Source organism: Gordonia gummivorans (assembly GCF_022513585.1).
Classification (GTDB): domain Bacteria; phylum Actinomycetota; class Actinomycetes; order Mycobacteriales; family Mycobacteriaceae; genus Gordonia.
In genome coordinates this window covers 1-56717 of record NZ_JAKWBF010000011.1, presented here as the reverse complement: position 1 = coordinate 56717, position 56717 = coordinate 1, and the positions used below count along the sequence as shown (strand labels likewise).

The following is a 56717-nucleotide window of genomic DNA, read 5'->3' as shown; positions in this document are numbered from 1 at the left end:
GCCGCGTCGTGGTCGAGGCCGCGACACGCTGGTACCGCGACGACGATGCGTCGGTTCTGCCACGAAACATCGCGTCGGCCACCGCATTCCGCAACGCCATGGCACTCGACGTGGCGATGGGCGGCTCGACCAACACCGTCCTGCACATCCTTGCGGCAGCACAGGAGGGCGAGGTCGAGGACTTCGATCTCGCCGTCATCGACGAGATCAGCCGCAACGTGCCGTGCCTGTCCAAGGTGTCGCCCAACTCCGACTACCACATGGAAGACGTCCACCGGGCCGGTGGCATCCCGGCGATCCTGGGTGAATTGCGACGCGCCGGTCTCATCGACGACACCGCGTCGACCGTCCATTCGCCGACGATCGGGGACTTCCTCGACGACTGGGACATCCGCGGTGGCAAGGCCATCGACGCGGCGGTCGAGCTGTTCCATGCTGCTCCCGGCGGCGTGCGCACGACGACGCCGTTCTCCACCGCCAACCGATGGAGTTCGCTGGACACCGACGCCGCGGGCGGCTGCATCCGCGACCTCGAGCACGCGTACACCGTCGAAGGCGGCCTGTGCGTGCTGCGCGGCAACCTCGCCCCCGACGGCGCGGTCCTCAAGACTGCCGGCATCGACGAGGACCTGTGGCACTTCGAGGGCCCGGCCCGCGTGGTGGAGAGCCAGGAAGAAGCCGTCCAGGTCATCCTGTCCAAGAAGATCCAGGCCGGCGAGGTGCTGGTGGTCCGCTACGAGGGACCGTCCGGCGGTCCCGGCATGCAGGAGATGCTGCACCCGACCGCGTTCATGAAGGGCACCGGCATGGGCAAGAAGTGTGCCCTGATCACCGACGGCCGCTTCTCCGGCGGATCGTCGGGCCTGTCGGTGGGGCATATGTCCCCCGAGGCCGCATCCGGCGGCGCGATCGGACTCGTCGAAGACGGTGACCCGATCCTCATCGACGTCAAGACGCGGACGCTGGAAGTTCAGGTGCCCGACGACGTGCTCGCCGAGCGGCGGGCCAAGATGGAAGCCTCCGAGCACCCGTGGCAGCCGGTGGACCGCCAGCGCACGGTCACCACAGCGCTACGCGCCTACGCGAAGCTGGCGACCTCCGCGGACCGCGGTGCGGTTCGCCAGGTCGACTGAGCCGGCGAATACCGCGCCTGAGGCGAGCCGAGAGCCATCCCCTGCTCAGGAAGAGCCATCCCCCGATCCCTGAGGTGCGAGCTTGCGAGCCTCGAAGGGCTGCTGAGACGACAACGCGAATCTCACCAGCCGGGATTCCCGGCCTCAGCCGCCAGGGTTACCCGGTGACGACAGCGGGTTGGTGCCGTTGCACAAGATCCAGATGAGCGCTGCCGCACCGATTCCCACAATGAGCCACAGGAACGATCCGATGAACGGTCGTCTGGCCCATCCGTAGGGAAAGTCCAGTGAGTACAGGCCTGGGCCTGTGAGGATGATGACCGCGGCCGCCACGGCCAGGATGAGCTCGTACTCGACGCCGCCGACGGCAGCGAAGAACGAGAAGCCTCCGGCCAAGGTGGTCTTGTAGGCGGCGGCGATCAGCATGGTGCCCAGGATCGCCGACGCACCCACCGGTGTGAGCAGCCCCAAGATCACCATCGCCCCACCGAGCGTCTCCGACAGCGCACCGAGGATGGCCAGCGGTTTCGCGAAGTCGGGATTGAACCCGATGCTGCTGTTGGCCGAGTTGACGAGCATGTCCTCGAACCCGCTCAGTCCCGGACCGCTCCACCAGCCGAAGAGCTTCTGCAGTCCGTGCGCGAGCGCGACCGCGCCAACCGCAACCCGCAGCAACAGCAGCCCGAGGTCGAGGGTGCCGCGACGGGCTTTCGCCTTGGCTTCGTCGAGATCGTCGGCCGTCGCGTCGGACGCAGGTGGCTCGTCGTCGGATTCCGACACCAGCGGCCGGGTCTCGTTCGCCGTCGCCTCGGCGTCGGCGGCGGGACGACGCGCCGCGAAAGCCTCCGTCGGACTGGTGTCGGGCTCGGGAGTCGAGTCGGGCGTGCGACGCCGAACCCCTACCGGATCGGTGATTCGCGACGCGTTTCGGTCGGGCCCGCCCGGTTCGTCGCCGGCGGTGACTCGTGTCGGTTCGGCACGCGCAGGCGCGGCGTCGGGACGCGCCACGACCGGTGGCCGTTCGATGACCGCCGTCTGCTCGTCCGGGACGCCGCGATCGACCGGCAGCGGATCGGTCTGTGGCGAACCGGTCTGTGGCGAACCGGTCTGTGGCGAACCGGTCTGTGGCGAACCGGTCTGCGGCGAACCGGTCTGTGGCGAACCGGTCTGAGGCGAACCGGTCTGCGGCGCGGTATTCGGAGCACTGGGCGTCGGGCGCGTTTCCACGTCGCCAGGGTCGAGGTCATCCAAGTCGTCGACCCGCGACACCTGCGCGGGTGACCGTCTCGCATGCCGCTCGTAGAAGTCGTCGCGGTTCGGTGGTGGTGCGACACGGCCCGGTTGCGGTGTCCTGGGAAGGTCGATCTGGCCCGTCGGCTCGTCGTACGGACTGGTCGGACCGTTTGTCGACTTGTCACGTTCGCTCACCATTCCGACTCTAAGGGGTTGGCGTCGCCGTGGTCGCCAGGCGCAGCCGGGTGAGTCGGACCAGCCGATCTCCGGTCCACCGCATCGGCACCACTACTGTGGACGGCATGCGTAAGGGGCGGCGGACGAGTCGGCACCGGCGGGGGTACGTCGGCGCGCCGGTCGGTCGATGGCGAGCGGTGGTGACCGGTCTTGTGGCGGTGACGATCGCGGTGAGTGGCTGCGCCGACTTCAGCGCCCAGGATCAGCAGAAGGCGGCGGGTCCGTTCAGTTCGAACAACCCGAATCCCCCACCTCCGACGCAGACGCCACCGCCGTCGCCACAACCTCAGCAACCGCCGACCGGTCCATGTATCGATCCCGATCCGTCGGTGATCGCGACGTGCCTGGAATCCACCGGCGGGATCGCGCCGGGCGACGAGAGCGGCCAGTCGGCGGTGATCGCCGAGCGCACCACCGGCAAGATCATCGCGCAGCAGAAGTACGGACCGCATCGTGAGTTGGGTTCGGTGCCGGTCGACGCATCGGGCGACGGCGGGCTGATCGACTTCGCGTTCTCACCCACCTACTCGCAGGACCGGCTGATCTACGCGTTCATCACCACGCCCTCGGACAACCGGATCGTCCGACTCGCCCCGGGCGACGTGGCCAAGCCGATCCTGGTCGGCATCCCGAAGGGCGCGACGGGCAACATGGGCTCGATGTACTTCCGGTCGCCCAACGAGTTGGTCGTCGCGACCGGTAACGCGGGAAGTCCGGCGTCGGCGAGCAATCCGTCGTCGCTGGCGGGCAAGATCCTGCTCGTCACCTCGCTCAGTTCAGGCGCCAACCCGCCGCCGAAGATCCTGGCCTCGGGATTCGGGTCGTCGGTCGCCCTCTGTCCGAACCCGGCTACCGGCGCGCTCTATGCCGCCGACCAGACCGCCACCGAGGATCGCCTGCAAGCCATCGAGGATTCCGGGCCCAAGGTGTTGTGGACGTGGACGGACAAGCCGAAGATCGCCGGATGTGCGGCCGCGGCCGGCAGCATCTACGTGTCGACCACCCGCACCCAGCGCATCGAGGCCGTCAACGAACCCACCCGGGAACGACCGACCATCACGGCGCCGGTGGTGGTCCTCGAACGCCGTTATGGCGCACTCGGCCGCATGGCCGCACTTCCGAACGGCCTGATCCAGTTCGCGACGGTCAACAAGGAGAACGGCCGGCCCGTGCCGACCGACGACCGGGTGGCCGTCATCCAGGGCGGCGCGGGAGCCGACAACCGCACGTGACTCCTGGCCACGTCCCGCGTCAAGCCGCGAGAACTCGAGTTGAGTTGGAGAACGCGAGTGCTGCAGCACTCGCGTTCTCCAACTCGGCACCTGTTCTCGCGCTCGGCGGGCGGGGGTTGCCTAGCTGCAGGCGGCGAGCACAAGCTCCTTGACGCGGGCGGGATCGGCTTGTCCCCGAGTCGCTTTCATGACGTCGCCGACGATCTTGCCGGCCGCCGCAACCTTGCCGCCGCGGATCTTCTCGGCGATGTCGGGATTGGCGGCCAGCGCGTCGTCGACCGCCTTCTGCAGCGCCGAGTCGTCGCGCACGACCTCGAGTCCGCGGTCGGCGACGATCTGCGCCGGTTCGCCCTCGCCGTCGAGCACGGCGGTCGCGACCTGCTGGGCCAGCTTGGTGGTGAGCTTGCCGTCGTCGACCAGGCCGATGATCTCGGCGACCTGGGCCGGGGTGATGGCCAGATCGGCGAGTTCCGTCTCACGCGCATTGGCCTGCTGCGCAAGGAAAGACACCCACCAGCCGCGGGCGGCCTCGGGAGCCGCGCCCGCGTCGACGGTGGCGATGATCAGATCCACCGCGCCGACGTTGACGAGGTCACGCATGACCTCGTCGGACACTCCCCACTCCTGCTGGATGCGGGCCCGACGCAGCCACGGCAGTTCCGGCAGCGTGGTGGCCAGCTCGGCGATCCACGCCGAATCCGGTTGCACCGGAGGAAGATCGGGCTCCGGGAAGTAGCGGTAGTCCTCGGCCGTCTCCTTGCGCCGACCCGGTGACGTGGTGCCGTCGGTCTCGTGGAAGTGCCGGGTCTCCTGGATCACCTCACCACCGGCGAGCAGCACCGCGGCCTGGCGACGCATCTCGTAACGCACCGCGATCTCCACACTCTTGAGGGAGTTCACGTTCTTGGTTTCGGTGCGGGTACCGAATTCCGTTGCGTCCTTGCGCATCAGCGAGACGTTGGCGTCGCAGCGCAACGAGCCCTGATCCATGCGGACATCCGAGACGTCGAGCGCCTTGAGCAGGTCGCGCAGCGCGGTGACGTAGGCCCGTGCCACCTCGGGTGCGCGTTCGCCGGCACCCTCGATGGGTCGGGTCACGATCTCCACCAACGGAACACCCGCGCGGTTGTAGTCGAGCAGCGAATGACTCGCTCCGTGGATACGCCCGGTCGACCCACCGATGTGCAGCGACTTGCCGGTGTCCTCTTCCATGTGCGCACGTTCGATCTCCACGCGCCATTCGGTGCCGTCGGGCAGAACGACGTCGAGGTACCCGTCGTAGGCGATCGGCTCGTCGTACTGCGAGATCTGGTAGTTCTTCGGCTGATCGGGATAGAAGTAGTTCTTCCGCGCGAATACACTCGACGGCCGGATCGAACAGTTCAATGCGAGCCCGATCCGGATGGCGGATTCGATGGCCTTCGCATTGGCCACCGGCAGCGACCCGGGCAGTCCGATGCACACCGGGCACACCTGGGTGTTCGGCTCAGCGCCGAAGGCCGTCGGGCACCCGCAGAACATCTTGGTGGCGGTACCCAGTTCGACGTGCACCTCGAGGCCCATCACGGGGTCGAACTCCGCGATGACCTCGTCGTAGTCCAGCAATTCGGCGGCGGCGGCAGTCATGGCTGACAGTTTATGCGGCGAATTCCCGGGTGGATGTTCAGGGTGATCACCGATGCGCCCCGAAGGCCTCCCTTCGTAGCGTCGGAGATGACGTACAAGCCACCGAACCAGGAGACCCGACCATGACCAGCACAATCGCGCCCGTCAACACTGCGCCCACTTCTGCGCCCGAGCGGCGCCTCACCCGTTCACGTACGGACGCGTGGTTCGGCGGGGTGTGCGGCGGCATCGCAGCACGATGGGACCTCGACCCCACACTCGTGCGCGCGCTCTTCGTCGTATCGATCCTGCTCCCGGGACCTCAGGTGCTGGTGTATTTGGCCCTGTGGCTCGTCATCCCGCGCGAACCCGTACGAACCAGCCCGGAGACGACAGTGATCGACGCGCCTACACCAGACGGATCCTTCAGCAGCTGACCCTCATCCGAAGATGACGCGGATCTCCTGGTATTGGTCCTGCGGGACCCGCTTCAGTTCGCCGAGCGCCTCGTCGAAGGTGATGCGCACGATGTCGGTGCCGCGCAGTGCGACCATCTGCCCCCAGCCGCCCTCCGCCACGAGATCGGCCACACCCATCCCCATGCGGGTGGCGAGGACACGGTCGAAAGCGGTTGGGACACCGCCGCGCTGGATGTGGCCGAGCACCGTGGCACGGGTCTCGATACCGGTGCGCTCCTCGATCAGCGGCGCGAGCACCTCGGCGATCCCGCCCAGCCGCGGCCGATTGAATCCGTCGAGACCCTTGACCGAGTACTCCTCTTTCATGTCCGGGAGTTTGAAACCCTCCGCAACCACGACCATCGGCGCACGACCGCGGTTCTTGACGCTGGTGACCCAGGCGCAGATCTGATTGAGGCTCTCCCCTTGCTCAGGGATGAGAATCGCATGCGCACCACCGGCGATCCCGGAATGCAGAGCGATCCAGCCCGCGTGGCGGCCCATGACCTCGAGCACCATGCAACGCTTGTGTGAATTGCCCGTGGTGCGCAACCGGTCGATCGCCTCGGTCGCGATCTCCACCGCCGTGTTGAAACCGAAGGTGTAGTCGGTGGCGTCGATGTCGTTGTCGATGGTCTTGGGCACGCCGACGATGTTGATGCCGTCTGCATAGAGCCGCTTGGCGGCCGACGCGGTGCCCTCGCCGCCGATCGCGATCACACCGTCGATGCCGAGGTTCTTGAGCACCTTCTTGATGTTGTCCGGACCGCCGTCGGGCTCCGAATACGGGCCGAAACGGCTGGTGCCGAGGATGGTGCCGCCCTGGTTGGAGAGACCGCGCACATGCGAACGGTCCAGCTCGATGATGTCGCCGTAGACCAGGCCGTACCAACCGTCCTTGAATCCCACGAACTCGTGGCCATAGACAGTCTCGCCCTTGAGCACTGCTCCGCGGATGACCGCGTTCAGACCGGGGCAATCGCCCCCGGACGTGAGAATGCCAAACCTCTTGGCCATTGTGGTGAGACCCTCCTGCCGACCGGATGGAACACACCCAATCTAGGGCATCTGTCTCGATCCGGCCCGACGTTGCGGCCTCCACCACACCCGCGTGAACGGCGGTTATCCGGCCGGCGACGGGCGTCAGCCGATCGGACCCCGCGCGGCCTCGTAGGAGGCGCCAATCCGATAAAGCCGATCGTCGGCGAGTGCGGGCGCCATGATCTGCAGGCCCACGGGCAGACCGTCGTCGGCGCTGAGTCCCGACGGCACCGACATGGCACCGATCCCGGCCAGGTTGACCGGCAGCGTGCACAGGTCGAACAGATACATCGCCAGCGGGTCGTCGACCTTCTCCCCCAACGGAAATGCGGTGGTCGGGGTGGTCGGCGACACCAGCACGTCGACCTTCTCGAACGCCGACGCGAAGTCGCGGGAGATCAGCGTGCGCACCTTCTGCGCCTGCCCGTAATAGGCGTCGTAGTAGCCCGACGACAACGCGTAGGTCCCGATCATGATGCGACGCTTGACCTCTGGACCAAATCCCTGGTCCCGGGTCATCGCCATGACCTCTTCGGCACTGTGTGACCCGTCGTCGCCGACGCGCAGTCCGTAACGCATCGCATCGAAACGCGCGAGGTTCGACGACACCTCCGACGGGAGGATCAGATAGTAGGCGCCGAGCGCATAGGTGAAGTGCGGGCAGCTGACCTCGACCACCTCGGCCCCGCGCTCGGTGAGCAGCGACACCGCAGCGCGGAACGACTCGAGGACGCCGGGCTGATAGCCCTCGCCCTGCAGTTCGGTGACCACGCCGATGCGGACGCCCGAGAGGTCCTGTTCGGCACCGGCCTTCGCCGCGGCGATCACATCGGGCACCGGAACATCGATCGACGTCGAATCGCGGGCATCGTGTCCGGCGATCACCGAGTGCAGCAGAGCGGTGTCGAGGACGGTCCGACCACATGGTCCGCCCTGATCCAACGACGACGCGCATGCGACCAGGCCGTAGCGCGACACCGTGCCGTAGGTGGGTTTGACGCCGACGGTCGCAGTGACCGCGGCCGGTTGGCGGATCGATCCGCCCGTGTCGGTGCCGATCGCCAGCGGCGCCTGGTAGGAGGCCAGCGCGGCGGCACTGCCGCCACCGGAGCCACCCGGGATGCGGGAGGTGTCCCACGGGTTGCGGGTCACCTGGTAGGCGGAGTTCTCGGTCGAGCTGCCCATGGCGAACTCGTCCATGTTGGTCTTGCCCAGGATCGGGATGCCCGCCGCGCGGAGACGCTCGGTCACGGCGGCGTCATAGGGCGGCACCCACCCTTCCAGGATCTTCGAACCGCACGTGGTCGGGGCGTCGAGGGTGGTGAAGACGTCCTTCAGCGCGATGGGCACCCCGGCCAGCGCCGACGGTGCGTCGCCGGACGCGATCGCGTCGTCGGCGGCCTTGGCCGCAACCAGCGCTTGCGCACCGTTGACGTGCAGGAACGCGCCAAGCTGATCGTCGATCTCGGCGATCCGGTCCAGATGCGCCTGCGTGACCTCCACCGACGACACCTCGCGCGAAGCGATCTTGCCGGCCAGTTCGGCTGCGGTGAGCCCGGTCAGTTCTCCGGCAGCGCGAGTGTCGGTGCTCACTGTTCTTCCCCCAGGATCTGCGGGACCGCGAACCGGTCCTGTTCGACGGCCGGCGCACCCGACAACGCCTGCTCGGTGGTGAGTCCGGGTACCACGACGTCCGGGCGGAGCACGTTGGCGAGTTCCGCGGGATGGGCGGTGCCCGGCACATCCTCGGCGGCCACCTCGGACACCTGCGCGACGTGGGTGAGGATCGAATCCAACTGCTCGGCGTACACATCGAGTTCGTCCGCGGTCAGATCCAGACGCGACAGCCGCGCAAGGTGCGCGACCTCCTCGCGGGAAATGGACTTCGGTTCACCGGCCACCAGTTCATCCTTTCGCGGGCGCGTCGTGATGCCCTCCAGCCTATGGGAGGCGACTCGACGCGCTCCCGCCACCCGAGGCGAGGGCTGTCACGTCAGCCATCTCTTGAGTCGCGCGGTCAGCCAGGGCAACACGAAGTAGACCATCAGCGGGGTGTTGATGACCGTCGCGACAAGCGTCTTCGCCGCGAGCGGCAGGTCACCGAGGTGCGCGACGACACCGTAGTTGATGGCCAGCGACATCGGGAAGAAGCCCAGCCAGATGGTGATCGCCTGTTTCCATCTCGCCGGCGGGTCACCCTGCACCCGAACGGCGTTCGTCAGATTGTGCTGGGGCTCGAACCACCCCTCGATGCCGGACAGCCGGTGGGTCGCGTATTCCGCCGCGACCCCCTCGCCACGCGACAACCAGGCCTTGCGTACCGGTGATCGCTGCCACTCATCCATGCTCAGTTCGTCGGCGAACCGGTAGACCACGTAGTACTCGTCGTCGATGCGGGAGTTGCGCAACCAGCCGCCGCCCAGGAACCCGGGAAATGTCCGGGCGAGCGCGATGCCCGCGTCGGTCCAGGTCACGAACTCGTGCTCGCGGCCGGGTGTGATCCGTCGCGCGACCGAGGTGGTGACGTGCGACGGCTCATCGTCGAGATTCTGTGGGGCTCGATCGTGGTCGGACATACCGCCATCCTCGCGTCGATCGGTCTCGGGAGCACGACGACCCGCACAACGTCACGCCGAGCACTCACTCCCGTGTGTAGAACTCCAGGGCGATGTTGTCGGGGTCGCGGAACGAGACCACCCATCCCCACAAACCGCGCACCGGCTCGTTGTGACCGATGCCGTGGGTGTCGAGGACCTCGATCCAGCGGTCGAGCTCGGCACGGTCTGCGACCGCGAACCCCAGATGATCGAGACCTGCCCGGTGCTCGTCGAACAGTCCGTCGACCGCAGAATCACCGTGTGCCACAAAGCTGATGGTGACGCAGTCATCGCGGGTCAGCACGGCCTTGCCGACGCCGTCCCGCTCGACGCGCAGCCCCTCCCGATATCCCAGCACTCGCGTGTACCACTCGATGGTGGTGTCGAGGTCGCTGACGGAAGGTGTGACGTGGTGCACACCATCGAGTTCCGGATGATCGGTCACCCCACCCACGGTAGCCCCGACGGACGGGGCCGCGGGATGCTCGCAACGCGCCCGTCACAGCCGGGTGCGAGAATGTCGCACGTGTCATACCTGCTTCGGGTGTATCTCCAGGACCGGCCGGGCAGCCTCGGGCTGCTCGCCGTGCAACTCGGTTCCGTCGGCGCCGACATCCTGTCGCTGGAGGTCGTCGAGCGCGGCGAGGGCTACGCCGTCGACGACCTCGTGGTCGAGGTCGCACGCGGCGCACTGCCGGACAGCCTGATCACCGCCGCCGAGAAGGTGAAGGGTGTGCGGGTGGATTCGATCCGGCCGTACTCGGGTGTGCTCGACACCCACCGCGAGCTCGAACTCGTCGATCAGGTGGCCACGACCGAAACCGACCGGCTGCAGGTTCTGGTCGATCAGGCGCCGCGCGTATTGCGCGTGTCGTGGGCGATGATCCTCACGCAGGGCGTCGGCGGCGGTGTCCTTCAGTTGTTCGGCAGTTCGGGCGCGCCCGAGACTCCCCTGACCCGCGCCGACTGGCTGCCCCTGAATCGGGCAGAACAGTTGGATCCGGACGCCGATTGGGTGCCAGAAGCGTGGCAGGACATGGACACCCGCATGGCGGCCGCCCCGCTGGGTTCGAGCGGAAAGGCCATTCTGCTCGGACGGATCGGCGGACCCGATTTCCGGCCGTCGGAGATCGCCCGCCTCGGCTATCTCGCCGGAATCGTCAGCACGGTGCTGCGCGCCGAGAACTGAAGTCCGCGGCACTCATTCGCGAATGGTCATCCGAGCGACCATCGAGCCGACGACGCTATAGGTGAACGTCGACAGCCCGTTGAACCCATCACCGCCCACCTGTGCGATCACGATGGTCTCGGCGCCGTTCGTGGTCACGGACGTGACATCGAGCGTCACATTCTTGCCGACGTACTCGTTGTCGCTCCACCGGGTTATCGCCGAGTTTCCCACGAAGACCCGGCCCCAATCGTCGACTGCTCCGTCCGCATCGAAGGTCGCAAGAAACGCTTTGAGGTCACCGGCGTTGGTGGCGTCAATGGATGCCTGTACCACGGCTGGGAGTTTATCGGTCATGGTGTCTCAATCTCCTTGGCTGTCAGTCGATCAGCGTGTGGTGTAGCCGCCGTTGGCGAAGAGTGTCTGACCGGTGATCCAACTGCCGTCGGTGCACAGGAATGTGACGATCGGCGCGATGTCCTCGATGGTGGTGAGTCGATTTCCGATCGCCTGCGACTTATGGAACTCCACTCGCTCGGGCGTCTCCTGTGGGTAGAAGAATGGGGTGTCCATCGGACCCGGACCGATGTTGTTCACTCGAATACCACGCTCCGCAAACTCCTTTGAAGCTGCACGGGTGAAATGCTCGACGGGGCTCTTCCCACCGGCGTACGTGGAGTAGCCGTCGGTGTAGGCAGCGAGCAACGAGGTCACGATGGTGATGATGGATCCGTTGTCGTTCAGTCGCTTGCCTGCGTTCTGCAGGAAGAAGTACGCCGCCTTGGCGTTGACGTCAAACATCGTGTCGTACTCGGCCTCGGTGGTGTCGACGATCGGTTTGCGCAGAACCTTGCCGACGGTGTTGATCGCGATGTCCACTCCGCCGAAGGCCTCTGAGGCCGCGTCGAAGAGGGCGGTGTTGTTGGCCGGTACGGTCAGATCGCCCTGAACGAGGATCGCTTTCGACCCGACCTCGCTGATCGCCGCCTGCGTCTTCTCGGCGTCGACACGTGTGGCGTCGCTGTTGTAGTGGATCGCGACGTTGGCACCGAGCGCGGCGAGCCGAGTAGAGATCAGTCCGCCGAGGTTCTTCGCACCCGCCGCGACCACTGCGGCCTTTCCGGTGAGGGGTGCGTTGGTCCGATGCGCGTCAGCGCGCGTTCCTGCCTGTGTCATGTCGCTCCTTCGAATCGCATGGGTGTGTCCTCATCGAAAGTAGGAGCAGAACAAAACAAACACCAACGAACTCATTTGGTCTTTGAACAATTACAGTTTGTATGTGGCTGATGACCATCTCTCTCTGGGCGGAAATGACGCGCTCGACACCCGACGGCTGCGACAGTTCGTCGCCGTCGCCGAGGAGCCGACGCTCGCAGCAGCAGCGGCCAAGGTGTTTGTCACGCAGCAGGCGCTGTCGGCAGCGATACGCACACTCGAACGTGATCTCGGTGTCGAACTGTTCGATCGGTCACGGCGGCATCTCGAGTTGACCCCGGCCGGCCGCGCTCTGTATGTGGGCGCACGACCCCTTCTGTCTGGCACGTCAGCGCTGGCACGCGACGTAAAGCAGGTGGCGGCCGGCGCACGGCAGCCGTTTGTCATCGGACATTCACCGGCATTGTCCGGAGCCGAAGTGTATGCGCTCATCGAGTCCGCGCTCGACCACGGCGGCGACCGGTCCGTGACCGCCCGGCAGGTGTTTCCAGACGATTTCCGCGATGCACTGCTCTCCGGCAGTCTCGACCTCATCCTTCGTCGGGGCGTGTCGACGCCACCCGAACTCGCATCGGCCATCATCACGTACCACCGCCTACGCATCGCGGTGTCGTCACGTCATCCGCTCGCTGGTCGCGCGCAGCTCACGATGACCGACCTCACACCACACCCGATCATGGTGTGGGCACCCGAGCATCAGTCGTTCTACACCGATTTCCTCATATCTCACTGCCGCAGAAGCGGTTTCGAGCCGCGAGTTCGCGTCAACCCCATCCAGGGGACACCACCGTCGACAGCAGTGCTCCGCGATGGTGATGCGTGCGCATTTGTCACCGACGAAGCCGGACCGGTCCACGGAGGACGCGCTGTGGTGGTGGACCTGACCCCGGCACCGCTCGTACCGGTTCAAGCCCTATGGATTCCGCACACCGAGTCCGATTTCCGGATGGCTCTGCTACAGATGGAGGCATGACCGAGATCGTTCTGGTCCAAGGTGACATCACCTCGGAGTCCACCGATGCCATCGTCAACGCCGCCAACTCGTCATTGCTCGGGGGCGGTGGAGTCGACGGCGCCATCCACCGTCGCGGCGGGCCGCAGATTCTTGCTGAGTGTAAGCAGTTGCGCGCCAACACTTATCCCGACGGCCTGGCGGCCGGGCACGCTGTTGCGACCACTGCGGGCGACCTCGAAGCCCGATGGGTGATCCACACCGTCGGGCCGGTGCATTCCACGACTGAGGACAGGTCCGCCACCCTGATCTCCTGCTATCGCGAATCCCTGCGTGTCGCAGACGAACTCGGCGCCACGACGGTTGCGTTCCCGGCGATCTCGACCGGTGTGTACGGCTGGCCCATCGACGACGGCGCACGCAAGGCCGTCCACACCGTGCGCGCCACCGATACCGACGTCACCGAAGTGCGGTTCGTGCTGTTCGACGGCCGGGCGTATCGCGCGTTCACCGACGCGCTCTCCTGACCTCGTTGACTGGGCGTCGAAAACCGTTGACTGTGCGTCGGAATCCGTTGACCGGGCGTCCCGAAGCGTTGACCGTGCACAGTCGGCCGGTCATTGTTCGACCGCCGGCGCCTCTCCCGTCTCGAGCAGTTGCTTGAACGCGTCCTCGTCGAGGACGGGAACGCCGAGTTGTTCGGCCTTGGCGGCCTTGCTGCCCGGTGAATCGCCGACAACCACGTAATCGGTCTTCTTCGACACCGAGCCCGACGCCTTCCCGCCACGTTGCAGGATCGCTTCTTTCGCCCCGTCACGGGAGAAGTCCTGTAGTGAGCCGGTCACGACGACGGTCTTGCCCTCGAGCGTCCGCGCGATCGACTCGTCGCGCTCGTCTTCCATGGATACCCCTGCGGCACGCCACTTTTCGACGATCTTCCGATGCCAGTCCACCTCGAACCAATCGTGGATGCTCTGTGCCAGCGTCGTTCCCAGCCCCTCGACACCGGCAAGCTGCTCGACGTCGGCATCCTCGATCGCGGTGAGCGAACCGAATTCGGTGGCCAGCGCCCGCGCCGCCGTCGGCCCCACGTGTCGAATCGACAATCCGACCAGCACCCGCCACAGTGGAACCTTTTTGGCGTTGTCGAGGTTGGCGAGCAGGCGCTTGCCGTTGGCCGAGAGCGCGCCGGCCTTGGTGGTGAACAGCTCTGTGCGGGAGAGATCGTCGGCGGTGAGGGAGAAGAGGTCGCCCTCGTTGGTGATCACCTCGGCGGTGAGCAATGCCGCGGCCGCCTCATAGCCGAGGGCCTCGATGTCGAAGGAACCGCGCCCCGCCAGGTGGAACAACCGCTCCCGCAACTGCGCCGGGCAGGTCTCCTGGTTGGGACACCGGATGTCGACGTCGCTGTCCTTCTCCGGCCGAAGCGGCGCACCGCATTCCGGACATTTGTCAGGCATGACGAACGCACGCTCCGACCCGTCACGGAGGTCGACGACGGGACCGAGCACCTCGGGGATGACGTCACCGGCCTTGCGGATGGTGACCGTGTCACCGATCAGGACACCCTTGCGCTTTACCTCGGACTGGTTGTGCAACGTGGCCCGCGACACCGTGGACCCGGCGACCAGTACAGGTTCGAGCACCGCGAACGGGGTGACCCGACCGGTGCGGCCGACACCCACCATGATGTCGAGCAGTTTCGTCGTCGCCTCCTCGGGCGGGTATTTGTAGGCGATCGCCCATCGTGGCGCGCGAGACGTCGAACCGAGGCGTCGTTGCACGGTGACGTCGTCGGCTTTCACCACGATGCCGTCGATCTCGTGCTCGACGTCGTGCCGGTGCTCACCCCAGTAGGCGATCTTGTCCAAGATCTCGCCTACCCCGCACGCCTTGGTGGTGTGTGTCGACACCGGGAGACCCCATGCGCCGAGCGCCAGGTACGCGTCGTGCAACGACTCGGGACGCCAGCCCTCGGTGTGCCCGATGCCGTGACAGATCATCCGCAGCCTGCGACGCGCCGTGATCTGCGGATTCTTCTGACGCAGCGACCCGGCAGCCGAGTTGCGCGGATTCGCGAACGGGGCCTTGCCGTCGGCAACCAGTGACGCATTCAGTGCCTCGAAGTCCTCGACCCGGAAGAAGACCTCGCCACGCACCTCCAGCACGTCGGGTATCGGGTACTCGTCGGAGGCGGTGAGGCGCTGTGGGATGTCGTCGATGGTGCGTGCGTTGAGCGTGACGTCCTCACCGGTGCGTCCGTCGCCGCGGGTGACGCCGCGCACCAGCACGCCGTTCTCGTAGACGAGCGCGAGCGCGACCCCGTCGATCTTGAGCTCACACAGGAACTCCACCTGCGCACCCGCGTCGGCGTCGACCCGCTCGACCCACGCGCGCATCTCGTCGGCGTCGAAGACGTTGTCCAGCGACATCATTCGCTCGAGATGGTCCGACGGAGTGAATGCCGTGGAGAAACCACCACCGACCAGCTTGGTCGGCGAATCGGGGGTTGCGAGCTCGGGGTGATTGTCCTCGAGATCCTGGAGGCGACGCAGCAAGACGTCGAACTCACCGTCGGTGATGACCGGCGCGTCCTTCACGTAGTAGCGGAACTGATGCTCGCGGATCTCGTCGGCGAGCGTCGACCACTGCTCACGTAGGTCCGTGTCATCCAATGCCGGTTCGTCTGCCACAAAACCGAGCCTATCGGAGGGGCCTGACAGCCCGATCGAACCGATCTATCGTCGTGGCATGCCGCACCCGATCATGTTCGACGACAATGACCCGTGCCTCATCCGGGTTCGCGAGATAGCGCTTGCACTCCCCGACGCCACCGAAGTCGTCGCACACGGACGGCCGACATTCCGCTGCGGCAAGATGTTCGCGAACTACGGGGGCAGCGTCAGGGGCAGCAAGGAGCGCCACGACCAGAGCATCCTGTTCATCCCCGACGAGTCGGAACGTCAAGCACTGGAAGAAGATCCGCGGTTCTTCATGCCCGCGTACCTCGGTCCGTACGGGTGGTTGGGACTGCTCCTCAAACCCCGGATGGACTGGACCGAGGTGGCCGAACTACTCGATGCGAGCTATCGACAGATCGCACCCAAGCGCAGCGTCGCCAAGCTCGACGCCGACTGAAACGCCCAGTCAACGGTTTGAAACGCCCAGTCAACGGTTTTGGGACGCACTGTCAACGATTTCCGACGCCCAGCCAACGGGGTTTGGGACGCCCGGTCGACGAGGTCAGAGGGCGTCGGGGTCGGTGGCCAGGAGATGCCCGGCCTGTGCAGTGACCGCCAGTGCTTGTTTCGACCACGACTCCGATGCACCCGCAAGGCCGCACGTGGGTGTCACGATCACGTTCTGCGCCAGTACTTTTCGATTAAGACCGACCCGATCGGTGAGCGCGGCGAGTGACGTGGCGACCGCGTCGGAGTGCACTCGTCGGTCCGACGAGACCGCGGGCACCACGCCCGCCAGCAGCGTGTCGCCACGGTCGATCAGGGCGCCGATACCGTCGAGGTCGCGGGCGGTGGGCGCACTCAGGTCGGCGGACAACGCCACACCGGGCAGTCGCTGCACCAGATCCCACCGCGGCGCGCTGCAGTTGTGGAAGATCGTCGGTCGGCCGACGACGTCTATGAGCTCACGCAGCGACTCCGCGACCTCGGCCACAGGAATCGCGTCCAGGACATCGAATCGGGTCAACGGCTTGACGGCACCGTCGATCACCGCGCCGATCATCGGCTCGTCGAGTTGCACGACGACATGCGCGCCGAGCCGGCGAGCCACCTCGCCGGCATGCTCGCGCAGCCCCTCGGCGCAGGAGGCCACCACGTCACGGACAGCACCGCGATCGGCCAGCACCTTGTGCCCACCCCGCAGTTCCACCGATGCGGCCGTGGTGAACGGTCCGGCCACCTGAACCTTGAACGGGCGACCGGAACCGACGAAACCCGCTGTCTCCCAAATCTCTTCGACCATGTCGAGATCTTCGTGCAGCAGGTCTGTCGCGCGCCTGGTGAGCCGCGACGGACGCTGCGCCAACCGGTAACCCCACGTGCCGGTGTCCATCGGAAGGTCGACGAGAATCGCCGCCATTCGCCCGATCATGTCGGCTCCCAGCCCACGACCGGGCAGTTCGACGAGGTGGGCGAAGTCGAGCTCACCGTTGACGATGGCGGCCGCAGAGCGGGCGTCGGTGCCGGGCATCGAGCCGATACCGGTACCGACACCGGCGGGCAGAGCGTCGGCCGAGTGGTCGGGTGTGCTCACCGAGCGCTCGACGCGACCGCAGGCGCTGCGCTGGTCGCGGAGATCCGCCCGCAACCGAGGACGAGGTCGCCGCGTTCGGCGTCGGGCAGATACAGCACGGCCGCCTGACCACGAGCGACGCCGGTCAGCGGTTCGCTCAGTGCGATCTCGATACCGGGCTCACCGTCGACGACGACAGGCGTGGCACGGGCGGGCGCGAGTCCGCCATGAGCGCGCACCTGCACGACGCAGTCGATGGGCCCCTCGGGTGTCGTACCGGACGTCCACACGGCGCGGCGCGCCGTGATCGTCCAGACCTCCAGGTCGGCGGCCGTCCCGACCGTGACCGTGCCCGATTCGGGGTCGATGTCGGTCACGTAGCGGGGCCGGCCGTCGGCCGCGGGCGCATCGATACCGAGGCCCTTGCGCTGCCCGATGGTGAATCCGTGGACACCGTCGTGATCGGCGAGCCGGTCGCCGGTGCCCGCATCGACCACCGCACCCGGGCGCAGGCCGATCCGCGCACCCAGGAACGCACGCGTGTCGCCGCTCGGGATGAAGCAGATGTCGTGGGAGTCGGGCTTGTTGGCGACCGAGAGTCCGCGTCGGGCCGCCTCGGCCCGGATCTCACCCTTGGGCGTATCGCCGACCGGGAACAACGCTCGTGAGAGCTGGTCGTGATTCAGCACCGCGAGCACGTAGGACTGATCCTTGTCGGCGTCCACCGCGCGGCGCAGTTCTCCGTCGTGTAGACGGGCGTAGTGTCCGGTGGCCAGCGCGTCGAAGCCGAGTGCCACGGCCTTGTCGGCGAGGGCCGCGAACTTGACCTTCTCGTTGCAGGTCAGACACGGATTGGGAGTCTGCCCGGCCGCATACGCCGCCACGAACTCGTCGATCACGTCGTCCTTGAACCGGTCGGCGAAATCCCAGACGTAGAACGGTATGCCGAGAACGTCGGCTGCGCGACGGGCGTCCGAGGCGTCCTCGCGCGAGCAGCACCCGCGCGACCCGGTCCGCAACGCTCCAGGTGCCGTCGACAGCGCGAGGTGCACCCCGACGACCTCATGGCCGGCATCGACCGCGCGGGCGGCCGCGACCGCCGAGTCGACGCCACCGCTCATCGCCGCAAGAACCCGCATCAGCGCACCCCCTCGCGCGCCATCGCACCGCTGGGTACCGAGACCAATCCGGCCGCACGTGCACGATCGACGACCTCGCCGATCACGTCGGCAACCCTGTCGATCTCGGCGTCGGTGGTGAACGGCGACAACGAGAATCGCAGCGACGACCGAGCGTCGGCCATGCCGAGTCCCATCGCCAGAAGCACATGGCTCGCCTGGGCGACACCTGCGGTGCAGGCCGAACCCGTGGAGCACTCGACGCCCTTCGCGTCGAGGAGCATCAGCAGCGAGTCACCCTCACAGCCCGCGAACGACACGTGCACGTTGCCGGGCAGCCGGAGGTCGCCCCCTGCACCGTTCAGTTCGGCGCCGTTGAGCGTGGTGCCATCCAGCGACAACAGCACCTCGGAAAGCCGGCCCTGCAGCCGCTTCATGTGTGCGGCGTTCTCGTCCAGGTGCTCGACACACCAGCGCAATGCTGCGGCCATGCCCACGGCACTCGCGACATCTTGTGTACCGGACCGGACGTCACGTTCGTGTCCACCGCCGTGCAGCAGAGGCACGCAGTCGACGTCACGGCCGAGCAGCAGGACGCCGGCACCCTGTGGGCCGCCGAACTTGTGCGCGGCGATGCTCAGTGCGGCCAGACCGCTGGCGGCGAAGTCGACCGGCACGTGCCCGACCGCCTGAATCGCATCCGAGTGCACCGGTACCCCGAACTCGGCGCCGAGCGCGGCGAGCGTGGCGATCGGCGCAATGCTGCCGACCTCGTTGTTGGCCCACATGACCGACACCAGTGCGGTCTCGTCGGCGTGTGCCTCCAGTTCGGCCCGTAGGTCAGCCGCGGACACGATCCCGTCGGCATCGACCGGCAGGATCACCAGTTCGGCGCCCGACTCGTCGGCGAGCCACTGGGCGGGGTCGAGGACCGCGTGATGCTCGACAGCCGACACCACAATCCGTCGACGACGATCATCGGCCGCGCGACGCGCCCAGTAGATTCCCTTGACGGCGAGATTGTCGGCCTCGGTTCCACCGCCGGTGAAGATCACCTCGGACGGCCGGGCACCCACCGACGCCGCTATCGACTCGCGCGCCTCTTCGAGTTGCCTGCGCGCCCGGCGCCCGGATCCGTGCAACGACGACGCGTTGCCCGGCTGCGCGAAGACAGCCGTCATCGCCTCGATCGCAGCGGGCAGCATGGTCGTGGACGCGGCGTGATCGAGGTAGACGGGTGAGCGAGAGGGCACACGGGAGGACATGGACATCGTCAACCAGGATAGACGCGCTCGGCGCACCGACAAATTCCAGCGAGATCAACGATCGCAGTAGGGCAGCTGACCTCATCACCGGGAGATCCTGAGGGCGGAAAGAGCCCCACCTGCCGACTGAGTCGCGAGCGTGACGTCGCTTCACGCTGGCAAGACGCGAGCGTAGGTCAGCCTCACGCAGCGTCCCTCCGCCGGCGTTGCCGACGATCGTGGACGCGGGAAGCGCGCGGCCTCATCGCAGAAACCGCACTTGTCGCCAGAAACCGCAGGTGTGGCCAGAAACCGCTGGTGCGCCTCGGGTTTCTGACCAGACACGCGGTTTCTGAAATCGCGACACGCCGACGACGCGCCTCGGAGGTCGGCGAAGCCTCCGTCGCGGTCAACCATCACAGAGGACGCTGTCGAGCACGGTCCTCGGACTCCGAACATCGTCGTCGAGCACAGAAAGCGCCCTTTGCCGCCCAAGAAACTAGGGGAAGAAATCTCGTCCCCCACTCTTGGAGTCCTCCCCTAGGAATTTCTAGGGGACGACTGTGAACCCCGGGGAAGAAACTCTTCCCCTAGATTTTGCAGGCGAGGCGTATTCACATTTCCGCTGATCAGGGAGTGGAAGCCTCTCAGGCGCGCTCGAGATAGAAGTAGAAGTGACGACCGTCGACGACGCCGCCCTTGCCGTTCATGATGCCCATGACGGTGGTGTCGTCGACCCGCTTGAAGTGGTCGATCACCGGCTGGCCGTCGTAGACCATCGACGCGGTGACCTCACCGCGGAACTCGACCGCCCACAGACTCGCCTCGCCCTTGCCCAGCTTCTTGTTGGAGTACAGCTTGCCGTCGGCATCACGACAGACGAGAGGCTGCACCTCGCTGCGCGAGATGAAGGTCTTGCCGTACCAGCCCGCCTTGTCGAGCATGCCGTTGATGGCGTGACCGGTGACGAACTCGCCACCCTTCCAGGCGCCGAGCATCTCCTCGGGCCGGAGTGTGGCCAGTCCAGCCCACACGGAGTCGAGGTCGGCGTCGTCGACCACTCCTTCGACAGCACGCAGTTCGGCGAACTTTGCGATCGCCTCGTCGCGGGTCAGTTTGGTCGCGGACGTCACCGATGGCCTCCTCGAGAGTTTGGCGGCTCGACCCCACTAACGAGCCGCTTCTAGCAAAATATATGAGGAAACACTCGATGTCACTTCAACCGGGGTCCCCTCACTGCGACCATCATGCGGCAAGCGCGACCGCCGGCTCACCATGTCCGGCAATGATCCGCTCGCACCGGCGGGCAAGTTCACGACGGTCCGTGCCAGGCAGCTGCGGTTCGTGCATGCGGACAGTCACCGTCAGCCCGCGCATGCGGAGAACGCGTCGCAGGGTGTCGACCAGACTGTCGTCGCCGATGAAACTGGCTGCCGTCGCCGTGGCGCCGCCGACGGTGAAGGTCAGTCGCACCGGAATCACCGGCACGCGCGCGTCGATCGCGGCCTGGAAGAACGCCGGCCGAAACGCACCCATCGCCTGCCCGCATCGAGTGGTGCCCTCGGGGAACACGGCGACCGTCGAATCCTGGTGCAGGCGTTCGACGGCGACGTCGAGCGTGTTCGGCAGGAGCCGCAGCGACGCCCGCTCGATCGGGATCACACCGACACGACGCGCGATCGTCGAGATCACCGGAATCGCCGCGACCTCTGATTTCGCGACGAAATGCGAGGGTGTCACGGTCGCCACGGCGAAGACATCGAGGAAGGAGATGTGGTTGGCCACCAACAGGCCGCGGGCACTTCCGGCGAAGGGGCGCCGGTCATCGAATTCCACCGTCATGCCGAGCGCGGCTATCACCATGCGGGCGGATCGGCGAATGAACCCTCGACGCGCCAGCCTCGGCATCGGCACGATGACGAACGCACACATCGCGATGGTCGCCATGACCAGGAACAACCGAATCAGCCTCAGCGCCACCAGGACTCGCCCGGCAACCACTTTCGCGTCGTCGACGCAGCCGGACGCGCACGGGCTGATCGGATACCAGCCGTGGTGGTGCCCGGTCGTCAGCGCGGGGGCCGCGTGCAATTCATGGCCCACCGCGGCGCTCACGACAGGCTCCCGAGCCGAACCAGGCTGGCTGACAGGCGATCCAGGTACCGGGCGTTGGCGCCCTGGCGGTCGAGGACCGTGAGGAAATCGGCGGTGTCGAAGTCCTCGTCGACCGCGGGTTCACCGCACACCCGGGCGCCGAGCCGTAAGTACCCGCGCATCAGCGCCGGAATCTGCGCCTCCTCCGCGGGCTCGAGATCGGTGAGCAGCCGACCGTCGACGCGAGCCGCTTCGTGCGGGCGGACTCGCCAGCGCACCTCTCGGTGCTTCTCGAGCAGGGTGTCGTGGATCGTGCGCAACGCCCGGCCGCGATCGACCGGCGCCTCGCCGGGACCCGTGAGCGGCACCGACACACATCCGATGAGGTGCTGGTATCCGCCGACGTCCATATAGCGCAGCAGCGCCGCCCACATGAGCGCGGTCACCGTGCCGCAACGATGGGCATCGGCCACACAGGCCCGACCCATCTCGACCGTCGACGACGCGATGGCGGCGAGTTCGGAGAGGTCGAATTCACCCGCCCCGTACCAACCCCCCGCCGCGATGGCGCGGGTCGGCGGTAGGAGTCGGGCACAGCCGATGACGCCATCGGACTCGTGATGGACGATGAGGTGTTCACAGAAAGCGTCGAACCGATCGGCGTCGCGTTCGGTGAGCGGGTCGCCGATGGTGTCGGAGAAGCCCGGTTCGTCGGCGAAAACGCGGTAGCGCAAACGCTGAGCGGCAACGATGTCGGTCGGGTCGTCGGACACCACGATCCGGATCGGCCCGGCAGTGATCACGGTGATCGGCACCCCAGCACGAGCGGTGCCGACCCGGGACAGAAACTGCATGGTGTTCATGTCCCGAATGAAATCGACAGTGGGCGTCGACGCGGCTACCGCACCGTGTCATGTCGGGACAGATCGCGTGAACTCACCCGAACCGACCTGAACACATGCCGACGCGCAGGCGAATACAAAACGCGACGACCCCCGACCGGGCAGGTCGGGGGTCGTCGGCGGCTGCGTCAGCCGAGATCTCAGCGCATCACTTGCGCTTCTTGACCTCTTCGGTCAGCTGCGGCGCGACGTTGAACAGGTCGCCGACCACACCGAAATCGGAGATCTCGAAGATCGGTGCCTCTTCGTCCTTGTTGACCGCGACGATGGTCTTCGAGGTCTGCATACCGGCGCGGTGCTGGATCGCGCCGGAGATGCCGAGCGCGACGTAGAGCTGCGGCGACACGGTCTTGCCGGTCTGGCCGACCTGGAACTGACCCGGGTAGTAGCCGGAGTCCACAGCGGCACGCGAGGCGCCGACTGCGGCACCGAGCGAGTCGGCGAGCTCCTCGACGACCGAGAACTTGTCGGCCGAACCGACACCGCGTCCACCGGAGACCACGATCGAGGCCTCGGTGAGCTCCGGACGGTCGCCGCCGACGTTCGGCTCGACCTTGGTGATCTTCACGGCGTTCTCGGCGGCGGCCGGAACCTCGACGTCGACCCGCTCGCCGGCACCGGCCTGCGGAGCGGCCTCGACGCCACCCGGACGCACCGAGAAGACGGGGGTGTCACCCTTGGCCTGAGCGTCGACGGTGAAGGCGCCACCGAAGATCGAGTGGATTCCGACGCCGCCTTCCTTGATCTCGATGACGTCGGCGAGCACGCCCGAACCCAGGCGCACGCCCAGGCGTCCGGCGATCTCCTTGCCGTCGGCGGTCGCGGCGACCACGATGCCGGCGGGCGACACGTCCTCGGCGATCGACGACAGCACGTCGACCTTGGGGCTGATCAGGTACGACGCCGCGTCGTCGGACTCGGCGACGTAGATCTTCTCCGCGCCGGCCTCCTTCAGGCCGTCGATGATGCCGTCGGCCTTGCCCGGGCCGCCGACGACGACCGCCGACGGGGTGCCGAGGGCACGCGCGGCGGTGATGAGCTCACTGGTGACCTTCTTCAGGGCGCCTTCGGCGTCCTGCTCCACGAGCACGAGTACTTCTGCCATTGTTCTGTCTCTCCTGAAATGTCTGTGGGTTGCCGTTGTGTGCGTGGAGTCGCTCAGATGATTTTCTGGCCCACCAGGTACTCGGCGACCTTCGTGCCGCCGTCGCCCTCGTCGGTGACGCGCTCACCGGCGGTCTTCGGAGGCTTCGGGGTGGAAGCGGTAACCGCGGTGCCCGCATTCTCCAGGCCCACGTCACTCGGCTCGACGTCGATCTCGGCGAGAGTGAGAACGGCGACTTCCTTCTTCTTCGCGGCCATGATGCCCTTGAAGGACGGGAAGCGCGGCTCGTTGATCTTCTCGTTGACGCTGACGATCGCGGGCAGCTCGGCCTCGATGTGGTAGATGCCGTCGTCGGTCTCGCGCTCGCCGGTGAGCTTCTCGCCCTCCAGGGTCAGCTTGCGCAGGTGCGTGAGGTGCGGCAGTTCGAGGTACTCGGCGATCATGGCCGGGATGGCGCCGACGCGACCGTCGGTGGCCTCGTTGCCGGCGATGACGAGCTCGACGCCCTCGACGGTGCCGAGCGCACGGGCCAGCACGTAGGCGGTCTGGACCGAGTCGGAGCCGTGGAGCAGGTCATCCTTGATGTGGATGGCCTTGTCGGCGCCCATCGACAGCGCCTTGCGGATCGCCTCGGTGGCCCGCTCGGGTCCTGCGGTCAGCACCGTGACCTCACCACCGTCGGCTTCTTTGATCTTGAGCGCCTCTTCGACGGCGCGCTCGTTGATCTCGTCGAGCACGGCGTCCGCGGCCTCGCGGTCGAGGGTGAAGTCACCGTCGGTGAGCTTGCGCTCGGACCACGTATCGGGCACCTGCTTGATCAGAACGACAATGTTTGTCATGGGTCTACGTCGACCTCCTGCATCGGGTTCGCGCACCTTACCGACGAGTAAGGAGCGATCGGTCTCCCCCACTTTAGCGTCTCCTATGATCCCACTAAACATCGACTACCTCACACAATGCTTGTGGAACGGACGCTCGTTCGGTCCCGTTGTCCGGTTGCCGCGTCCGACACCTCACAGCCATGCCCTAGTGTCGTGTGGATGACCGACCAGGACCGGACCCTCGAGGACCTCCCCGCCGACGTGCGGCTGGCGCTCACCGGCGAGCGGACCGTTCCGGGCATTCCCGCAGAGAACTACTGGTTTCGGCGGCACGAGGTCGCCTACGACCACATCGTCGCTCGGTGCGCGGGACGCGACATTCTCGAGGCCGGCTCCGGCGAGGGTTATGGCGCCGCAATGATCGCGACGGTCGCCAACTCGGTGACCTGCGTCGACTATGACCAGAGCGCTGTCGAGCACACGCGCCGCCGCTACCCCGGACTGATCGTGCACCAGGCAAACCTGATCGATCTGCCGCTGCCCGATGCCTCGGTCGACATCGTCGTCAACTTCCAGGTGATCGAACATCTGTGGGACCAGCCCGCGTTCGTCGCCGAATGCCGCCGGGTCCTGCGGCCGGGCGGTCAGCTGCTGATGTCGACGCCCAACCGGATCACCTTCTCTCCCGGCCGCGATACGCCCCTCAACCCCTTCCATACGCGCGAGCTCTCAGCCGCCGAACTCACCGAACTGCTCGTCCACGGCGGCTTCGAGGTTTCCACCATGCTGGGCGTTCACCACGGCGCGACGCTGCGGCACCTCGACGAGAAGTGGGGCGGTTCGATCATCGACGCCCAGATCGAGCGCGCACTGGCCGGGATCGACTGGCCCGACGAACTGACCTCCGACGTCGCATCGATCGCGGCGTCGGACTTCGACATCGCCGACGCAGCGGAAGCGGACATCGAGACATCGCTGGATCTCTTCGCGCTCGCGGTCCGGGTCTGACGCGTGGGCGGCGGTGACGGTTCGGCGCCGGGCCAGTTCACCCTGGTCCTGCATTCGCACCTGCCCTGGCTCGCCAACCACGGGCGATGGCCGGTCGGCGAGGAATGGCTCTATCAGTCGTGGGCCGGGTCGTACCTCCCTGTCTTCGACGTCCTGAACCGTCTCGCGGCCGACGGCTTCGAGAATCAGCTGTCCCTCGGCATCACCCCGGTCCTCGCCGCTCAGCTCGACGATCCGCACTGCTGTTCCTCGATGCACACGTGGCTGGCGGACTGGCAGTTGCGTGCCTACGACGCGGCCGGCTCCGCCGACGCCGTGCGCGCAGAGTCGGGCCGACGCGAATATCGCGTGGCCGCAACAGCACTCGCCGATTTCGAGACACGGTGGCGCCACGGCGCGTCGCCCCTCATCCGATCACTGGCGACCTCCGGCGTCATCGAGGTCCTCGGCGGCCCCCTTGCCCATCCTTTTGCACCTCTACTCGACCCGCGGCTGCGCCAGTTCTCAGTGCGCGAAGGCCTCGCCGACGCTCGGGCACGGTGGGGCTTTGATCCGGCAGGGATCTGGGCACCCGAGTGCGCGTTCGCGCCCGGGATGGAGACTGAGTACCAGAACGCGGGCGTCGGGCACTTCATGGTCGATGGGCCGACGCTGCACGGCGACACGGCCCTCGGCCGACCGGTTGGTGACAGCAATGTGGTCGCCTATGGCCGTGACCTGCAGGTGAGCTATCGCGTGTGGTCGCCGAAATCCGGATACCCGGGCCACGCCGCATACCGGGACTTTCACACCTACGACCACGAGACCGGGTTCAAGAGTTTCCGCGTGACTGGCCGGTCGGTGCCCGGCGAAGGCAAGCGACCTTACGACCCGGCCCGGGTGGACGCGGTCATCGACCGCCATGTCGACGACTTCGTCGAGCATGTCGTCCGCCGGTTGCGCACCGAATCCGACCGGATCGGCCGACCGGCGCTGGTGGTGGCGGCCTTCGACACCGAACTGTTCGGGCACTGGTGGTACGAGGGCCCGCGCTGGCTCGAACGCGTGCTGCGGCGTCTACCCGAGGCCGGGGTGCGGGTCGGGACGCTCGCACAGGCCACCAGGGATGGATTCGTCGGCGACGCAGTCGATCTGGGTCCGTCGTCGTGGGGTTCGGGCAAGGACTGGCGGGTGTGGGACGGTCCACAGGTACAACACCTCGTCGACCTCAATGCAGAGGTCACCGAGACCGCTCTCGACACCGTCGCCAAACTGCTGGGCGAAGGGGGTGGACGTGACCGCGTCGCCGACCAGATCCTGCGGGAGACGCTGCTGACCGTCGCGTCCGACTGGCCGTTCATGGTGTCCAAGGACACGGCCGCGAACTACGCTGTAGGGCGAGCGCACACGCACGCGCACGCCACCCGCGAGATCTGCGACGCCGCGATGCGCGGCCGCCACACCACGGCAGCACGACTCGCTGCGGGATGGCAGAGGGCCGACGGTCTCTTTCCGGGGCTCGACGCGCGCAGGCTGCGACTCGGGGACACGCTGACCGACGCCGCAGGGGGCACACGATGAGAATTCTGCTTGTCTCGTGGGAGTACCCGCCTGTGGTCGTCGGCGGGCTTGGCCGCCACGTCCACCATCTCGCCACCGAACTCGCGACGCAGGGCCACGAGATCGTCGTGCTCACGCGACGGCCGTCGGGGACCGATGCGGTGACCCACCCGACCACCGATCAGGTAGTTGACGGCGTACGGGTGATCGCGGTCGCCGAGGATCCGCCGGAGTTCGAGTTCGGCGCCGACATGATGCCGTGGACCCTCGCCATGGGTCACGCGTTCATCCGTGCCGGGCTGAAAATTCTTGCCGGCGAACGCAACTCGCTGTCCGATACGACATGGACACCCGAGGTGGTACACGCCCACGACTGGCTGGTCGCGCATCCGGCGATCACTCTCGCCGAGTTCTTCGACTGCCCGCTGGTCACCACCATCCACGCCACCGAGGCAGGCCGGCACAGCGGCTGGGTGAGTGGTCGCACCAATCGGCAGGTGCATTCGGTCGAGTGGTGGCTGGCGACCGAGTCCGACGCCATCATCACCTGCTCGGAATCCATGCGCGACGAGGTGTTCCGGCTTTTCGGCCCCGCAGCGCAGGTTGCCGACGACGCGGTCCGTGCGCCGAGCTCACCGCTGGCCGACATCCAGGTCATCCACAACGGCATCGACATCACCACCTGGCCGTTCGCACCGCGCACGCCGCAACCCGGACCGCCAGAACTCCTGTTCGCCGGACGTCTGGAGTACGAGAAGGGCGTGCAGGATCTGCTTGCCGCGCTCCCCCGCATCCGACGCACCCACCCGGGCACCACACTCACCGTCGCCGGTACCGGAACCCAACAGGAGTGGCTGGTCGAGCAGGCACGCCGGCATCGCGTGAGCAAGGCCGTGCAGTTCGTCGGCGCGGTCGGCCACGACGAGCTCGTCGGCCTCATGCATCGTTGCTCGGCGATCGTGCTGCCGAGCCGCTACGAACCGTTCGGCATCGTCGCCCTCGAGGCCGCGGCCACCGGTGCGCCGCTGGTGGTGTCGACGGCCGGGGGCCTGGGCGAGGCGGTCACCGAGCCGATCACGGGTCTGACCTTCGCACCCGCCGACGTGTCGGGCCTGGCTGCTGCCGTCCGCGCCACCCTCGCCGATCCTGGCGCCGCCGCCGATCGTGCCCGACGCGCCCGTGACCGTCTCACCGCCGACTTCTCCTGGTCCGAGGTGGCCGAACGGACCGCAGGCGTCTACCTATCCGCCAAGCGCCGCGTGCGTCATCCCGTCGGCCGACCACGAATCGTCGAACGCCCACTTCCGGAACGGGATCCTGGACAATTGGCGTAACCGACGGACAAAGGAGTCAGCCGTGCGCAGTCCGATCTTCGACCAGTCCAACCAGGAGAAGCAGAGCCAGCAGCGCTGGACAATGCAGTCCTCGAAGATGCTGCGCGTGGGCTTCGGCCCGGAAGCACTCGCGGCCAAGGGCGCCATGGTCGCGTATCAGGGGCAGATCGACTTCAAACACGAAGGCTCCGGCAGCGTCAGCAACTTCCTCAAAAAGGCCATCTCCAACGAGGGCGGCCAGCTGATGCGGGTCAGCGGTCAGGGTGAGGTGTTCTTCGCCCGACGCGCCGAGGACGTGTTCACCATCGAACTCGAGGGTCCGCACGAATCGCTCACCATCAACACCTCCAGCCTGCTCGCCTTCGACGCGTCGCTGCAGTGGAACATCACCTCGATCGGCAACGCCGGGATGCTCGCCGGCGGTCTCTTCAATCTGACGCTCAGCGGTCAGGGGACGGTCGGGGTGTCCAGCGACGGACCGCCGATGATCCTCGACTGCAGCCAGCAGCCGACCTTCGTCGACCCGCAAGCGGCGGTCTGCTGGTCGGCCAACCTCCAGCCCGGCCTCAAGAACGACTTCAAGATGGGCTCGCTCATCGGACGGGGTTCCGGCGAGTCATTCCAATTGGCCTTTCACGGCCCCGGATTCGTCGTCGTGCAACCCAGCGAAGGCTTCCCGCTCGGCGGGCCGTCGCACTGACGTTTCAGCCGGTAGCGTCGTGCTCGCGCGCGGCCGCCTTCTTGCGTTCGATGTCGGCAAGGGCGCGTTCGAGCTCCGCGCGTTCGGCGGCGTTGCTCGCCCAGTCGTCCATCCGGTTCTTCACGACGCGGGCCGGGGCGCCGACGGCGATCGAATAGTCGGGGATGACGCCCTTGACCACCGCATGCGAACCGAGCACACACCCGCGACCCACGATGGTGTTGCGCAACACCGACACCTTGGCCGCGACCCACGTGTCGGGTCCGATGCGCACCGGCCCTTTCACGATCCCCTGATCCTTGATGGGCAGGGTGATGTCGTCCATCTTGTGGTCGAAGTCGCAGATGTAGCACCAGTCGGCGATGAGCGTGGAACCGCCGATCTCGAGGTCGAGGTAGGAGTTGACCACGTTGTTGCAGCCGAAGACGGTCTTGTCGCCGATCTTGAGACTGCCCTCGTGACAGCGGATCGAGTTGCCGTCGCCGATGTGCACCCAGCGGCCGATCTCCATGCGGGACAGTTCGGGTGTGGCGTGCAGTTCGACGTTGCGCCCGAGGAACACCATGCCGCGCAGCACCACGTGCGGATTGGCCATGCGGAATCGCGCCAGCCGGTAGTAGCGGACCAGATACCAGGGCGAATACGCCCGGTTGCGCAGCACCCAGCGCAGCGAATCGAGGGTGAGGAACCGCACCTGCGCCGGGTCGCGCCGGCGGCCCGCACGCCACCGGCTCCGGTAGGAGGCATTCCACATCGTCGTCATGACGACAAACCCTAATCGACGCGATTTCGGCACACGATAGGCTCTGAGGCTGGTGCGTTCGACCCTGCATTCTCGGCTGGTCCGGAGCACCTACCTCGCCCTCGACCGAGGGCGTGCACAGGACAGGAGCACGGATGGCAGAGCACGACCGGCAGCGACCTCACCGGCCGCCGCACTCGCGCCGTCCTGCCGCTCTAGTCGTCGCCGTTGTGGCTGCGTGCGCCCTGCTGCTGTCGGCCTGCTCGGACGGCCACATCGACGTCCGGTCGGTGCCCGGCCTCGGCTGGCCCAGCTACGGCGGAAACTGGGCCAACTCGAACTTCACCACCGCCACCGTGCCCGACGACCTCGCGCTGTCCTGGCAACGTCCCACCGGCGGCCCGATCACCGCGCCACTCACGGTGTCGACGCGGTCGAATGTCGGGGTCACGTCGAACACAGCCAACGGCTGCAACACCTTCGTCTTCGACCCGAATTCGGGCCGCAAGAACTTCTGCAAACGGATGCGCGAGGGCGTCGAGGTGTCCGCACTCCTGGTGGATCAGTACGACCAGCCCTACATCGGCGAACAGACGACGTTCCTCGCGTTCAACGCGGGCGGCGCGATCCGCTGGCGCACACCCGTTCTGGGTGTACCGCTGTCGGCCAAGTTCGCGTCCCCCAGCATGGCTCTCATCGTGACCACCCTGGGACAGATCCAGCTGCTCGACACCCAAACGGCCGAGCCCGTCGCGCCCGAGGTGCTTCTTCGGCCCGACGCCGACCCCAACGACCCGCTCTTCGGCTTCGGTGAATGCGTACAGAACGGGCCGCGCTGCGTGATCCCGGCGCCACCCGCGGTCGACCCCGTGCACGAGCGCTTCTTCCTCAACATGTGGCCGCCCGGCGCGATCGCCTCGCAGGTCCGGGGATTCGGCTACTCGATGGCCGACGGTAAGCGGACGATCCGCGAGATCTGGCACAACGACGTGCCGGGCGGGATCGTCGGTCCGACCACGCTGTCCGTCGACGGCGCCACCGTGTACGCGTTCTCGCGACTCGGCCAGATCGTCGCGATCGACGCCGCTACAGGCAAGACCAGGTGGACCTACAACAACGGCGGCTACGGCTTTGCGACGATGTCCGTCTCCCCCGACGGCCTCATCATGCCGACCGGAGTCGCCGGAGCACCGCTGACGCTGTTGCGCGACAAGGGCGACCGCGCCGAATCTGTCTGGACGCGTACCGATCTCGCGACCGTGAGCCTGTCCACGTTGACGGCATCGGGCACGGCATGGACCGTCGTGCGCGATCCGGGCAAGCAGACGCTGTCGCTCACCGAGGTGTCGACCACCGACGGCGCCACCAAACGCCAACTGCCGCTACCGGAATCGATCGGCTTCGCGACCGGCGTCGCGGTGTCGCCGAACGGACAGATCGCGGTCGCGACGCACATCGGCGAGGTGTACTTCTTCGACAGTGCCGCCAACATCAAACGCTGACGACAGATTCTTGTCGGACCCCGGCGATAGTCTGTGATCAGTTTCGAGATCAGATGACAGCTCGCCGGCGCTTCTTGTCGGTGGTCTCAGCTACCGTGGTTTTCAGCAGGTCACCAATGATGAAAGATACTCATCGGCAGCAGGTTTCGCCGATGCACCACGAATGATGACGACAAGCCCACCCTCAGATGTGGAAGGTTCCGTCATGCCCACAACAACCGCCCCCGCCCCAAACACTGACAGCCCACAAGTCGCCGACGCCCAGCTTCTCGACCCTGAGGGCTACCTCCAGGTGCTCACCGCGATCCGCGCAGCACTCTGGGACCTCCCACCCGGCGGCACCACACCCAGCGGCCGCCAAGCACACACCGCGATGACCCTGCTCATCGAACTGCGCGCCATCCTCGACCACCACGCCGCCACCACCGCCGCCACCCTCGACCGCCTCGGCGTCGCCCGCCACACCACCAGCAAAACATCGGCACTACTATCGCCATGGGTGTCGCCCCGGCAGTAGCGCACCGCTGGTTACGCATCGGTACAGCACAGACACCGACGTCGCGGCTACCCGGCTACACCGCCGACGGCGCCATCTCTGGCGAACACGCCGACGCCATCATCAGCGGGATCGCCCACATCGGCCGACGAGCCCCCGACGGAATCTGCCACGAGGAACGAGCAGACATCGAACACACCCTGATCGCGCAAGCCATGTCCGGCGCCACCCCCGCCGACATCGCCACAAAATCACGAGAACTGGGCAACACCTACGCCATCACCGCCGCAGGAGTCCCACCCGGAGAGGACCGCACCATCAACGAGTTCACCGTCACACCCACCAACGGCGGCCGCGTCGCCGTGCGCGGCGACCTCGACACCGTCACCGGCGAAAAACTCACCGCCGCCATCGAATCCCTGAACACACCCCGACCCGAACCCGACGGCTCCGACGACGCCCGCACCCAAGGTGCCCGCAACGCCGATGCCCTCGAACTGATCCTCGACGCCGCCGCCGTCGCCGACACCACCCTGGCCACACCACCCACAACCCAAGTCTCCGTGCTACTCCCGGCCACCGCCCCCGACAAAGCCAGCCTGCAATGGCTGGGCCCCATCAGCCCCACCACCGCATCACTGCTCACGTGCGACTCCACCGTCACCGACGTCGTCATCGACGGAGAAACCGTCCCCCTGCAGATGGGCACCAGCAAACGCCTGTTCCCCGCACACCTACGGCGAGCCATCATCATCCGCGACCACTGCTGCATCAAATCCGGCGCCCCCGCTGGGCGCACCCACGTCCACCACATCACGTTCTGGAGCCACGGCGGCCCCACCGACCTCGACAACGGATGCCTACTCTGCCCGTCCTGCCACGCCTACATCCATGCCAGCGACTGGGACATCATCATCGGCGCCGACCGCCACCCCTGGCTCGTACCACCCGCCACTATCGACCCCCGACAAACCCCACTACCCACCTACAACCGACGCACCATGACCCTCGACGACCGCATCGCCGCCTGAGCCGAGATCCGTCGTAGGTTCCCTACGCCCGCTGCCTGAGGTGCGAGCCTGCGAGCCTCGAAGGCCACCGCCTAGCAATTTGACCGCCTGACACTTTGACCGCGAAGCACCTTCCGCGCACCCGACCCGTCGGGACCGCGCACGCCCTTTGAGAACTCCATAGCGAACCCAGCCGCATCGCGGGTGAAAAGCGTTCAGCCCCACCTCCCGAGGTGGGAGGTGGGGCTGAACGCGACATCCGGCCCGCCGCCACCGGCGAAGGTCCGCCGGTACGCCGACGGTGACATGCCCAATTCACGTCGCAGGTGATGTCGGAGAGTGTCAGCCGTGCCCAGCCCCGACAATTCCGCCACCGCATCGACCGACAGGTCGCCGGATTCGAGGAGTTCACGCGCGTGATCGACGCGCCGCTCCAATACCCATGCGCCAGGCGACTTGCCGGTCTCTGCACGGAAGCGCCTGCTAAACGTCCGAGGACTCATCTGGGCGACCGCCGCAAGCGCCGGCACCGACAGGTTCGCGGTGAGATTCGACATGGCCCAACCGCGGACCGCGGCCGTACTGTCGTCGGTCTCGGGGACATGGCGATCGATGAACTGCGCCTGGCCGCCCTCCCGCCAGGGCGGCACTACGCAGTGCCGGGCAACCCGGTTGGCCACTGCGACACCGTGGTCACGCCGGATCATGTGTAGACAAAGGTCGATTCCCGCCGCGAGTCCGGCCGAGGACAACACGTCGCCGTCATCGATGAACAGCACAGACTCGTCGAGGTCGACGCGCGGGAACAACCGACGGAAGTCGTCCGCGTAGCGCCAGTGGGTGGTTGCGCGCCGACCGTCGAACAGTCCGGCGGCCGCGAGGACAAAAGCTCCGGTACAGATCGACACGATGCGTGCGCCCGGCCGTACGCTACGAAGAGCGTCCGCGAGGTCGTCGGGCAACCGCCCGTTGCGACGAGCGGTCGACAGACGAGTACCGGGGACGATCAGGGTGTCAGCCGACGAGACCGCCCCGACGCCCGCGTCTGCCACGAGCCCGTATCCCGATGTCGTCGGGAGCGGCTCGCTGCCCAGCGAAGCCAGGGTCACGTCGTAGAGGCGCCGACCCGCATCGTCCGTGGCCTGCCCGAAGATGAGTGGCGGAATCGTTGCGTCGAAGCCGACCACCGGTGGAACAAGCAATACAACCACCGAGTGCCGACGAGAGTTGGCATGATCTTCCGACATATTGGCGATTATGCCACTGGTATTGCGCCTCGGTCATGGCCGATTCTGATCAGGTGAAACCAACCGTGCCCTCGCCTTCATCCGGTCGGTCTGCCTCCGCGCCCGAATCGGCGATACGAGCCGGCGGCCGGCAGTGGGCGTGGATTGTTGCTGCGGTCAGTTTTGTCGCCATCCTCGGAGCAGCCGGATTTCGCGCGGTCCCCAGCGTGATGATGGATCCGCTACACAGCGAATTCGGCTGGTCACACGCCACCATCGGCGCAGCGATGTCGGTCAACATGGTGTTGTTCGGCGTCACGGCGCCGTTTGCGGCTGCGCTGATGGATCGTTTTGGCGTACGCCCAGTGCTGGTATCGGCCCTCCTGCTGATCGCGGCCGGAACCGGCCTCGGCGTATTCATGACCGCGAGTTGGCAACTGCTACTGCTGTGGGGAGTCTTGGTCGGCCTGGGCACAGGTTCGATCTCGATGGGCTTTGTTGCAACCGTCTCGACGAGATGGTTTGTGCGGCACCGTGGACTTGTCACCGGACTGCTGACCGCGGCGGGTGCGACCGGTCAACTGATCTTTCTGCCAGTGGTCGCGCACATCACTGACGCATTGGGTTGGCGCTGGGCGTCGATCGTCGTGGCGCTCACCGCGCTTGCCGTGGTGCCCCTGGTGGCACTGCTCATCCGCGATCACCCGCGCGATGTCGGCACCACCGCCTATGGCGCGCCACCGGACGCGCCCGACGATCAGGTACCCAACGGAAGCTTCGGTGCGGCGGTGCAGGGTCTGCGCCAGGGCATGCGCGTACCGGCATTCTGGCTGCTGGCAGCAAGCTTCGCGATTTGCGGGATGACGACCAATGGGTTGATCGGCACGCACTTCATCCCCGCAGCTCACGATCACGGCATGCCGCCCACGGTTGCCGCGTCGCTACTCGCGACCATCGGCATCTTCGACGTCGCCGGCACGGTCCTTTCCGGATGGCTCACCGACCGTGTGGACCCGCGCATCCTGCTCGTGGTGTATTACGTCGGACGCGGGATGGCGCTGTTCACGCTGCCCTCACTCCTGTCCCCGCACGCCGAGCCGAGTACCTGGGTGTTCATCATCTTCTACGGATTGGACTGGGTCGCAACGGTTCCGCCGACGATCGCGATCTGCCGGCAGTACTTCGGCGCCAACACCCCGGTCGTATTCGGTTGGGTGTTCGCCTCTCACCAGATCGGCGCCGCGATCGCTGCGGTGGGTGCCGGCTACATTCGGGACACCAACGGCAACTACAACGCAGCCTTTCAGATCGCAGCGGGCCTATGCCTCTTGGCGGCAGTGCTCTGCGGAACGATCGCGCGCGGACCAGCGTCAGAATCGGACACCGGCTTCGCACAGGAATCCGACGCCCTTGCGCCCGATCCGGGTCACCACCAGCGACAGCGGTCGTGAGCCCTTGAGCTTCAGCCGTTTCCGTAGTCGATCAGGGTCGACGTCGAGGCCGCGGACGAGGATCTCGAGCGTCCCGCAATCGTGGGCGGCGAGCGCCTTACGTAGTGCCTTCTCAGCGATGCCGACCTGCTCGACGATCCGAAACCCCCGCTCCCCCGCCGGTACGGAATCACCGGTGAGATAGGCGATCTGCGGGTCGAGTAGCCCAAGTCCGTGGCGGTATGCGTAGTGGCGGACCAGTCCCGCGCGGACGATCGCGCCATCCGGATCGACGATCCACTCGCCGATGTCGCCGACCGGAACATCGTCGGGCTCGCGATCGGTGACCTCGTCGGAGGTGACCAGGCCCTCGGCTTCGGTGCGCAAGACGGTTGCACGTCTGATGGGTTCCATTCCCGGACCCGACCACAACACCGCCTCGCGCACCCCGCCGTCGAGCGAGGTGACCTGCACCTCGCCGTCGAAGCCGAATCGATTGCGCAGCATCGAATAGTCCAGGCCGGGAGCACATTTCACGATGAGCGTGCGCCCTGAGTAGTTGGTCAGCAGGTCGAGTAGCGGCGGAGCCAATTGGTCGAGACGGAACACACGACCACTGCCGGAGCGACGCGCGGGGTCGGCGAGCACCACGTCGGCCGTCGACGTCGGGGTGAGTGCGTCGGCGACGAGGAGGGTCGCACCGGGAGCGTTGTGCTGCGCCATGGCAAGACGGATCCGATCAAGATCGCTGCCGATCACCCCGCGGATGCCGGCGCAGCGTTCCAACTCGATGAGTTCGGCTCCGATCGAACACGTGATGTCGTGTACCACCGCATCCGGGAAGCGGGCCGCGATCTCGGCCGCGCGATGCTCGGCAACCACGCTGTTGGTGGCCTGTTGCAACGCCTCGTCCGATAGCAGGAGGTCATCCGCGCCACGTAGTTTCCCGCGCGCCCGCCGGCGACACGTCACCGTCTCGATCAGGGCAGCATCATGGCCGGCGTAACGAGCCCGAAGTTCGGCGATGTCGGCGAGCATCGACGCCGCCGACAAATCCAGCGACGACGCCACCTCGAGCGCCTTCACCCCGTGCCTCGACCGCAGAAACTTCACGTCGTCGAGGCTGAACGAATATGCCATCTCGCTCAGTCCTCTCCGGCTTCGGTCCGGCCCAGGTCCCAACTGCCGACCGGCTCTGCACCGACCGGCCACAGCCTCAGTTCGATGAAATGACCGGGCAGTTCGTCGGCCAAGCGGGACAACAGTTCCCGACCTCGGCGCTCGTACTCGTGTGCCCACGCCGGGTCGTCCCACCTCTCGCGATAGTGGAAGTGCTGTTCGAACAGTTCCTGCCAAGCAAGCAGGTCACGCGTCAACCCCGCCGACAACTCGAAGTGGTCGGGCGCCGCAGGCCCGTCGGTGATCCACAGCGGCCAATCGACGAAGTACTCGCTCATCAACCGCACCGACCGATCCGGCGGACTTGGGTCGGCGGTCGCGTTCACCGCGTCATTCCGGCTTGTAGCCGCTGACCACCACGTTGTAGAAGAACTTGGGCGGCACGATCTTCCGCAGCACGTTCTCGTCGAGCCAGGTCATGCGCTTCCAGCCGCCGAACGCGAATCCGGCCCAGCCCCAACCGAGTTTGTCGGCGGGTACCGCGGCCTCGAACGTGCGGACCGGCCAACCGAGCATCGCCGCGGCGAGTTCCTCGGTGGCGGTCTCGACCTTGTGCGCACCGGCGCTCGTGGCGATCCCGGCGAGTTCGTCGGGATCGAAGGTGTGGATGTCGACCACGGCTTCCAGCGCGGCCGCGCGCGACGACTCGTCGAGCTCCTCCTGCGGACGACGCCAGCCCTGCAGCGGACCGAACTTGGTGATGTTGGTTGTCGCCCACCAGGTTGCGCGGCTCATCCACCGTGCGTAGAAGTCACCGATGGTCGACGGCTCACCCGCGAAGATGAAGCGACCACCCGGCTTGAGTACTCGGAGCACCTCACGCAGCGCCTGCTCCACGTCCGGAATGTGGTGCAGCACAGCATGTCCGACGACGAGGTCAAACGTGTTGTCGTCGTAGGGGATCTTCTCCGCGTCGGCGACCCGGCCGTCGACATCGAGTCCGAGATTCTCGGCGTTGCGCAGGGCAACCTTCACCATGCCCGGCGAGAGATCGGTGACCGACCCCTTCTCCGCGACACCGGATTGCATGAGGTTGAGCAGGAAGAATCCGGTGCCACAACCAAGTTCCATCGCGCGGCCATACGGCAGATCCTCGGAAGTGGCGACCGCGTCGAATCGACCACGCGCATAGTCGATGCAGCGCTCGTCGAAGCTGATCGACCACTTCTCGTCGTAGGTCTCGGCCTCCCAGTCGTGGTAGAGCACCTGGGCGAGTTTCGTGTCCTCGAGAGCGGCCTTCACCTGCTCCTCGGTGGCGTGCGGATTCGGTTCCGGATCGACGTCCGGCGTCACGTTGGTCATCTCTGTCTCCCCTTGTCCCAGCCCTACTTGCCGAGGAATTCTGCCTTGCCGGGACCGTTCTCGACGAACGACTTCATGCCGATCGAGCGGTCCTCGGTGGAGAACAGCGCGGCAAACACCTGCTCCTCGATCTTGAGTCCGGTTGTGAGGTCGACGCCGAGGCCCTGGTCAACGGCCCTCTTACCTGCCGCGATGGCCAGCGAAGCCGCCTTGGAGAACTGCCCGGCCCACTTGAGCGCCGCGTTGTACACCTCGTCCGGTGCGACGACCTCGTCGACCAATCCGATCTCCAGCGCCTCGGCCGCACCGACGAAACGACCGGTGAAGATCATGTCCTTGGCCTTCGACGGTCCCACGAGGCGCGCGAGCCGCTGCGTGCCGCCGCCACCGGGAATGACGCCGAGCAGCACCTCGGGAACGCCGAGCTTGGCATTGTCACCGGCGATGCGGCGATCGGCCCCGAGTGCGACCTCCAGTCCGCCGCCCAGTGCGTAGCCGGTGATGGCGGCGACCGTCGGCTTGGGGATCTCGGAGATCGCACCGAGCGAGTCCTGCAGCCGACCGGCGATCTTGCTCATCTCGGCGTAGGTCATGTCGTTCATCTCTTTGATGTCGGCACCCGCCGCGAGGACCTTGGGTCCGCCATAGACCACGACCGCCTTGATGTCGTCGCGGAGGGTGGCCTCATCCGCCGCTGCCGCCAGCTCGGTCTGCACCTGCCGGTTCAGCGCGTTCATGGGCGGCCGGTTGAGCAAGATGGTGCCCACGCCGGGATGGTCTTCGGATGTCTCGAGGGTGACGAACTCAGCCATGGTCGAAGGCTACCGGGTGGGTTGTGCCCGCCGCCTCGCCGCCCCGATGACCGAGACCACAAGCAGACCTCGACCTATGGTTGAACCATGAGTCCCGACGCGTCCGCCGGGGAACCGGTCGTCCTCACCGTGGGTGAGCGTTCCGTGCGGATCTCGAGCCCGGACCGCGTGTACTTCCCCGAACGCGGCGAGACCAAGCTCGACCTCGTCGAGTACTACCTGTCGGTGGGTGACGGCATCGTGCGTGCACTGCGTGAACGGCCGTGCATGCTGCACCGTTTCCCCAAAGGCGTCGCCGAGAAAAAGGTTCATCAGAAGCGTGTTCCCGCCGGTGCGCCCGACTGGCTGGAGACCACCGAGATCTACTTTCCCCGCTACGGTCGCACCGCCGACGAGCTGTGCGTCACCGAATTGGCATCGGTCATCTGGGCCGTGCAGATGTCGACGGTCGAGTTCCACCCGTGGAACTCGCGCCGCGCCGACCCCGAGTCGCCAGATGAGTGGCGCATCGACCTCGACCCGATGCCGGACTGCGATTTCGCCCGCATCCGTCGCGTCGCGCACGTCGTCGAAGAGCTCCTCGATGAACTCGACATCCGTGGTTTCCCGAAGACCTCCGGCGGCCGCGGCCTGCACATTTACGTCCGTATAGAGCCGGAGTGGGGATTTCAGGAGGTCCGGCGCGCCGCTCTGGCGTTCGCGCGGGAGGTCGAACGCCGCGCGCCCGACGATGTCACCACCACGTGGTGGCGCAAGGACCGCAACCCCACGGCCGTCTTCGTCGACTACAACCAGAACACGCGTGACCACACGATGGCGTCGGCCTACTCGGTGCGGGGCAACCCGCGCGCGACGGTGTCGGCGCCGATCGCATGGTCGGAGATCGACGACGTGGTGCCCGACGACTTCACCATCGCCACCATGCCCGCGCGATTTGCCGAACTCGGTGATCTTCATTCCGAGATCGACGACGTCGCACACCGCATCGACACGCTCCTCGAATGGGCCGACCGCGACGACATCGACTCTCCCGACGACTGACAATCCGGAGCCCGTCGAGTCAGAGCTTGATATCGGGTACCTTCTGGTCGCCGAGTGCGGCGAAGTAGCGGTCGGAGCCGGGAAAGCTCAGGCCGGCAAGTCCCGCGCCCGGCTTGACGTCCGGCTGGATCGGTTCGATGGCGGGTTCGGCGGCCAGCAATTCTTCGACGGTGGCGAACTCGGCGATGTGGGTCAGCTGCGCCCAGGTCGGCGGAAGAAGGAAGTGCTTGCCCGACCGCCACGCGTCCAGCGCCGCACGTGCGCTCGCCCAGCGAGCGATCTCGGCCTCTGACGTCTTGTCGTCGGCGTCCTGGCCTTCCGGGAGTGCCGCGAGGAAGAACCGGGTGTCGTAGCGGCGCTTCTCGTTGACCGGTGTGATCCAGTGCGCGATGGGCCGCAGCAGGTCTGCACGCAGCGTGAGACCCCGTGCACGCAGGAACTCGGCGAACGAGAGGGATTTGTCGACGAGTTTCGTTCGGTCGTCGTCGAGCGCTCCCGGGTCTGCGAACACACCGTCATCGTCGGTCGCGAGCAGAACACCGCATTCTTCGAAGGTCTCCCGCACCGCGGCACACACGAGCGCCTGAGCGGTCTCCTCGGTGGTGTTGAAAGCGTCCGCCCACCACGCGGCGTCGGGTCCGTTCCAGGAGAGGTCGGCATCCGCGTCGCGTGCGTCGACCCCACCGCCCGGAAACACGGTCATCCCGCCGGCGAAGGCCATCTGCTGCACGCGCCGCTGCAGGAACACCTCGATTCCGTCGGCACCGTCGCGCGCGAGAACGACCGTGGCCGCATCACGGAGTGGAGCGGGTTGGGATTCCGACGACTCGACGGATGACATGTGCACCTCCACCTCACGCCGTGGAGTCAGATCACCGCGGCATTCTCGACACTATCGGCGGCGGTAGGCGCCATCCGCACCTGGGTTCCGGGATACCTACTGCGCGGCCCGTCGCCGATGTCCGCCCGCGCGACGCTTTCGCCGCGCGAAGTAACGACCGCCGCTGACTTTGCTCAGCGCGATCTGCTGGTGGAATGCCAGCGACAAGTTCTTCTCGTTGAGCACCTCGCTGAGCAGACCCTGCGCGACGACGCCGCCCTCGGAGAGCAACATCGCATGCGTGAACCCCTCGGGGATCTCCTCGACGTGGTGGGTGATGAGCACGATCGCCGGCGAGTCCGGGTCGGCTGCGAGTTTCGAGAGACGTTCGACGAGTTCCTCGCGACCACCGAGATCGAGACCGGCGGCCGGCTCGTCGAGGAGCAGCAACTCCGGATCGGTCATCAGCGCCCGCGCGATCAGCACCCGCTTGCGCTCGCCCTCCGACAGAGTCCCGAAGGTGCGGTCGGCGAGGTGCTCGGCACCCATCGACTCCAGCGATTCGAGCGCCTGCGCGCGGTCGGCGTCGTCGTACTCCTCGCGCCAGCGACCCAACACCGAGTAACCCGCCGAGATCACGACGTCGCTCACGACCTCGTCGGACGGGATCCGCTCGGCCAGTCCAGGACTGGTCACACCGATCCGGGTGGACAGTTCACGGACCTCCACCTTGCCGAGCAACTCGTTGAGGACGTACGCCGTCCCGGCAGTCGGATGGATCTCGGCACCGGCAAGACGCATCAGCGACGTCTTGCCCGCCCCGTTGGGTCCGATGATCACCCACCGTTCGTCGAGTTCCACCTGCCAGGAGATCGGGCCGACGAGCGTGTTGCCCCCTCGGACGAGCGTCACGTCGCGGAAGTCGATGAGCAGGTCGGGATCCGATTCGGTCACCTGCCCATCGTGCCCTAGATCATGGTCGGATCGCGCGCTGGTTCGGAATACGAGAGCGTGTGTCGGCCTTGGCATTGATATGTCCGTTGATCTTTCGATTCTCGATCTCGCACAAGTCGGCCCAGGCGAGACCGTCACCGACAGTTTCGCCGCCAGCCGCGACATGGCCCAACGCGCCGAGCAGTGGGGTTACCGTCGCATCTGGTACGCCGAACACCACAACATGTCGTCGATCGCGTCGGCCGCCCCGGCGGTGCTGATCTCCCATATCGCCGCGCACACGTCGACGATCCGTCTCGGCGCGGGCGGCGTGATGTTGCCCAACCACTCCCCGCTGTCGATCGCCGAACAGTTCGGCACGCTGGCCGAACTGTATCCAGGCCGAATCGACCTCGGACTCGGCCGCGCCCCCGGCGGCGACCAGAAGACCTTCGCGGCGCTGCGCCGGACCATCGCCTCGGCCGAGCACTTCCCGACCGACGTCCTCGAACTGCAGGGCTACCTGCGCGGACAGTCACGTGTGGAGGGTGTTTCGGCCACTCCGGGCGCCGGCACCGATGTCCCGCTCTACATCCTCGGTTCGTCGCTCTTCGGTGCACAACTGGCCGCCGCACTCGGCTTGCCCTACGCATTCGCCTCACACTTCGCACCACAGGCTCTCGAACAGGCCGTAGCTCTGTACCGCAGTGAATTCCAGCCTTCCGACGTACTCGCGGAGCCGTATGTGATCGCCGGTGTGTGCGTCATCGCCGACGACGACGAAGCCGTCGCCGCCGAGCAATTGCTGCGCGCCAAACGACAGCGGGTCACGGCGCTCTTCGGTCGCGGTCGACGGTTCACCGACGAGGAGGCCGACGCCATCCTCTCGGTGCCGCAGGGCCGTCAGATCGATTCGATGCTCACCTACGTCGGTGTCGGTACGCCCGTGCAGGTCCGCGAGTATCTCGACTGGTTCACCGACCACGCCGACGCCGACGAACTGATCCTCGCGTCGCTCGCGCCGGATCGGACAGTGTGGCGAAACACGTTGGCACACTTGGCTCCGGCGGCAATCCCGTCACCGACGGCCGCCCCCAGCGCCGGCTGAAGCTCCTTGAGGGAGTGGGTCCAACAACGCAGCCGGCCCACCTCCGCTCCCTGAGCTGAGTTGCTCGAGACGCTAGCCGAGAGTCTCGAAGGGCCGGTGAGACAAGGCAATTGGGGGCAAAGCAGAGACTGTCACCAGGGCGACGGGCCTGTCCGTCCATCCGCCGGATGGTTGGGTGCCGGCCGAGCATTTCCCCAGTTCACAGCGTTGGTCACTAAGGCTCTTCGGATCAGGCGGCAGCAAACTCAGGCAAGGCAGAAGTCGTCGAAGTCGAAGCCGGGCACGACGATGCAACTGACCAGCGACGCGTCATCGCCGACGCATCGTGCGCGCTGCCAGTGTCCAGGTGGCACGAGCGCCTGGGGTTGTTGTCCGGCAAGCACATCCGCGCCCACGAGCACTGTCGCGTCACGCGCCGGCTCGGCACCGTCGCCACCGAGATCCAGTTCGACGGGTGAACCTCGGTGATACAGCCAGAGTTCGGCGCCACGCACGGTGTGCCAGGCCGATTCCTCACCCGGCAGGAGCAAGAACAGGATTGCGGTACCGGCGGACCGGTCGGCGTCGTACGCGGGCAGAGCATCGGCCGGTAGCACCAGGTCACTGCGCCAGGTCTCCCTAAACCATCCGCCCTCGGGATGTCGCGAAAGACCAAGACCCCGAGCCCATTCCGGCAGCAGCTCGCTCACCGGGTCACCTCCGCGATCACGGTGACCGAGCCGGGCGCGATCTCGGTGAAACCCGCATCGCGCACCGCGACCGCCGCACCGCTCGCATCGGCAGCCAACAACGAACGCCAGCGCACAGAATCCGCGACACACACCGACAATGGACATCCGGACTCGCGCCAGGCCAGCGTCGACGCCTCGTCGAGGAGCCGTACCGCCAGCATCGACGCGTGCCCCACCTGGGCCGCAAGCTTTCCCACGGTCATCTCGAGATCCGGGTTGACCCAAAGGCACACACCGGTCGTCGGCGGATCTGCCGGGAGCCCGCCGTCGACCTCCGTGCCGCCGATCTGCAAGCGCGAGATCCGACGATCGACGTCACCGACACGGCCGGGCACAAGAGCTCGCGCCTGCGCAGCGCCTTCGCCGGCAGTGACACCCCATACCTCCTGCGCCGCAAGCCACTGCGCACCACGAGCACGACGCGCTATCTTGCGGATTCGCGCGTCGCACCACGCGTCGAGCGAGGGCGCCCACGGGCCGTCGCGACCTGCTCGGTCGTCGAGGCACAGCAGCGCCACTGCGCGTGCCGCGGCAACGAGGAGTTCGGCTCGGTCGGGCGGATCGGACTTCTCGATACGCAACACCATCTGCATGGCCAACACATCGGCCGGATCGAGCGGATCGTCGTGCCCGCCAACATAACCGGTCAGCCGACGGTAGTCGTCGGACAGCGGCGACCCATTCGGTTCGATCGTCATTCCAGTGGCACGCGCCGCAGCACCCCGTCGGCGGCGTCGGCGGCTTCGATCTCGTCGCGGGTGACGCCGAGGATGAACAGGACGGCATCGAGGAACGGATGGTTCAGGGCCGCATCGGCGACCTCGCGCAACGCGGGTTTGGCGTTGAACGCGATACCGAGGCCTGCGACCGAGAGCATGTCGATGTCGTTGGCGCCGTCGCCGACCGCGACCGTCTGCTCCACCGGCACACCCACCTGATCGGCGAAGGAACGCAACGCGCGCGCTTTGCCCGGCCGGTCGACCACCTCGCCGATCACGCGGCCGGTGAGTCGCCCGTCGACGATCTCGAGCGTGTTGGCGCGCACGAAATCGAGTTCGAGTTCATGCGCCAGTCCGTCGATGACCTGGCGGAAACCGCCCGACACCAGACCGCAGTGATAGCCGAGCCGATGCAGCGTGCGAATGGTGGTCCGTGCACCGGGTGTGAGCTCCAGGGACGCCGCCACCTCGTCGACCACCGACGCGTCGAGACCGGCCAGCGCCGCAACCCGCTGATGCAGGGATTCGGAGAAGTCGAGTTCGCCGCGCATGGCGCGTTCGGTGACCGCCGCGACCTCCGCTTCGCGACCGGCATGGGCGGCGAGCATTTCGATGACCTCGCCCTGGATCAGGGTGGAGTCGACGTCGAAGACGATGAGCCGCTTGGCACGTCGCGCGAGACCGCCTCGTTCGACGGCGATGTCGACCGCGTGCCTCGATGCGACCGTGGCCAGGCCCTTGCGCAGTGCGGCGTCGGCCGCCACGTCCGCGCGACCCTGAACACTGACCATCAGCTCCAGGCCCGTCAGTGGGTAGTCGGCGATCCCCCGGATCGAGTCGATGTTGCCGCCCTGGTCGGCAAGCTCGGTGGCGACCGCGCTGAAGGCCTGCGGAGTCACCGGACTACCGAGCAGGACGACCGCGTGACTGGACGGCGGCTGCCCGACCGTCTCGGCACCGACCTCCACTGCGACATCGATCCCGACCGACGCCATGGCCTGCTCGACGACGTCTTGCACGGCCTCGGCGTCACCGCTGGTGGTGACGAGCACACCCAGAGTGAGTCGACCGCGGATGACCACCTGCTCGACGTCGAGCAGGTTGACGTCCTGCGTCGACAGTGCGGCCATCAAGGCCTTGGTCACGCCCGGCTTGTCGAGACCGGTGACGGTGATGAGAACGGTGGTGAGTGACTTTCCCGAGTCCTTGGGCCCAGAATTCGATTCCACCGTGTCAGCGCGGGTCGCTGTCCCCGGACGCCTCGTGGCTGCCGGTGGTCAGCGGGTCGCGACGCGCATCCTCGACAACCTTGCTTTCGTGGCCGTGTCCGGGACCAACGTGCGCTTCGGCACGCATCCGCTCGATCATGTGCGGATAGTGCAGCTCGAATGCGGGACGCTCCGACCGGATGCGCGGCAGTTCGGTGAAGTTGTGCCGCGGCGGCGGGCAGCTGGTGGCCCACTCGAGCGAGTTGCCGAAGCCCCACGGATCGTCGACGGTGACGACCTCGCCGTAGCGGTACGAGCGGAAGACGTTCCACAGGAACGGCAGCGTCGACAGTCCGAGGATGAACGCACCGAGGGTGGAGATCATGTTCAGCGTGGTGAAGCCGTCCGACGGCAGGTAGTCGGCGTAGCGACGCGGCATGCCCTCGTTACCCAGCCAGTGCTGGACCAGGAAGGTGGTGTGGAAGCCGATGAAGGTCAGCCAGAAGTGCCACTTGCCGAGTCGTTCGTCGAGCATGCGTCCGGTCATCTTGGGGAACCAGAAGTAGATGCCGGCGTAGGTGGCGAACACGATCGTGCCGAAGAGCACGTAATGGAAGTGAGCGACCACGAAGTAGCTGTCGGAGAGGTGGAAGTCCAGCGGCGGGCTCGCGAGCAGAACACCGGTCAGACCACCGAAGAGGAAGGTCACGATGAAGCCGACGGAGAACAACATCGGTGACTCGAAAGTCATGTTGCCTCTCCACATCGTGCCTATCCAGTTGAAGAACTTCACGCCGGTGGGCACGGCTATCAGGAAGGTCATGAACGAGAAGAACGGCAACAGCACGGCGCCGGTGACATACATGTGGTGGGCCCACACGGCCACCGACAGTGCGGCGATCGCGAGGGTCGCGTAGACGAGACCGGAGTAACCGAAGATCGGCTTGCGGCTGAACACCGGGAAGACCTCGGACACGATGCCGAAGAACGGCAGCGCGATGACGTACACCTCGGGGTGACCGAAGAACCAGAACAGGTGCTGCCAGAGGATCACACCGCCGTTGGCCGGGTCATAGAGGTGGGCGCCGAACTGGCGGTCGACCTCCAGGCCGAGCAGAGCAGCCGTCAGCAGCGGGAAGATCAGCAGGATCAGGACGCTGGTCACCAGGATGTTCCAGGTGAAGATCGGCATGCGGAACATGGTCATGCCGGGGCAGCGGAGACAGACGACGGTGGTGACCATGTTGACAGCACCGAGGATGGTGCCGAGGCCACTGACACCCAGACCCATGATCCACAGGTCGGCACCGACGCCGGGAGAGTGCACCGCGTCGGTGAGCGGGGTGTAGGCGGTCCATCCGAAGTCGGCGGCACCGCCGGGCGTGATGAATCCGCCGATCGCGACCGTCGAGCCGAAGACGAACAGCCAGAAGCCCATCGCATTGAGTCGCGGAAACGCGACGTCGGGCGATCCGATCTGCAGTGGCAGCACGAAGTTCGCGAAGCCGATGACGATCGGCGTCGCATACATCAGCAGCATCACCGTGCCGTGCATGGTGAACAGCTGGTTGAACTGCTCGGTCGACAGGAACTGCATGCCCGGATGGGCGAGCTCGCCACGCATCAGCAGAGCCATCAGGCCACCGATGAGGAAGAACGCGAAGCAGGCGGTGATGTACATCATGCCGATCAACTTGTGATCGGTGGTGGTGATCAGCTTGTAGAAGAACGAACCCTTGGGCTGGTAGCGCTCCGGGAACGGACGCACTGGAGCCACTTGCGTGGTGGGCTGGTCTACCGCGGTCACAGATCCTCCTCTTGCCCGACCATCTCCAGCGAATCGGACGACGACTCCTCAGACGGCCGGCACATGAACAAACCGAGCGCTGGTAACTGATCCTAAACCCTTGCGGGCGCCCCGGCCGACCGGGTCCTACGATCTGTCGTAATTGATTTCCGAGGGAGTGGGTCTGCGCAGCTCAACGCCTATTTGCGGATGCGACGCGCGCAGTCGAAAGGGGCCCGCCCGAGCGGCCCGCGTCGGACCCGCGGCGCCACGACGGTGCGGGCGCACCCCGATGCTAGGTTTGGCGGGTGCAACGCAGCGTTCGTGACAGCGATGATGATGGGCGTGGCGTGAGCCGCAGCCCCCGATCGGGCCGACGTTTTCGCCGCGCCGCCCTCGCCGCGATCGCCCTTCTGTCGCTGACCGTCGCAGCCTGTTCGTCCGACGACGACACACTCCGAACCCCCGACGGAGCGCCGATCTCCACCTCGACCACGCGCATCGCAGAGGTCAACGTGGTGGCTCCCGAGCGCGACTTCTCGGAGACATGTCTGCAGCCGACCACGCCTGACCCAGGCCAACCGGACGTGACGCGCATTGTCGTCACCGATCCGTCGCTCCTCGATCCGATCTGCGCCCTTGGGATCGGTCCGAAGGTGGTGGCGGTGACCTCGGCACCAGGCAGTGTCATGGCCTATCTCGGCCCGCAGCTGAACTCGGTGCCGACGATCGGCTCCACCCCCGACGCCGCCGCGGTGACGGCCGCGAAACCGGACGTCGTGCTCACGACGCCGACGACCACGTCATCGGCCGCGGCTTTCGGCGGTGTGCGCAGCGTCGAGGTCGGTCCGGGCACGTGGCAGCAGCAGTTCCAGGCCGTCGCCGACGGTCTGGGCCGCAGCGAGTCGGGCGTCCGACTGCTCAAGCAGTTCACCAACCGAGCCGCGTCGGTGGGAAAGTGGACCGACGCCGCCCACACCTGGGTGTCGCTGGTCCGGTTCACCGCCGACGCCGAGGTCATCGCGGGGACAAACACATTCGCCGGCCAGATTCTGTCGATGATCGGTGCGCAGCGGCCGCCGGCCCAGCGGGGTTCCGAGTCGTTCACCGTCACCGACCAGAACTTCCACGCCGCCGACGGCGACCTGATCTACGTCGGCTTCGACGGCGCGAAGGGCCTCGAGCACGGCAAGCAAGTCCTGCTCAGCGACGCTTGGCTCGATCTCGGGGCACCGACCTGGAAACGCGTCCTCGCCATCGACGATCAGGTCTGGTACCAGACGTCCGGCCTGGCCGCGGCCTGGCTCGTCCTCTACGACGTGCGCGACTCACTGGCCGACGGATCCTCGGCAACCTACTGACGCGACTTTCGCGCCGGTTGAGGCAAACCCTCGTCTTCGACGCGGCGACGGATGAGTGTTGACGCATGTCTGTCACCGATGAATACCTCGCCAACAACGTCGAATACGCCAAGTCCTTCTCCGGGCCGCTCCCCTTGCCGCCGAGTCGGCACGTTGCCGTCCTCGCCTGCATGGACGCCCGGCTCGACGTCTACCGGATTCTGGGAGTATCCGACGGCGAGGCCCACGTCATCCGCAACGCCGGTGGCGTCGTCACCGACGACGAGATCCGTTCCCTTGCCATCAGCCAACGCCTGCTGGGCACCACCGAGATCATCCTGATCCACCACACCGACTGCGGCATGCTCACGTTCACCGACGACGAGTTCAAGCGCGAGATCCAGACCGAGATCGGTCAGAAGCCGAATTGGGCGGCCGAGTCGTTCACCGACCTCGACGAGGATATTCGCCAATCACTCACCCGCATCCGCAACAGCCCGTTCATCACCAAGACCAGCTCACTGCGCGGATTCGTCTTCGACGTCGCGACCGGACTGCTCCGCGAAGTGGAGAACTGACACTCCTCGCTCGGTCATGGCCAACCGGGTTCGGCCGCGATCGAACCCGACGCGACCGCTTCCGCCAGCTGGGAGTGGTCGCGTTCGGTTTGGTCGGCGTAGGCATGGGCGAAGGACAGCACCGATTCCTCGACCTTGCCGCCATCCCCCAGGTAGGAGTGGATCATGCGCGCATCGCCACTGCGAGCGTGCGCCCGAGCCAGCACATGCCCGCACGCGGCGGCGAACTCGGCGAGTCGGCCGGCGATGGTCTGCCCCTTCGGAATCACCTTGCCGTCGCGGAACTGGCGCACGTAGAAGTCCATCTTCCCGATCCGCGTCCAACCGACGAACATGTCGGTCGCGCTCTGGATCAACCGCTGCCCATTGACGACCCGCGCACCGTGGTTGTCGTACCGACTGCGACGCACAAAGGGTTCATACACCGAGGAACCGGCCTGTTTCACCTGGAAGAACAGCGGGTCGCCGGTGGCGCGTTCCTCCATCAACAGCAGGAAGACCCGCATGCCGACGCTACCGACGCCCACCACCTGCTGGACCGCGTCGACCAGGTCGAAGTGGGACAGCAAAGCCGAGATGTGGTCGGGGATGCTTGCGTTGTAGGCATCGACCACCCCGGCCAGGACGTCGGCATGCTCGGCGAGTGCATGCACCCGGTAGGGCGGGTCCTCGATGATCTGGCGCCGACCGTCGACGAGTTGGGTCAACTTCTTGGCGGCGCCGCGGCTGCTACGTTTGCGGGCCTGTTTCTCCAGGATCTTGTCGAACTGGTGCTCGGAGTCCTCGGGGGCGAGGTAGGTGACGAGGTGCGCCAGGTCGATGATCTCGGCCCAGACATCGAGCTCAGGCCACCCGAGTACGTCTTCATCCAGGTGCGGTAGCCGTGCAAACCGGCTCGAACCGAGGCGTCGGCGACCTCGGCGGGCACTCCGTTCTCGCGGGCGAGCACCACCAGGCTGGTGAGGAACCGGAGCAGATCCCATTCGAACGGGCCCGGCAGCGTCTCGTCGAAGTCACGCAGATCGAACGCCAAGGAACGTTCCGGCGTGTTCCACAAGCCGAAGTTGAGCACATGAGCATCGCCGCACATCTGCACGGTGATGCCGGTGTTCGGCCGCGAGGCGAGGTCCGCGGCCATCACCGCGGCGGCCCCGCGGTAGTAGGTCCACGGCGACGCCGACATCCGACCGTGCCGGATCGCGATCAGTCGCTGATCGCGCATCGTGTTCTGCGCCAGAATCGTGGCCAGAGCGTCGTGTCCTCTGCGGCTCGGATCCCAGTCGCCGAGGTGGCTGCGCGGCACGGTCTTTCGCGCCGCCCGGCCCCGAGCGACGGGATCGAGACGCTTTCCTTTGTCACCGGCCATAGATCAAGAGTCTGGCGGATAACACCAGAGGCGCGAACTCGAATCGCCGAAAGCGCCGTCTCGCGGATGATGGCTGTCGGTCAGGACCACTAAGGTGGACGTATGGCCACCACAGTTCCCGAAGGCTATGCCGATTTGCTCGACCGACCGGTCGTCGGCGTGCTCAGCACCGTCGGCCCCGACGGCATCCCGAACGCGACGCCGATGTGGTTCGCGTGGGACGGAGAGCATCTGCGCTTCACACACACCAAGGCGCGCAAGAAGATCCGCAATCTCGAGGGCAACCCGAACTACTCGTTTGTCATCACCGATCCTGACAACCCGTACCGCTACCTCGAACTTCGCGGGCAACTCGAATCGGTCACCGACGACCCGACCGGCGCCTTCTACGTCACGCTGGGCAAGCGCTACGGCAACGCCGACCAGCAACCTCCGCCCGACGCCGCCGACCGGGTGATCTTGACGCTGACTGCGTCCTACTTCGGCAAGAAATAGCGTCATCACCGCGTCGGCACCTCCTGACACCGCAACCCTGCACCTGCTGTGGCGGACGGGTGTGGGTATGGCCGCGTGGGTCGACGATCAGCACGCCACAAGCGGGCAGTTGCCCGGGCCGCTGGCCGAACTGCTCGCCGGGAAGCGGTTTCGACGCGACATCGCCGTGACCGACGACGCCGGGAAACGACGATTCGTCGCGACAGCGACTCTCGGCGTCTCTTCAGCTGTCGCACTTCTCGACGCGTCACGTTCGATCCCGACCGCCGGCGACGTGCGCTGGTATCGGTATCTGCTCGACGGTGTGCGCCGATTCGTGGCATCGGCGGCGGTCGCACCGACGGTCGTGGAGGTGGCAGGTGAATGGGTGATGCGCTGGCAGGTGATCCCTACCCCAGCGTGGCGCAGTTGGGCGGCCGTGGCCACCGGCGGGGCACCCTCCGCCCTCCTGGACAACGGCGGACCCGAAGCGCTCACCGACCTGCTGGCCGAGCTGATCGATCACGAAACCCGCTCGCGCATAGCCACTTCGGTCCCACGTCTGGGACCCCCGGCACCCCGAAGTCCCGTCGTGCGGACACTCCTCCCCGACACGGACGCAAGCGCCCCGTGCGCGCCGGCGCGGCTCGCCGCCTCGGCGTCGGCCTTCCAACGATGGAACACCAGCCCGCGCAAGGACGACCACACCCTGCTGTTCCGTCTGCACGAACCGGAGCACGACGAGCCCGATGGCACATGGTGGACGGACGACTCCTGGTCTGTTGAATCACCGCCGGATACCGAGAAGAGTGTGGCGACAACCGAATCTGCACGCTGGCGGCTCCAGGTGTGCCGGCGCAGCATCGATGGGCACGTCGCCCCGGTCCAACCGCATCGGCTCGACACCGAAGACCTCGACGAGCTCACCACCGCCCTGGCCACCGCGGTACGCGCGTTCCCCGGACTGGCCCAAGCGGATCCGGACCGCGGATCGCTCGACTTCCTGCTGCCGACATCGCTGGCCGAGGAGTTGTTCGCCACCGGTGCCGTCGCGCTCGGCGAAGCGGGCTTCGCAGTGCTGTTGCCCCGCACCATCGCCGAGGTACGGCCGACCCTCGGCATCCGCGCGGTGCCGGTGATGGGCGGCGGAGCCCCGGCCGCCATGGTCGGGTTGCGCGAGATCCGCGAGTTCGAGTGGCGCCTCGCCCTCGGCGACGCGCCCGGCGCCATCACCCTGACCGACGCGGATCTTGCCGAATTGGCGCACCAGAAGGGCGATCTCGTCCGCGTCCGCGGCGTGTGGATGCGTGCGGAGTCCGGCGCCCTGTCCCGCGCGGCGGCGTTCGTCACCGCCCAGCGTGCCCTCAAGGCCGACGACCGGCCCGCCGACATGGGCGAGCTTTTCGGACTGCTCACCGGGAGTGCCGATCGCCTCCCGGTGCCGGTGAGCTCGGTGCAGGGCCTGTCCTGGCTCGACGACATCGCCGAACGTGGCGCCCTGCAACCCAGCCCACTCCCCCCACCAGCCGGACTGACCGCGACCCTGCGGCCCTACCAGCAGCGCGGAGTCGAATGGTTGGCTCATCTCGCCTCGTTGGGCATCGGCGGGGTGTTGGCCGACGACATGGGGCTCGGCAAGACGATCCAGATCATCGCCCTCGAGTCCCACGAAAGATCCTCCGGATCAACGCCTCCCACGCTCGTCGTATGTCCGATGTCGGTGGTCGGCAACTGGGCACGCGAATTCCGGCGGTTCGCCCCGCATCTGCGAGTGATGATCCATCACGGTCCGGATCGACTGTCGAGCAAGCATTTCGAACACGCGCGCGCCGCACACGACGTGGTCCTCACCACCTTTGCCATTGCAAGCAGGGACCGGAGCCTGCTCGGCGGGCAACGCTGGCACCGGATCGTCGTCGACGAGGTGCAGCACCTCAAGAATGTCAACACGATTGCCGCCAAGTCTGTCCGGGCGCTGACCAGCGGCCACCGGATCGCGCTCACCGGTACGCCCGTGGAGAACCGGCTCGAAGATCTGCGCGCTGTCATCGACCTGGTGAACCCGGGCCTGCTCGGTTCGGCGTCGGTGTTTCGCGCACGCTATGCCGAACCGATCGAACGTGATCGGGACCCGGCAGCGTTGCGTCGTCTCACCGCGATCACACACCCGTTTGTGTTGCGGCGTGAGAAGACCGATCCCACCATCGCCGCCGAGTTGCCGGAGAAGGTCGACATCACGGTGCGTGCCAACCTCACCGTCGAGCAGGCCGGTCTGTATCGGGCGGTCATCGACGAGCTGATGGAAGCGTTGCGCGACAGGCAACAACGCACGCTGCGCCGCCGCAACGTGCTGGCCGCCCTCACCCGCCTCAAACAGATTTGCAACCACCCCGCGCACTACCTCGCCGACGGTACCGAGCTCGCGCCCGGTGGTGTTCATCGGTCCGGCAAAGTGGAGCTCCTGGCAGACACACTCACGACGCTGATCGACGAGGGCGACCGTGCCCTGGTGTTCACCCAGTTCGCGGCGTTCGGCGAACTGCTCTCGGGGTGGCTCGGCGAGCTGCTCGGTACGCCGATTCCACTTCTGCACGGCGGGCTCGGCCGGCGCGATCGCGACCGGATGGTCGCGGAGTTCACCGAATCCGACGGCCCGCCGATCATGCTCGCCACCCTCAAGGCCGGCGGCACCGGCCTCAACCTGACCACCGCCAATCACGTTGTGCACGTGGATCGGTGGTGGAATCCCGCGGTCGAGGACCAGGCCACCGATCGGGCCTACCGCATCGGCCAGGATCAGCGGGTGTCGGTTCACCGGCTGATCTGCGTGGGAACGATCGAGGAGCGCATCGACGACATGATCGCCCGCAAACGGGAGTTGTCGCGGCTCACCGTCGCATCCGGGGAGAACTGGGTCTCCGACCTCGCCGACGACGAGTTGTTCGAACTCGTCCGCCTCCGCGACGAGGCGGTGAGCGAATGAGTCCGCGGCACGGTCGCGGCCCGATCGCGGTTCGCGGATACGCGCTCACCCCGTGGGCCCGGTCCTTTGTCGACGTGGTCGAAGGCCGAACCGCCGGCAGCGGAGCCGACGCGATCGCCGACAGTCGACATATCACCAAGGCCCGCAGATACTTTCGCGACCGCCACGTGCATGGACTGCGCATCGGCGCGGGCCGCGTGACGGCGTCGGTCGAGGGCAGTCAGCTCGACCCCTTCGACGTCATCCTCACCACCCGCACCGTCGACTCCGGCACCGTCGCCGAGCTGTTGCGTGCGCGTGGCGCCGTCATGGAGCTCATGCCCCTGACTCGCGGCGAACAGCCTGTCGTGGTGGGTGAGCTGATCGGCCCCACCGAATCGGCCGACGTGATGACCGACTGCACCTGCCCCGACGAGGCGGTCCGGTGCGTGCACGCACTCGCCGTCGCCTACGAGGTGGCCGCCGAGATCGACCGCTCCGCGTTGACGCTGCTGACTGTGATGGGGACCGACCTCAAGTCGCTGCTCGACAAGGTCGGCGACGCACCGACGCCGACGCGGGAGTCCGACGTCGGTTCACTGCCCGGGCCGGACTTCTACGGCTCCACTTCCCCGCTGCCGCCGCTGCCGTCACCGCAGCGGATGAACCCGCTGACCGACCTGGACACCACCGACCTGCGTCAGGCGCTCCGCGCGGTCGGCGTTGTGCCCGCGGACATGGCCGAGACCTTGGACGAACTCGGCGATCTATACGACCGGTTGGCCGGCGAGGCGTAGGCGTCACTCGAAGCCATCAGCCGGATTGATACAGCCAAATGCCCGCGAGTACCACCACGACGTACACCGCGATCGACAGATATCCGATGATCAACGCGGCCAGCGCCAGCCCATGACCGGATTCCCGGGATCGGCGAATCTGAGACATTGCGACATGCCCAAGAACGACCCCGACGATGCCGAAACCCAACAGCGAGACCACGAACGCCGCTATGGACAGGCTGTTGGTCGCGGGCGCTACAGGCTCGGCCGAGTAGATCGGCTGGCCGTCGGCCGTGTACCCGACAAGCCTCGGCTGAGACGATCCAGCTGACTGGACCGGCCGCCCCTCGCCCGCGAATGTCATACGCGATCTCGGACATATCATCGCTGAAACCCACACCAGTACAACGGGACTGATCGCGATGACCAGTGCGGTCGGTGTGTCTCGGTCGAATCGTATGTAGTCGGAGTACTGAACCCACGGGAGCCAATCGGTGTATTGCCCAATGAACGGACACACGCCGATGACCGCGATCGATCCGACCACGGCCAGCGCGATGCCGGCCGCAACAAGGGACCGCCGACGTGAAACGGTCCACCCGACTGCGACAAACAGAAGACCAATCATGTTGAGCGCGAGTGTCCACCGGATCGCTTGGGTGGCCGACTCATCGAGGTCAGGTCCGATGACTGCGGCAAGGCCAAAGCATATGGTCGCAGCCAAGAGTGCACCAAGGCCGCCGAGTCTGCTGCGGACATCCTCTGCGACGAGCAAACACGTCACAAAGGCCGTCAGCATAAGCGGCCCGAAATCGACGATGAACCGCACGAAATCGGAATCCCCATAGAGCGGAACTTCGGAATAGAAGACTGGACCAGACGCGCCGTACAGCAACCACAGGCACCCAACCATCCCCACGATGCAGCCGACGGTCAGCCGCCACAGCGGTACCCTGCGAACCGCAGTTGGCGACGGTGCCGGTGGACCCGAACCAGCGAGGTAACCCTGGCGTCTCGTCGACGGAGTACTCATTGGGAGATCTTACGAATCAGCGCTCGAAATTCGATGTCCTCGATTCTGTTGAACCTCCCGATCATCGGGAGGTTCAACGACGGCTGAGCTTCCCCAGTTTGAGTGGACACCTGAGATAGCGGGACGAAGGGTCCTGCTGGGAGGATGTCTACATGTCCAGGACGCGTCGGTCGTTCACGCCTGAGTTCAAGGCGGAGGCTGCTCGTCGGGTGATCGACGGGGGCCGGCCGGTCACCGAGGTCGCTCGTGAACTCAACGTGCATGAGAACTTGTTGGGCAAATGGGTTCGCGCTGAACGGATGCGCGATGGTGTCACCGACGAGGTGCGCAACGCCCCACCGGATCAGGACCTGTCGGCTGGTGAGCGCGCGGAGTTGACCCGGTTACGCGCGGAACTCGCCGAGAAGGACCGCGATCTGGCGTTCCTGAAAAAAGTATCGGCGTACTTTGCGGCGCAGCAACATCGGTGAGCAAGTTCGAGCTCATCGCCGCGGAGTGCGCCGACCACGACATCACGAAACTGGCTGACCTGCTGGGTGTTTCACGATCCGGATTCTACTCGTGGGTGGGTCGGCAACGCCGCACCGAGCTGACACCGCGCCAGCAGCGGCGTCGGGACTTGGAGGTCAAGATCCTCGCCCACTGGCAGGCATCGGCGCGTACCTATGGGTCACCGCGCATCACCGCCGACCTGCACGCCGAGGGTGTCGCGGTCTCGGAGAACACCGTTGCCAAGATCATGGCCGAGATGGGCATCGAGGGCATCAGCCCACGCACGTTCAAGGTCAAGACCACCAAGGTCGATCCGGCCGCGACGTTCCCGCCGGACCGGGTCGGGCGGGCGTTCGACCAGGGTGGCATCGACCGTGTCTGGACCTCCGACATCACGTATCTGACCTGCGGTGAAGGGGATGCGTATCTGTGTGCGATCCGAGATGAGCACTCGCGTCGGGTGCTGGGCTGGTCACTGGCCGATCACATGCGAACCGAACTGGTCGAGTCCGCCGTGGATGCAGCGGTGTTCACCCGTGGCGGGTCGGTGGCTGGCACCATCCTGCATTCCGACCGGGGCAGCCAGTACACCAGCCACGACATGGCTGCAGCATGCCGCACCTACGACCTCAAGCGGTCGATGGGCGCGACGGGGATC

At 66.4% G+C, this 56717-nt stretch carries 55 protein-coding genes and 1 pseudogene (1 of these 56 running past the window's edge); 24 read left to right on the top strand and 32 right to left on the bottom strand.

What is annotated here, in order from left to right:
* On the top strand, positions 1-1133 hold the 3' portion of the coding sequence (gene ilvD, locus MKW15_RS10335; protein WP_240857529.1) for a dihydroxy-acid dehydratase. It extends 712 nt beyond the left edge of the window; 1133 of the gene's 1845 nt are visible here — the last part of the coding sequence; the start codon falls outside the window, past its left edge; the stop codon is at positions 1131-1133.
* 144 nt (positions 1134-1277) lie between these two features.
* Here the strand turns inward: ilvD and MKW15_RS10330 are convergent, their stop codons facing one another.
* Positions 1278-2564: a DoxX family protein gene (locus MKW15_RS10330; RefSeq protein WP_240857528.1), complete on the bottom strand. Its 1287-nt coding sequence runs from the start codon at positions 2562-2564 to the stop codon at positions 1278-1280.
* Positions 2565-2668: 104 nt separating this feature from the next.
* Between MKW15_RS10330 and MKW15_RS10325 the strand changes: the two genes are divergently transcribed.
* Entirely contained in the window at positions 2669-3835 is a 1167-nt protein-coding gene (locus tag MKW15_RS10325; RefSeq protein WP_240857527.1) for a PQQ-dependent sugar dehydrogenase, read from the top strand.
* A 120-nt stretch (positions 3836-3955) separates the two neighbouring features.
* On the opposite strand, the gene gatB is transcribed toward MKW15_RS10325, so the two are convergent.
* Positions 3956-5461, bottom strand: coding sequence for an Asp-tRNA(Asn)/Glu-tRNA(Gln) amidotransferase subunit GatB (gatB, locus tag MKW15_RS10320; protein ID WP_240857526.1), 1506 nt, complete (start codon positions 5459-5461; stop codon positions 3956-3958).
* 122 nt (positions 5462-5583) lie between these two features.
* Between gatB and MKW15_RS10315 the strand changes: the two genes are divergently transcribed.
* Entirely contained in the window at positions 5584-5877 is a 294-nt protein-coding gene (locus MKW15_RS10315) for a PspC domain-containing protein (RefSeq protein ID WP_240857525.1), read from the top strand.
* A gap of 3 nt (positions 5878-5880) precedes the next feature.
* Here the strand turns inward: MKW15_RS10315 and MKW15_RS10310 are convergent, their stop codons facing one another.
* From MKW15_RS10310 to MKW15_RS10290, 5 genes are all read right to left on the bottom strand, one after another.
* On the bottom strand, positions 5881-6915 hold the full coding sequence (locus MKW15_RS10310; protein WP_240857524.1) for a 6-phosphofructokinase: 1035 nt from the start codon (positions 6913-6915) through the stop codon (positions 5881-5883).
* A 126-nt stretch (positions 6916-7041) separates the two neighbouring features.
* Positions 7042-8532: an Asp-tRNA(Asn)/Glu-tRNA(Gln) amidotransferase subunit GatA gene (gene gatA, locus MKW15_RS10305; protein ID WP_240857523.1), complete on the bottom strand. Its 1491-nt coding sequence runs from the start codon at positions 8530-8532 to the stop codon at positions 7042-7044.
* Positions 8529-8840: an Asp-tRNA(Asn)/Glu-tRNA(Gln) amidotransferase subunit GatC gene (gene gatC / locus MKW15_RS10300; protein WP_240857522.1), complete on the bottom strand. Its 312-nt coding sequence runs from the start codon at positions 8838-8840 to the stop codon at positions 8529-8531. The genes gatA and gatC overlap by 4 nt, the downstream gene beginning before the upstream one ends.
* Positions 8841-8927: 87 nt before the next feature.
* Positions 8928-9515, bottom strand: coding sequence for an antibiotic biosynthesis monooxygenase (locus tag MKW15_RS10295; RefSeq protein ID WP_240857521.1), 588 nt, complete (start codon positions 9513-9515; stop codon positions 8928-8930).
* 64 nt (positions 9516-9579) lie between these two features.
* Positions 9580-9981 (bottom strand): VOC family protein, encoded by a 402-nt coding sequence (locus tag MKW15_RS10290; protein WP_240857520.1) that lies wholly within the window; start codon positions 9979-9981, stop codon positions 9580-9582.
* Between the two features lie 72 nt (positions 9982-10053).
* On the opposite strand from MKW15_RS10290, the gene MKW15_RS10285 reads away from it, so the two are divergent.
* Entirely contained in the window at positions 10054-10725 is a 672-nt protein-coding gene (locus MKW15_RS10285) for an ACT domain-containing protein (RefSeq protein WP_240857519.1), read from the top strand.
* 12 nt (positions 10726-10737) lie between these two features.
* On the opposite strand, the gene MKW15_RS10280 is transcribed toward MKW15_RS10285, so the two are convergent.
* Both MKW15_RS10280 and MKW15_RS10275 read right to left on the bottom strand, forming a co-directional pair.
* Complete coding sequence (locus tag MKW15_RS10280; protein ID WP_240857518.1) at positions 10738-11061, bottom strand: nuclear transport factor 2 family protein; 324 nt, start codon at positions 11059-11061, stop codon at positions 10738-10740.
* 30 nt (positions 11062-11091) lie between these two features.
* Entirely contained in the window at positions 11092-11880 is a 789-nt protein-coding gene (locus MKW15_RS10275; protein ID WP_240857517.1) for an SDR family oxidoreductase, read from the bottom strand.
* A 103-nt stretch (positions 11881-11983) separates the two neighbouring features.
* On the opposite strand from MKW15_RS10275, the gene MKW15_RS10270 reads away from it, so the two are divergent.
* Together MKW15_RS10270 and MKW15_RS10265 are read left to right on the top strand one after the other, a co-directional pair.
* Positions 11984-12892, top strand: a complete 909-nt coding sequence (locus MKW15_RS10270; protein ID WP_240857516.1) for a LysR family transcriptional regulator — start codon at positions 11984-11986, stop codon at positions 12890-12892.
* On the top strand, positions 12889-13398 hold the full coding sequence (locus tag MKW15_RS10265) for an O-acetyl-ADP-ribose deacetylase (protein WP_240857515.1): 510 nt from the start codon (positions 12889-12891) through the stop codon (positions 13396-13398). The genes MKW15_RS10270 and MKW15_RS10265 overlap by 4 nt, the downstream gene beginning before the upstream one ends.
* A gap of 90 nt (positions 13399-13488) precedes the next feature.
* Here MKW15_RS10265 and ligA read toward each other — a convergent pair whose 3' ends face one another.
* Positions 13489-15564, bottom strand: a complete 2076-nt coding sequence (gene ligA / locus MKW15_RS10260) for an NAD-dependent DNA ligase LigA (RefSeq protein WP_240857514.1) — start codon at positions 15562-15564, stop codon at positions 13489-13491.
* Between the two features lie 58 nt (positions 15565-15622).
* Between ligA and MKW15_RS10255 the strand changes: the two genes are divergently transcribed.
* The gene (locus MKW15_RS10255) at positions 15623-16009 is read left to right on the top strand and encodes an MmcQ/YjbR family DNA-binding protein (RefSeq protein ID WP_240857513.1); all 387 of its coding nucleotides are present in this window, start codon (positions 15623-15625) and stop codon (positions 16007-16009) included.
* A 105-nt stretch (positions 16010-16114) separates the two neighbouring features.
* Here the strand turns inward: MKW15_RS10255 and MKW15_RS10250 are convergent, their stop codons facing one another.
* The 8 genes from MKW15_RS10250 to MKW15_RS10215 all read right to left on the bottom strand — a co-directional run bounded on the left by MKW15_RS10250 (position 16115) and on the right by MKW15_RS10215 (position 24427).
* The gene (locus tag MKW15_RS10250) at positions 16115-17146 is read right to left on the bottom strand and encodes a uroporphyrinogen decarboxylase/cobalamine-independent methonine synthase family protein (protein WP_308221035.1); all 1032 of its coding nucleotides are present in this window, start codon (positions 17144-17146) and stop codon (positions 16115-16117) included.
* Complete coding sequence (gene mnmA / locus MKW15_RS10245; protein WP_240857512.1) at positions 17143-18264, bottom strand: tRNA 2-thiouridine(34) synthase MnmA; 1122 nt, start codon at positions 18262-18264, stop codon at positions 17143-17145. Before mnmA ends, MKW15_RS10250 begins: the two co-directional genes overlap by 4 nt.
* Positions 18264-19514, bottom strand: coding sequence for a cysteine desulfurase family protein (locus MKW15_RS10240; RefSeq protein ID WP_240857511.1), 1251 nt, complete (start codon positions 19512-19514; stop codon positions 18264-18266). Before MKW15_RS10240 ends, mnmA begins: the two co-directional genes overlap by 1 nt.
* A gap of 620 nt (positions 19515-20134) precedes the next feature.
* Positions 20135-20620 (bottom strand): DUF4334 domain-containing protein, encoded by a 486-nt coding sequence (locus tag MKW15_RS10235; RefSeq protein WP_374246867.1) that lies wholly within the window; start codon positions 20618-20620, stop codon positions 20135-20137.
* Positions 20621-20732: 112 nt separating this feature from the next.
* Positions 20733-21602, bottom strand: coding sequence for a lysophospholipid acyltransferase family protein (locus MKW15_RS10230; RefSeq protein WP_240857510.1), 870 nt, complete (start codon positions 21600-21602; stop codon positions 20733-20735).
* Positions 21599-22444, bottom strand: coding sequence for a GNAT family N-acetyltransferase (locus MKW15_RS10225; RefSeq protein ID WP_240857509.1), 846 nt, complete (start codon positions 22442-22444; stop codon positions 21599-21601). The genes MKW15_RS10230 and MKW15_RS10225 overlap by 4 nt, the downstream gene beginning before the upstream one ends.
* Before the next feature lie 187 nt (positions 22445-22631).
* A complete protein-coding gene (locus MKW15_RS10220; RefSeq protein WP_240857508.1) occupies positions 22632-23588 on the bottom strand; it encodes an electron transfer flavoprotein subunit alpha/FixB family protein in 957 nt (318 codons plus the stop codon).
* Positions 23589-23641: 53 nt separating this feature from the next.
* Positions 23642-24427 (bottom strand): electron transfer flavoprotein subunit beta/FixA family protein, encoded by a 786-nt coding sequence (locus MKW15_RS10215; RefSeq protein ID WP_240857507.1) that lies wholly within the window; start codon positions 24425-24427, stop codon positions 23642-23644.
* Between the two features lie 201 nt (positions 24428-24628).
* Between MKW15_RS10215 and MKW15_RS10210 the strand changes: the two genes are divergently transcribed.
* Genes MKW15_RS10210 through MKW15_RS10195 form a run of 4 tightly spaced genes read left to right on the top strand, consistent with a single transcriptional unit; the run spans position 24629 to position 28990 of the window.
* The gene (locus MKW15_RS10210) at positions 24629-25417 is read left to right on the top strand and encodes a class I SAM-dependent methyltransferase (RefSeq protein ID WP_240857506.1); all 789 of its coding nucleotides are present in this window, start codon (positions 24629-24631) and stop codon (positions 25415-25417) included.
* Positions 25418-25420: 3 nt separating this feature from the next.
* A complete protein-coding gene (locus MKW15_RS10205) occupies positions 25421-26977 on the top strand; it encodes a 1,4-alpha-glucan branching protein domain-containing protein (protein WP_240857505.1) in 1557 nt (518 codons plus the stop codon).
* Positions 26974-28290 carry a glycosyltransferase family 4 protein gene (locus MKW15_RS10200; RefSeq protein WP_240857504.1) on the top strand — a complete coding sequence of 439 codons (1317 nt, stop codon included), beginning with the start codon at positions 26974-26976 and terminating at the stop codon, positions 28288-28290. The genes MKW15_RS10205 and MKW15_RS10200 overlap by 4 nt, the downstream gene beginning before the upstream one ends.
* A 22-nt stretch (positions 28291-28312) precedes the next feature.
* Positions 28313-28990, top strand: coding sequence for an AIM24 family protein (locus tag MKW15_RS10195; protein WP_240857503.1), 678 nt, complete (start codon positions 28313-28315; stop codon positions 28988-28990).
* A gap of 4 nt (positions 28991-28994) precedes the next feature.
* On the opposite strand, the gene MKW15_RS10190 is transcribed toward MKW15_RS10195, so the two are convergent.
* Positions 28995-29753, bottom strand: coding sequence for an acyltransferase (locus tag MKW15_RS10190; RefSeq protein WP_240857502.1), 759 nt, complete (start codon positions 29751-29753; stop codon positions 28995-28997).
* Positions 29754-29887: 134 nt separating this feature from the next.
* Here MKW15_RS10190 and MKW15_RS10185 point away from each other — a divergent pair, with 134 nt between their 5' ends.
* The 3 genes from MKW15_RS10185 to MKW15_RS10175 all read left to right on the top strand — a co-directional run bounded on the left by MKW15_RS10185 (position 29888) and on the right by MKW15_RS10175 (position 32761).
* Positions 29888-31234 (top strand): outer membrane protein assembly factor BamB family protein, encoded by a 1347-nt coding sequence (locus MKW15_RS10185; protein WP_240857501.1) that lies wholly within the window; start codon positions 29888-29890, stop codon positions 31232-31234.
* Between the two features lie 205 nt (positions 31235-31439).
* Entirely contained in the window at positions 31440-31751 is a 312-nt protein-coding gene (locus tag MKW15_RS10180) for a hypothetical protein (protein ID WP_240857500.1), read from the top strand.
* Positions 31730-32761, top strand: coding sequence for an HNH endonuclease (locus MKW15_RS10175; protein ID WP_240857499.1), 1032 nt, complete (start codon positions 31730-31732; stop codon positions 32759-32761). Before MKW15_RS10180 ends, MKW15_RS10175 begins: the two co-directional genes overlap by 22 nt.
* A gap of 194 nt (positions 32762-32955) precedes the next feature.
* Here the strand turns inward: MKW15_RS10175 and MKW15_RS10170 are convergent, their stop codons facing one another.
* Complete coding sequence (locus MKW15_RS10170; RefSeq protein WP_240857498.1) at positions 32956-33987, bottom strand: GlxA family transcriptional regulator; 1032 nt, start codon at positions 33985-33987, stop codon at positions 32956-32958.
* Between the two features lie 113 nt (positions 33988-34100).
* On the opposite strand from MKW15_RS10170, the gene MKW15_RS10165 reads away from it, so the two are divergent.
* Positions 34101-35417: an MFS transporter gene (locus tag MKW15_RS10165; protein WP_240857606.1), complete on the top strand. Its 1317-nt coding sequence runs from the start codon at positions 34101-34103 to the stop codon at positions 35415-35417.
* Here MKW15_RS10165 and MKW15_RS10160 read toward each other — a convergent pair.
* The 4 genes from MKW15_RS10160 to MKW15_RS10145 are packed head-to-tail and all read right to left on the bottom strand — an operon-like array spanning position 35337 to position 38689.
* The gene (locus MKW15_RS10160; protein ID WP_240857497.1) at positions 35337-36536 is read right to left on the bottom strand and encodes a class I SAM-dependent methyltransferase; all 1200 of its coding nucleotides are present in this window, start codon (positions 36534-36536) and stop codon (positions 35337-35339) included. The genes MKW15_RS10165 and MKW15_RS10160 overlap by 81 nt on opposite strands.
* Before the next feature lie 5 nt (positions 36537-36541).
* Complete coding sequence (locus MKW15_RS10155; RefSeq protein ID WP_240857496.1) at positions 36542-36853, bottom strand: hypothetical protein; 312 nt, start codon at positions 36851-36853, stop codon at positions 36542-36544.
* A 52-nt stretch (positions 36854-36905) separates the two neighbouring features.
* The gene (locus tag MKW15_RS10150) at positions 36906-37877 is read right to left on the bottom strand and encodes a methyltransferase domain-containing protein (protein ID WP_240857495.1); all 972 of its coding nucleotides are present in this window, start codon (positions 37875-37877) and stop codon (positions 36906-36908) included.
* Positions 37878-37900: 23 nt separating this feature from the next.
* On the bottom strand, positions 37901-38689 hold the full coding sequence (locus MKW15_RS10145) for an enoyl-CoA hydratase/isomerase family protein (RefSeq protein ID WP_240857494.1): 789 nt from the start codon (positions 38687-38689) through the stop codon (positions 37901-37903).
* An 87-nt stretch (positions 38690-38776) separates the two neighbouring features.
* Between MKW15_RS10145 and ligD the strand changes: the two genes are divergently transcribed.
* Positions 38777-39730: a non-homologous end-joining DNA ligase gene (ligD, locus tag MKW15_RS10140; protein ID WP_240857493.1), complete on the top strand. Its 954-nt coding sequence runs from the start codon at positions 38777-38779 to the stop codon at positions 39728-39730.
* Positions 39731-39749: 19 nt separating this feature from the next.
* Here ligD and MKW15_RS10135 read toward each other — a convergent pair whose 3' ends face one another.
* Together MKW15_RS10135 and MKW15_RS10130 are read right to left on the bottom strand one after the other, a co-directional pair.
* Complete coding sequence (locus tag MKW15_RS10135) at positions 39750-40571, bottom strand: NUDIX hydrolase (RefSeq protein WP_240857492.1); 822 nt, start codon at positions 40569-40571, stop codon at positions 39750-39752.
* Between the two features lie 96 nt (positions 40572-40667).
* Entirely contained in the window at positions 40668-41504 is an 837-nt protein-coding gene (locus MKW15_RS10130) for an ABC transporter ATP-binding protein (protein ID WP_240857491.1), read from the bottom strand.
* Between the two features lie 79 nt (positions 41505-41583).
* Here MKW15_RS10130 and MKW15_RS10125 point away from each other — a divergent pair, with 79 nt between their 5' ends.
* Complete coding sequence (locus tag MKW15_RS10125; RefSeq protein ID WP_240857490.1) at positions 41584-42591, top strand: LLM class flavin-dependent oxidoreductase; 1008 nt, start codon at positions 41584-41586, stop codon at positions 42589-42591.
* 245 nt (positions 42592-42836) lie between these two features.
* Here MKW15_RS10125 and MKW15_RS10120 read toward each other — a convergent pair whose 3' ends face one another.
* The 4 genes from MKW15_RS10120 to ctaD are packed head-to-tail and all read right to left on the bottom strand — an operon-like array spanning position 42837 to position 47056.
* Complete coding sequence (locus MKW15_RS10120; protein WP_240857489.1) at positions 42837-43280, bottom strand: cupin domain-containing protein; 444 nt, start codon at positions 43278-43280, stop codon at positions 42837-42839.
* Positions 43277-44020, bottom strand: a complete 744-nt coding sequence (locus tag MKW15_RS10115) for a peptidyl-tRNA hydrolase (protein ID WP_240857488.1) — start codon at positions 44018-44020, stop codon at positions 43277-43279. The genes MKW15_RS10120 and MKW15_RS10115 overlap by 4 nt, the downstream gene beginning before the upstream one ends.
* Entirely contained in the window at positions 44017-45270 is a 1254-nt protein-coding gene (serB, locus tag MKW15_RS10110) for a phosphoserine phosphatase SerB (protein ID WP_240857487.1), read from the bottom strand. Before serB ends, MKW15_RS10115 begins: the two co-directional genes overlap by 4 nt.
* Positions 45271-45274: 4 nt before the next feature.
* On the bottom strand, positions 45275-47056 hold the full coding sequence (gene ctaD / locus MKW15_RS10105) for an aa3-type cytochrome oxidase subunit I (RefSeq protein WP_240857486.1): 1782 nt from the start codon (positions 47054-47056) through the stop codon (positions 45275-45277).
* Positions 47057-47385: 329 nt separating this feature from the next.
* Between ctaD and MKW15_RS10100 the strand changes: the two genes are divergently transcribed.
* Both MKW15_RS10100 and MKW15_RS10095 read left to right on the top strand, forming a co-directional pair.
* A complete protein-coding gene (locus MKW15_RS10100; RefSeq protein ID WP_240857485.1) occupies positions 47386-48396 on the top strand; it encodes an ABC transporter substrate-binding protein in 1011 nt (336 codons plus the stop codon).
* Positions 48397-48461: 65 nt separating this feature from the next.
* A complete protein-coding gene (locus tag MKW15_RS10095) occupies positions 48462-48953 on the top strand; it encodes a beta-class carbonic anhydrase (protein WP_240857484.1) in 492 nt (163 codons plus the stop codon).
* Between the two features lie 14 nt (positions 48954-48967).
* On the opposite strand, the pseudogene MKW15_RS10090 reads toward MKW15_RS10095, so the two are convergent.
* A pseudogene (locus MKW15_RS10090) lies at positions 48968-50319 on the bottom strand (DUF2252 domain-containing protein).
* Between the two features lie 102 nt (positions 50320-50421).
* Between MKW15_RS10090 and MKW15_RS10085 the strand changes: the two are divergent.
* From MKW15_RS10085 to MKW15_RS10075, 3 genes are all read left to right on the top strand, one after another.
* A complete protein-coding gene (locus tag MKW15_RS10085) occupies positions 50422-50814 on the top strand; it encodes a PPOX class F420-dependent oxidoreductase (protein WP_240857483.1) in 393 nt (130 codons plus the stop codon).
* A 67-nt stretch (positions 50815-50881) separates the two neighbouring features.
* Entirely contained in the window at positions 50882-53776 is a 2895-nt protein-coding gene (locus MKW15_RS10080; protein ID WP_240857482.1) for a DEAD/DEAH box helicase, read from the top strand.
* Positions 53773-54552 carry an SWIM zinc finger family protein gene (locus tag MKW15_RS10075; protein WP_240857481.1) on the top strand — a complete coding sequence of 260 codons (780 nt, stop codon included), beginning with the start codon at positions 53773-53775 and terminating at the stop codon, positions 54550-54552. The genes MKW15_RS10080 and MKW15_RS10075 overlap by 4 nt, the downstream gene beginning before the upstream one ends.
* A 16-nt stretch (positions 54553-54568) precedes the next feature.
* Here MKW15_RS10075 and MKW15_RS10070 read toward each other — a convergent pair whose 3' ends face one another.
* A complete protein-coding gene (locus MKW15_RS10070) occupies positions 54569-54898 on the bottom strand; it encodes a DUF4190 domain-containing protein (protein WP_240857480.1) in 330 nt (109 codons plus the stop codon).
* Between the two features lie 821 nt (positions 54899-55719).
* Here MKW15_RS10070 and MKW15_RS10065 point away from each other — a divergent pair.
* Positions 55720-56037 carry a transposase gene (locus tag MKW15_RS10065; RefSeq protein ID WP_240857479.1) on the top strand — a complete coding sequence of 106 codons (318 nt, stop codon included), beginning with the start codon at positions 55720-55722 and terminating at the stop codon, positions 56035-56037.
* Positions 56034-56717 (top strand): IS3 family transposase (locus MKW15_RS10060; RefSeq protein WP_240857478.1); only part of this gene is annotated, 684 nt, incomplete at its 3' end. The genes MKW15_RS10065 and MKW15_RS10060, both read left to right, overlap by 4 nt.

Bases quoted from the DNA above. Each gene is read 5' to 3' on its own strand.
- MKW15_RS10330 (WP_240857528.1), bottom strand. From the start codon at position 2,564: ATGGTGAGCGAACGTGACAAGTCGACAAACGGTCCGACCAGTCCGTAC.
- MKW15_RS10325 (WP_240857527.1), top strand. From the start codon at position 2,669: ATGCGTAAGGGGCGGCGGACGAGTCGGCACCGGCGGGGGTACGTCGGC.
- gatB (WP_240857526.1), bottom strand. From the start codon at position 5,461: ATGACTGCCGCCGCCGCCGAATTGCTGGACTACGACGAGGTCATCGCG.
- MKW15_RS10315 (WP_240857525.1), top strand. From the start codon at position 5,584: ATGACCAGCACAATCGCGCCCGTCAACACTGCGCCCACTTCTGCGCCC.
- MKW15_RS10310 (WP_240857524.1), bottom strand. From the start codon at position 6,915: ATGGCCAAGAGGTTTGGCATTCTCACGTCCGGGGGCGATTGCCCCGGT.
- MKW15_RS10295 (WP_240857521.1), bottom strand. From the start codon at position 9,515: ATGTCCGACCACGATCGAGCCCCACAGAATCTCGACGATGAGCCGTCG.
- MKW15_RS10285 (WP_240857519.1), top strand. From the start codon at position 10,054: ATGTCGCACGTGTCATACCTGCTTCGGGTGTATCTCCAGGACCGGCCG.
- MKW15_RS10280 (WP_240857518.1), bottom strand. From the start codon at position 11,061: ATGACCGATAAACTCCCAGCCGTGGTACAGGCATCCATTGACGCCACC.
- MKW15_RS10275 (WP_240857517.1), bottom strand. From the start codon at position 11,880: ATGACACAGGCAGGAACGCGCGCTGACGCGCATCGGACCAACGCACCC.
- MKW15_RS10265 (WP_240857515.1), top strand. From the start codon at position 12,889: ATGACCGAGATCGTTCTGGTCCAAGGTGACATCACCTCGGAGTCCACC.
- MKW15_RS10255 (WP_240857513.1), top strand. From the start codon at position 15,623: ATGCCGCACCCGATCATGTTCGACGACAATGACCCGTGCCTCATCCGG.
- mnmA (WP_240857512.1), bottom strand. From the start codon at position 18,264: ATGCGGGTTCTTGCGGCGATGAGCGGTGGCGTCGACTCGGCGGTCGCG.
- MKW15_RS10240 (WP_240857511.1), bottom strand. From the start codon at position 19,514: ATGTCCATGTCCTCCCGTGTGCCCTCTCGCTCACCCGTCTACCTCGAT.
- MKW15_RS10225 (WP_240857509.1), bottom strand. From the start codon at position 22,444: ATGAACACCATGCAGTTTCTGTCCCGGGTCGGCACCGCTCGTGCTGGG.
- MKW15_RS10220 (WP_240857508.1), bottom strand. From the start codon at position 23,588: ATGGCAGAAGTACTCGTGCTCGTGGAGCAGGACGCCGAAGGCGCCCTG.
- MKW15_RS10215 (WP_240857507.1), bottom strand. From the start codon at position 24,427: ATGACAAACATTGTCGTTCTGATCAAGCAGGTGCCCGATACGTGGTCC.
- MKW15_RS10210 (WP_240857506.1), top strand. From the start codon at position 24,629: ATGACCGACCAGGACCGGACCCTCGAGGACCTCCCCGCCGACGTGCGG.
- MKW15_RS10200 (WP_240857504.1), top strand. From the start codon at position 26,974: ATGAGAATTCTGCTTGTCTCGTGGGAGTACCCGCCTGTGGTCGTCGGC.
- MKW15_RS10190 (WP_240857502.1), bottom strand. From the start codon at position 29,753: ATGACGACGATGTGGAATGCCTCCTACCGGAGCCGGTGGCGTGCGGGC.
- MKW15_RS10185 (WP_240857501.1), top strand. From the start codon at position 29,888: ATGGCAGAGCACGACCGGCAGCGACCTCACCGGCCGCCGCACTCGCGC.
- MKW15_RS10180 (WP_240857500.1), top strand. From the start codon at position 31,440: ATGCCCACAACAACCGCCCCCGCCCCAAACACTGACAGCCCACAAGTC.
- MKW15_RS10175 (WP_240857499.1), top strand. From the start codon at position 31,730: ATGGGTGTCGCCCCGGCAGTAGCGCACCGCTGGTTACGCATCGGTACA.
- MKW15_RS10170 (WP_240857498.1), bottom strand. From the start codon at position 33,987: ATGTCGGAAGATCATGCCAACTCTCGTCGGCACTCGGTGGTTGTATTG.
- MKW15_RS10160 (WP_240857497.1), bottom strand. From the start codon at position 36,536: ATGGCATATTCGTTCAGCCTCGACGACGTGAAGTTTCTGCGGTCGAGG.
- MKW15_RS10155 (WP_240857496.1), bottom strand. From the start codon at position 36,853: ATGAGCGAGTACTTCGTCGATTGGCCGCTGTGGATCACCGACGGGCCT.
- MKW15_RS10150 (WP_240857495.1), bottom strand. From the start codon at position 37,877: ATGACCAACGTGACGCCGGACGTCGATCCGGAACCGAATCCGCACGCC.
- MKW15_RS10145 (WP_240857494.1), bottom strand. From the start codon at position 38,689: ATGGCTGAGTTCGTCACCCTCGAGACATCCGAAGACCATCCCGGCGTG.
- ligD (WP_240857493.1), top strand. From the start codon at position 38,777: ATGAGTCCCGACGCGTCCGCCGGGGAACCGGTCGTCCTCACCGTGGGT.
- MKW15_RS10135 (WP_240857492.1), bottom strand. From the start codon at position 40,571: ATGTCATCCGTCGAGTCGTCGGAATCCCAACCCGCTCCACTCCGTGAT.
- MKW15_RS10125 (WP_240857490.1), top strand. From the start codon at position 41,584: ATGTCCGTTGATCTTTCGATTCTCGATCTCGCACAAGTCGGCCCAGGC.
- MKW15_RS10115 (WP_240857488.1), bottom strand. From the start codon at position 44,020: ATGACGATCGAACCGAATGGGTCGCCGCTGTCCGACGACTACCGTCGG.
- MKW15_RS10095 (WP_240857484.1), top strand. From the start codon at position 48,462: ATGTCTGTCACCGATGAATACCTCGCCAACAACGTCGAATACGCCAAG.
- MKW15_RS10085 (WP_240857483.1), top strand. From the start codon at position 50,422: ATGGCCACCACAGTTCCCGAAGGCTATGCCGATTTGCTCGACCGACCG.
- MKW15_RS10080 (WP_240857482.1), top strand. From the start codon at position 50,882: ATGGCCGCGTGGGTCGACGATCAGCACGCCACAAGCGGGCAGTTGCCC.
- MKW15_RS10075 (WP_240857481.1), top strand. From the start codon at position 53,773: ATGAGTCCGCGGCACGGTCGCGGCCCGATCGCGGTTCGCGGATACGCG.
- MKW15_RS10070 (WP_240857480.1), bottom strand. From the start codon at position 54,898: ATGACATTCGCGGGCGAGGGGCGGCCGGTCCAGTCAGCTGGATCGTCT.
- MKW15_RS10065 (WP_240857479.1), top strand. From the start codon at position 55,720: ATGTCCAGGACGCGTCGGTCGTTCACGCCTGAGTTCAAGGCGGAGGCT.